A 57,671-nucleotide genomic window follows, 5' to 3' on the forward strand; every position below is an offset into this window, starting at 1 on the left:
AAGCCGCGATGAACCTTAATTTATAGTTACACAGTGACACAAAAATAAATTTGCAAATATTTGTTTCTAAATGATTTTTTGATAAACCATGCAAATAAAACGTTGTCGATTAAGATTGTTTTGTGATGCTATATTTTATTCTGATTTGGAGGGAGGTGTTCGCAATCACCGACATACGCGGATCTTTTCAATATTTTCTGAACCAGATGAAGTGATGCCTGTCGTAAGTAGGGATACAAGCTAGAAGAAGCAACTAGGATGAAGATAATATATGATTATAGAGAGGTACTAGCAAGTGCTTTTTGTGGGTATTAAAAAGCGTACACACTGTTCTACATAGTATGTACGCTTTCTATTCATGAAGGCTTAGCGAATCAATGAACTAATCGCTAGGTATTTATGATTTTTCTCGCTAATTCTTTGTGACACCCTTCATGGCGCTCTCTCTGGGTTTTTCGCGTTACACTAGCCTTCATTTCGACTAGATAGGTGCTTAGCAAAAACTTTGAGGCTATCACCTTCTTCTATACCTGCCGAGTTATTAAATCTCAAGTCATAAGAGCCAGCACGATCAAGATAATACATACTGGTTGAATCAACTGCTGTTGTAAATTGACTACGGGCTTTGAAATGACCATCTTTGTTTGGGTAACCGAAGCTCAATTCACCGATTTCCATAGCGCTTTTACTAGTAGGGTATTTGATCAGAAAAATACCTTCAGCAGGTTCACCGTCTTGCGTAACGGGAATTTCTAAACGACCTTTATCATTGACATTTATTTCTACCAGCTTTTCATCAGTAGACTTCGCTAGGTTTTGGAAAATTTTGTATGCATTTTCAGCATTAAAAGATGATAGAGGTGCTACAGCATAAAGATCTAACTCTTTGGCGACCTCGTCGAACACCCTGTTATGAGAACTATTATACTTGTTAGCGTCAGGAGCTATAATTCCACTATGCGTGCTATAGCCACCAACAGTTTTATGATTTAAAGATCGGCGAGCGTCCTCAAACGCTCTCCTTGCATCACGCTCAGTACCAAATTGGTTATCCGCTAGTATGGTCACTTTCTTAAGTTTTTCATCTGCTTTCTTATGACGAACGTTAAGAATTGCGTGTTCTTCAGCTAATTTATTCATCTCAGAAAATAAAGGTATCAGAGACGCATTGTAGGTATCTAGCTGTTCACTCGTTAGTTTCTGTTCATCACGTGATCTCAGACCATTGCCGTCATTAGCAAATCCGATAGTATAGCAAACCCTGTACTCTGCATTGTATCGATTATGACTGCTGCAATTTTCTGCATTTGTATCTAAATATGCGCTTGAATAAGCCTGAAAATTAGTATTTGAAAGAGGAATTGTAAGTTCATTTTTAATAAAGAACTTACGGGCGACTTCCAAACCTTTTTCACGGTAAGCTACTAGCTCATTACTTTTTGCTTTTACCTGCTTTCCTAAATTATCGTACTCTTTCTTACTTTCGCTAAGATAAGCGTTGCGCTCAGCCAGATTTTTTTCACTCGCATCAATTTTTGCAAAATACTCAGGATATTTATGGCGGTATGCTTTCTCCACATTGCCGTCCGAGTATTTGCCTGCGTAATGCTTGTAGATTTTTTCAGCTTGCTCTTCTGCAAGATCCAAATCAGTATCAAACTTAACTTTAAGCTCATCTGATACTGGAAGTAGAGTTAATTTTTCCCTTATTACTTTCAACTCTTCTAGCTTATAGTCTGAAGCCTCACCATGAAGCCTCTGCATCGTACCCTCTAAGTCAGCAGCAAGACCAATTGCTTTAAATTGCTTTTCGATTTCTGGAGAGTAAAGAGTTCCAGCCGTATCGGCTAGGTGATATACCTTTACCTGTGAGAAGTCGACATCTTTTTGGGGTTGTGATAGCTGTACATTGTAGTCATCGCCACAACCATACATAGCAATAGAACCTAGTGCTAAGAAGATCACCTTTTTCATTTATTTCCCTTTGAATATATGTAACGAACACCTAATGACTTGATATTACTAATTAAGATGCCGAAAACGCTGAAGTTCGTGAATATTAAATTAGGTTTATATTGCGGTTCAATTCGAATGATGTAACAGATTATTTCAAAAGAATAAATTGGCTTGAGGTAGCTAAACTAACAAAATTGAAAACACGGCGCGAGTTCAACTCACAAGCAGAGCTGAACTGACATCCTTATTTAAGAAAATAAGCTTCCTTCTTGATACTGGCTTCATATGGTACTAAGATGAGGTACTAAAGGGTTATTCTCAAAATTCACAAACACCCTAACCTATTGAAGTCACTGTTTTTTTAAGGCAGTTGAAGGCGACTCCCGCCAGCTCCACCAAACGTTTGGAAACAGCGTTATTTCAATGGGTTAACGCCTTTTGGGAATGCGCTGTTTTTGTATTAGTGCCTCACAAAAATGCCACAGGTTATTTTAACTAATAGTCTTCATCCACTCCTTCGCTACATCAATTTGCTCTAACAATGGTTGCATCAACCAATCAATACTCGAAAAATAAGTAGTTCGAACAAGACCTGATTGAAAAAGTGCGGTAATAACTAGTATCACCGTAAGTCTCCTCATCCAAACAGCATTACTCTCAGCTCTGTCTTCTCGTGCTTTTTCTTCCTTTAGATGCTCTAACGTTACTAGTAACTTGCCTTTAGCAATAAAATTAAAGCTATCTTTAGCCCTCAACTCCCCAGACTCTACAAGCGATTCAAGTATACGTTGGATTCTATCGACCCTGACCTTACGCTTACTGTTAAAGATAGACATGTATCCGTACAACTCATCACTAACTGCTCGAGCTGATAGTTCTTTATGTGGGTTGTCTTCTGTCATTCTATCAAGCGTTTCAAGTACCTTGATTCTATTCGGTCTTTTCAGCGGTTTCTTACTATGGAAAAACTTAGGGACACGGTACTTAGCTAGTGCATAGAATGATGCTAACTTGTAATACCTAGTACATTCATACCATAAGAACTCTCGCTTCGTGTAATAAGTATGGTCAACCAAACCATGGTAATGCTTAATCTCAAACACAAGAGAACTCAGTTCATCCAGACTAAACTCAACTGGTACGTTGTACTCTTGGTCTTCCTCACTCCACGCTAATACATGTAAGGAATTATCATCAACACTATCCCCAATGTAATTAACTTCCCCTTGCTTTATACGAACAGAGTAACAGTCTACCTCTGCTCCCTCACTGCCGCTTCTCGGTACTAGCCTAAGTTTTGGTACTTCAAGCACGCTCTTGAGCTTTGTGATAAACAACTTGTCCAGCATTGAACTATCCCTAGTCTTTGATACTCAAGGCATTATACCATCATTGCCCATCAAGTAATCTATACAGCGTAGCCCTACCTATCCCTAATTCTTTAGCTGCCTGAGCTTTAGGTACACCGTTATCCAATAGCTTCTGCACATCCTCTTTCGTCACCTGTGCTTTCGGTCTACCTATGTGTTTACCAGCTGCCTTCGCTACTGCTATCCCCTCAGCCTGACGCTCTTTAATCAATTCCCTTTCCATCTGTGCCACTGCTGCCAGTATCCCTAGTACACCTTTCTGCGCTGCACTCATTACACCATCGAATCTCATTCCTTCCTTGTGGAACTGTACCGATACACCTTTCTGGTTCATCTGCTCCACCAGCCCTACAGCATCACCTGCACCGCTACGACAGATACGGTCTAGGCTGTGAACATGCAGCACATCACCATCCCTGACATAATCCAAGCACGCCTGTAGCTGTGGTCTGTCTACTGTCTTAGCTGATACCTTTTCCTCGAACACCTTATCCAGTTTCACATCTGCTAACTGTCTGCTGGTGGACTGCTCTGCTGTACTAACTCGAATGTAACCTACGTTCGCCATGCTTACTCCTAGTGTCTCAAAACCTCTTAATACTTACAGGATTACATGTATCAAAACTCTAAGTCAATGCTTTTGAGACAACCTTAGATACAGTCTCATAAGGTATAGTTTTTTATATATCCAGAGTCGCTCTATGAAACTTACCGCACTGCTTAAAAAGCACCTGAGCTAGGACTTTTTACCTCTAAATAAAACCAGGCAATAACAAGTTAAAAATAAAAACCATCATGCCACGCAAAAACAAGAACATAACACCACCAAACAAGCCAAAAACCAACTTAAAATTGACATTATATGCTTAATTAGTGATATTTTATGCCAATCTTAATTATAGCTAAAAACTGACAATGAGCACGACAACCACAACATCGGATACCATCCAAAATAAGACATGGAAAATGCCAGATACTCTGGTGCTAATTTTCTTTATCGCGTTGCTTGCGACTGCAATGACATATGTCATACCTGCAGGCATGTTTGAAACACAAGACATCAGCTATGTTTCTGATGGTGCAGAGAAAACTCGTACCGTTCTAGATCCAGCTTCATTTGCCTATCACACCGACCCCCAAGGCAACCCGATTTACAATACTGTCGGACTATTCGCCAGCGGTGGTGATATCGGCTTAATGAACTTCGTATTTGAAGGTTTAGTGTCTGGATCTAAGTGGGGTTCAGCAATCGGCGTTATCATGTTTATGCTTGTGATTGGCGGTGCTTTCGGCATTGTGATGCGCACAGGTACTATTGATAACGGTATCTTGCGTCTCATAGACAAAACCAAGGGCAGTCAATCTCTTTTCATTCCAGTATTATTTGCACTGTTCTCGCTCGGTGGGGCTGTATTTGGTATGGGTGAAGAAGCCGTCGCCTTTGCCATTATTATCGTGCCGCTAATGGTACGTATTGGCTATGATGGTATTACTACGGTAATGGTGACGTACGTAGCGACTCAGATTGGTTTTGCTGCTTCTTGGATGAACCCATTTTCTGTTGCTGTTGCCCAAGGCATTGCTGGTGTACCTGTCTTATCTGGGGCATCGGTGCGTATCGCTCTATGGGTTTTCTTCACCGCGCTCGGCATCGCTTTTACGATGTGGTATGCGAATTCGGTAAAGAAAGACCCTTCGAAATCTTACAGTAAAGCTGGTGATGTTTACTTCAAGAAGCAACAAGGAGACTTGACTCAATCACGTTGGAATATCGGCGATACGTTGGTGATTCTCACCGTGATAGCGAGCATGACCTGGGTTATTTGGGGTGTAGTGGTTCACGCATGGTACATTCCTGAAATTGCCTCTCAGTTTTTCACTATGGGATTTGTTGCTGGCTTAATCGGTGTTATTTTCCGATTAAATGATATGACCATCAACGACATGGCCGATTCATTTAAGGAAGGCGCAAGTGTGATGCTAGCGCCCGCTATTCTTGTGGGTAGTGCTAAAGGTATCTTGCTGATTTTAGGCGGCGGCAGCGATGCAACCGAGCCAAGCGTACTGAATTCAATCTTAAGCAGTGCGGGCGGTGTGATTAGTGCATTGCCAGAAGCGATGGCTGCTTGGCTGATGTTCGCCTTCCAAGCTATTTTCAACTTCTTTGTAACGTCAGGATCAGGGCAGGCAGCTCTAACGATGCCATTAATGGCGCCACTCGCCGATTTAGCAGGTGTGACTCGTCAAGTCGCGGTTTTAGCATTCCAGCTAGGTGATGGCTTTACCAATATCATCGTCCCAACATCAGCTTCTTTGATGGCAACACTAGGTGTATGCCGCATTGACTGGGGTGATTGGGCAAAATTCTGCTGGCGCTTTATCGTGCTGCTATTCTGCTTGTCGAGCGTTATTATTGTTGCGGCTCACCTGCTGGGTTTTGCATAACAGCGTCTTTCAATATTTACGTGTATCTCAATGGGCAGTTTACTGCCCATTTTTAATCACAGCTTTCAATAACAATCATCCAACACAGACTCAGAATAGATTGTGAACCAGAGACAAAGGAAACTAGTGTGAGAATAACTACTTATACCAATGATGTTCTAAATGGACACCCTGTAATATCTCAACTCAATGTTGATGACTTACCGATGGGATGCCATCGTTTCTGGTTTGAGGCACAAACTAACGGTGTTGGTCAAAATCATCATTTACCTGTGGTCGTCTATCGCGGTGAGCAAAGTCAAAATGCTCGCAAAATAATGGTAACGGCAGGCGTTCATGGTGATGAATTAAATGGGGTTATTACCGCACAGAAGGTCATTCAAAAGCTCGTAAACGAGGAGATACACGGCACAGTCATCATTATTCCGATGATTAATGTGTCAGGTATGTTGATGCACAGCCGAGATTTTATTTCATCGGATCCGGATGCATCCCCAGCAAACCTTAACCGTATATTCCCTGGAAACCCGAACGGTGATGCCTCACAACGTTTTACACATTCAATTTGGCAGAACCTACTCAGCCATAATGCGGATCTTGCTATCGATCTGCATACCCAAACTCGCGGAGCAGAGTATCCTTTGTATGTCTTTGCCGATTATCGAATCCCCGCAGCAATCAAAATGGCTCGATTGATCAATCCTGACTGTATTTTTGATGATCCAGGTGATGATGGCGTTTTAGAAACGCAGCTCAATAAAAGTGGTACGCCCGCTATCACCGTCGAGGTTGGTTCTGGAAAGGTTTTACAACCCGACCTCATTGAGCGTTCAGTGAATGGCGTGATGAATATCCTGCACTCGGAAAATATCATCTCTACAAAGATAGATCAGCCTCACTATGCCTGCTTTGAAGGCAAAGAAACGGTGACCATTAGAGCCAATGTCGGTGGTTTCGCTCTCCCTCAAGTTAAGGTCAGTGAATCAGTACAATCAAAACAATTGATTTCAATTCAATATGATAGTTTTGGTTCTGAGAAACAACGTTATTACGCCCCTGCTGATGGCTATGTACTCAGTGTCAATCAAGATCCGATGCGTGAACCGGGCGCTTTGTTAGTCAGACTATTGAAGTAACACGTCACTTCATCAAATGGCTCTTTACTGATGGCATTTGAGTCGTTAACCCATATTGTGAAAAGGGGATAACTCGGCAGAGCTATCCCCTTATTATTACTTATAAATATTAATCACTTACTGTGATCGGTATGACTATGATTAGTATTACTGCTGAGAAAGCCCAGTACCACTGCGCCAACCATGACTGCACAAACAATGGCAAATAGACGTGTCATTTGTGCCGAGAGGGACGCAGATCCTGGGTGGCTGATGATCTGATAAGCCAAGGTCGTAAAATTAGTAAACAAGAGCTGATAAATCGTCAGATTCGCCTGCCGCCTGATAGCAAAACACGCAAGTTGCAAACCACACACCAAACTCACGCCATAAATAACCAAGATTGGAGCGCCTGACACCATCATGATCATCACAGGTAACGTAAACAGAATGCCAACGCCAGTGGTGACAAGCTTGTTTCGGCTGAATGTACGGTGGTCGTGATTCGATGGGCTTTTCAACATACTGCCAAGCGTAATCGCAATCAACATCGTTTGTGACACCGAATTTCCTACCAAAATCGCCAGCACAACCACAACCGCGGTCGCTTTAAATGCAACCATGATATAGTCACCAGTAGTGGACGCATCGGAAACGGCCGCAGTCGGAAGGACATTCACTTCATCCCCCGGGAACAACCAGAACCCCAAGTAAGTGACGATCAAAGCTATCACCAGCTTTTCAAAGAACAATAGGGGCAATCCCGCCATTGGGAGATGCATCTGCTTGTTGACCACCACCATCACGATGACCACGATAATGGTCAGTGTCGCGATGATATCTTTTGTATTCTGATGGCTACGCTGATAACTCCAGAACAGCAATAGCCAGCAATAGAGGACAAAACCGGTTGGCGAGTCGACCAATACACTACCAAAAAACACCACACCAAAGCTGATTAAGATTAATGCAACAATCACCTTTAATATTAAATTAATCGGTGGTTTGGATGGCATCAATGTCATGAACATCACAACAAATATGGGCGACAAAACAGCGAGCATCTGCCCACTTTGTTGATGGTAGAACAATAGCGAAAGCGGCAGTAACACCAATCGAATAATGGAGTTAGCTGAGCTATGAAACATAAGTCCACACGCTTAGAATTCTCATCCAAAGCTGAGCAAGCCACTCACCTGGGGTACTTTGCTCTGTCATGACAGCCACTGTGGCTTGTGAACCAAAACGAATGTTGCTTGGAACCTCACCATGATCAAACACAATATTGACTGGGTAGCGCTGCGCGGCAATAGAATTGGTGTCTGAATTTAAAAAGCCAGTCTCTTGGTCAGTGCTATTGCTGCCACCCGTTCCCCAACCAATGCTATCAACCGTGCCGTATAGCACTCGCCCCGGTAACGCATCCAATACGATCTCAACTCTTTGCCCGACTTGTATATGCTCTAGCGAGTTTTCTCTGTATAACGCAGATATCCACACCTCTCGCGGATCAACAAAGGTCAAAACAGGTGAGCCTGCGGTTGCTCGCTGGCCTACCGTCAGTTGTAGGTTACTCACCACGCCATGAGAAGGAGCCATCACTTGGGTTTTCTGTAAGTTGAGCTGAGCCTGCTCAAGGGCTGCAATCGCCGCCAACACTTGTGGATTATCACTCCCTTCTGGCCCTAACGCTTGTTTTGCCTGAACCAAAGAGGCTTCTGCGGCTTTCAATGACGCTTCAGCACGATCACGATTCTCTATGGCGTTGTCTAATTCAGAGCGGCTAACCAGCCCTTTACTGGCGAGTTCACTCACTCGACTCGCTTGCTCTCGAGAATTATCCCGAGCCGCAACCGCCTCGGTCACTTTCGCTTGTGCAACGTTAACCGCCGCTGTGCTTGCGCCAATATTTTGGCCTACTTGAGCAAGATTCGCTTCAGCGGAACGCAAACTGATCTGATAGTTTCGAGCATCAATTTCAAACAACACTTGGTTCGTTTCAACGACCTGATTATTTTCAGTTTGCACAGACGTGATATTGCCAGAAACTTCAGGAGCAATACGCACAATATAAGAGTGAACACGGGCGATCCCCGTCATTGGTGTGACGCGGTCGGCCCACAAACTGTAAAGCCACACTACTAAAATAACCGAAATAATAATTAAACTAAGCTTACGCGAAGATTTTTCTGCTTTTGACATGCTCTCTCTCTCGATCCGACAGCACGATTTACTCGCCTGCCGAATACGATGTTTTAAAAATTAAAGTGAATTCCACTTCATTGTAGTCTAGTCGATCTGTCTCTTGAGTAAAAACAAACGATTACTTGAAATATTGTCACGGCAACAATCATCAATTAACAATCAACAAAAAGCCACACATCCCATTAATGAAATGTGTGGCTGTTTAGATCTGTTCTGCTACGAACTTAGATAAGTTTAGGGGTTACTCCATATCACCTAACAAGTAATCTTCATCGCTGCTCACTACTGCGCCGTGCTTCAAGAAGTTCTTACCTAGGATCATGCTGTATTCGAAGCGAGAACGGTCTTGAAGGTTTACCCTCACCTCTTTCTCTAGGTCTCCGAGCTTAACCTTCATTTCTACCACAGGGCGAATGTTCACCTTCTCGCCTTTCTTGGCTTTGATACGCATTACATCAATCACTGGCTTGGTGAAATCTTGCTTATCGCCTTGGTTGTTTTGATAGGTAAAGCTCACCATGTCTTGGCCATCTTTCTTAAATCGTTTGATGTTGACTGCGTTCATTGAACTCACATCCGCACCAGTGTCGAGCTTGGCCGGGAACTTCATGCCGTTCACTTCAACGACTTCGATGTGCCCAACTTTAAACAGTGGTTCGGCTTTCAGAAGGTAATCAGAACGCGTATTAACGTAAACGCCCTCTTTTGCCATCTTCTTACCTAAAATAAAGTACGCTTCTTTCTCATTTGTATTGAGCACATCGATGGCAAACTCTTGCGTGCGCACTTTTCCAGACACCGCAAACTCACCACTTACAACCGGACGAGTATCATCCCCGACTTTAAGCTTCTTAATAATTGGCTTGGTCACCTTCTGCTTCTCACCATTTACATCCGTAAGATAAAATTCAACGGAAGCATCTTTGCCTTTACCTGTCATTTCAAAACTGTCGACCTTCAGCAAAGGCGTATTGACAGTGAAAGAAGCCACAGCCTTAAGCGGGAAGTCATCTAGGGTGATATCCTCTTCCGGCGAGATAATCATAGGCTCACCAGACTCAGCCACATCACTAAAGCTCTCTGAACCTTCTGATAAAATATTCTCAGCACTGGTGTCAATCATGAAGAGTTCGCTGGCGGTGTTGGTTCCAAATCTCAACTGCGATTCACTACTCGAGCGCTCACGTAGGTACACCAGAACGTCTTTAGTTGTGTTTTCATCGAGTTGAACAGGTACATAAACTAAAGGTCTCTTCTTACCGCTCACGCTTAACATACGAACCAACGGCAATGTCATCTCTTTTTGCTTACCGTCGTTGTCGAACATATCAAACGTCACTTCTTTGTTCTTTTTGTCTATGTCGATGTCTTTTGCATGCAAAATGCTGTAGCGATTCTTTAAAGAGAAGGTCGCATTCATCGCCATTCCCGAGATAGAAACCACCTCTTTACGGCCAACCACTGTTGCATTCTCTTGCTCTTGCAAGTAGTCATAACCTGCAAACACCAATGCGTTATCTGCAAGGAAGGTTTTGCCGATCAATACTGGCGCAGAGAAATGACTTCTGTCGGTCAGGTTAACGTCTGTTTTTAGCTCTTGGTCTGCAATGGTGAGCGACATTTTTACGGTAGGGCGAAGCAAAGGCGTGCTGCTGGTGCGGCTGCGTATCATGCTGACACGCTCTAAAGGCGCTTCGATTAATACCATGTCTCCCGTCCGCGGGTTTTGAACCTTAAAAGACACCACAGCCTCATATTTCGCAAAGGTACTGCCATCCCAATCATCGTAATCAACATCGGAATTGTTCAACAGGTCTTCGGTTAACGCCGCCATCAACTCTTGGTCTTTGAGATTTTGGTAATCGGGATTAGAGCTCTTCACATGAATGTCTTCAGCATGCATAGAAGTGGTTTCCGCACCGGTATCAATTTTACCAATGAAAGGAACGTCTTTTAGCCCTTGAACGCTAGATAGGTACACGTTCTCAGTGCGACCTAATACCGACTTACCATCGAGTTCGTAAGTGGGTTCTTGAGTGGTAGGTGAAGTGTCAGTAGCCAAAGTGTATTGTGAAAAAAGTAGAGTGCTTAAAAGAGTTAGAGCCAAAGGTATCTTTTTCATTAGTTGGTCCGTTGTGATCAGTTCACTAATAATACTGGCGTTTGCGCGAAGAGTTCCCCCACCAGCAATGGTTCTCACATAACGTTAACGCTATGAGTTTTTAAATGACAAACCGATGACTTTGCGCTGCATTCGCTTATCGATTATTGACTAATGGATACCCAATAACCTTTTCAATGCTCGGTGTTCTATTGAAGAAATGAATACAAAAAAGGCCAACGACGAGCGCTGACCTTAGCTATTCAAAACACACCTGAAGCGAGTTTAACTTGCTAAAACACAAACGGTTCTAGATAAACATAGCACTAAAAAGTCCCGACTGTTTTCTTTGCACAGATAGCTCGAGCTTTTTCTGCGTCCTCACCTTTATTTTTGAGATAGCACTGTCGATAAGATTTGACGTAGCGCTCAAATAACACCTCGGCTTCAGGTTGTGGTTTAGAGAGCAGTTGGTTAACGAACTTTCTTGATCCAACCTCAAAATGCTGAGTATCGATTGGGCTATTCCAATCCCCTCCCCAGATCATAAATCCGTGATGGGCAAACAGCTCCACCACATCTTCAGCCATGCCGCGGCGTTCTATTTCATCTCGAGCACGAAAACGAGTACGGTTCACATAACGAGTCGCAGATTGTGAAGGCTTTACCGTGATTCTTCCGTTGCTATCAAACTCTAAGAAAGGGTTTTGAACTGGGTTGATGTCGATTGCCACACCATAGGCATGTTTCGACCAACCTCCTCCGCCTGTAATAGGACGAGCGTTAAAGGCGCTGCTGTTGTTCGCATCCATTGAGGCGCTATCATCACCTCTGAATTCACGCATTAGGCGAGCGGAATGAAGAGGAAAATTGCGCTGTTTGAGCTCTGAAAAGATTTGTTCAACAGCAGGCGCAATAACATCAAGCACGATCATATTGCCCTGTTGCGTTTCCCCTTTGAAACTAATGAAATCGAAGTCCACTTTGGATAGTCGCTCACAACCAACGGGCGCACCACTACTCAAGACATTGTTCTTTTTCATCATGTCGCATTGCCATTGAGATATAGGAGCGACTTGGGCATAACTCACTGCACTGAGCACAGTGGCCAGACAGCCGACAATAAAACGTTTCATATCAAAAACTCAAAATAGTAAGAGTGAAAAGTAGCAGAAGTTGGAAAATAGCATATTAAGCCAAGTTGAGCGCACGCTTTGTTAGCGTGTTTTGTTCCAGTAAACAATCTCTCTAACTCGTCCGTTCTGATCCTTGTCAGCTTCTCCACCAACATCAGAAAGTTCAGGTAAGGTCGATAATTGCGGAGCGTAATAGGCAACTAACATAAGTACGAACGCATCGTAAATATCGTCTATCGCGGCGTCTTTACGTTTGGTATTTGAAATGGCCAACGACAAGCGGTCACACCATTGAGGGGATAGCTGCTGAATAATAGAAAGCCGTTCCTCTTTGCCTTCTTGCGTTCGTTTTGAAAACGTCAGCGGTTCGTCTTTCAATGCTGCAAACACCACTTCAGGATGTGATTCCCTGATAGAAAGATTGGGGTGAGTTTCAATGAGCTCATCAAGCTCGCGAATCTTGGGCACAATTCCCCAAGTCTGTTTAGAAAACTTCTTATCAAGCTGCTCCACATTGGCACTGCACGCCGCAATGTAATCGGTTTGGTAAACCGCCTCACGACACGGAACCGGAAACACCGAAGAACCACGTTTGCTGGTTAGAAAACGCCTTGCTGCTTTGTCACACAAGCGATCTGGAGTTTGTGCATCACTAAAACCAATAGGCATATCGATAAGCGCCGTTGAACCGATAAGATCACTCGCTAGCTCATCGAGGGTGTTTACCACTTTAAACGCAGGTATCTCATTGTCAGAGACAATCCAAGCGATCCAACCCGACTTGCAGCCATCAATTCCGATGTATTTCATTATGTTCTCAAATTGCAAACTTACACTAGCTTGTACTGTCGCTAACTATCGACTTTGAATCAACTTAACTCCGGTATATATGCCAACAATGATACTTAACACAGAAAAAACACCCGCCAGAGAAAGTACAGGCATCGCCACTAACAGTTGAGTATCGTTCCCTCCACCAGCCATCACAGCGCCAAGCCCCATAAGCACACCAGCAACCAAATGTTTACCCAATCGACGTATAGGGCTTAACCTCAGTGAAAACGACCCAGTAAATAACGCGGCGCTAACCATTCCAACTAACAGAGAGATCATCAAGATAAAACGCTCACTACTTGGCCAATCTTCGGTTTTACCGTGCCAAAGAGAAGTCCCTATAGATTTCAGCAACCCACTTGGCGTCCAGTGTGGTTCATAAAGGAATACAAAACCCGCCGTTAAGCCAATACCCAGCATCGAAAACCACAGCTTACGATTAACCGAGTTCATAAAGTAACAGCTCACTACAATTGTGAGCGAGATACTTCCAAGGAATACGTATCTGGAAAAATCGGACAGTACCAACCTAGAACCTTTCAACTCCGAAGGTAAAACTGGAGCAAACACCAGCCATGCAACAAACCACCCTAATATCGTCGCCAACATAACCACTTCGCCGCGAGCTAATCTACTCACTGTAGACACCCCACAGCCGCTATTGATTGCCGCGCCAATACCAAATAGAAAGCCACCAAGCAGTGAGAACAAACTCGGCCAAAAAGCCGTAGACAGCTGGCGCCCCTCAATCACTGAGCCCAATCCCATGGAGACCCAAGCTAGCGATCCACTAAACACAATCGCAACGATGAACATTGGTGATCCTTTTATCGCCTCTTTTACTCCTCTCACCATACAAAGGCCTGTGGTTTGGGCTAGATATCCCAATAAGAAAATGCAGAGCAAAGCGAGAATAAACAACATACATAGCCTCCAGATTGCATTGATTTTACTGCTGTCGTTCGTTAAATATAGTAGCAACCTAGAACCCTAAGGACAGAATATGCACCACAAGCTTATTGATTGGCATAAGTCTAGACATCCTAATTACTTAGGAGACAACAAGGTTAATAAACTTTCTGCCACTGAGCTTCAGTGTTTAACGGTTCAAATTTTACAGCCTATCGAACGCTCACTGGGAGAAGTAACGGTGACCTATGGTTATACAAGCCATCCTCTTTTGAGGTGGGTATTGAAAAATAGCCCTGGAGATATGGCGCCAGATATTGACCAACATGCCTCTATGGAACTCAACTCCCGGGATAGCCGTATCTGTAAGCGAAATGGGGCTGCGTGTGATATTTATGTTGAAGGGTATGAGCAACGTATGGATGAGGTCGCTCGATTTATCTGTACACATTTAGAATTCGACCGCCTCTATTTTTATGGCAAAGATAAACCGCTGCATATTAGCGTTGGGACAGATAATTCAAAATATGCCCTTATCCGACAACGCCGAAGTGATGGGCTTCGCGTAAACACAAAAAGTGCAAAAGGCAGCGCCACACAGGCATTGTTTGATGATTTATAATCTTCAAAAACACCTAAGGAATAGGAATGAACGAAGAGCTATTTGCTGAACTTACCTCTCAAATAAAAGTTGGAAAACAACTTCCCGATGCCATTTATCTTCATAAAGACGCATTCAGCGCATTGCCTAAAGTATTAACACAGTTCATTCCTGCCGTAGCAAAAGCCGTTAACTTAGATGAAGAAGACTGGAACCTCGTTAAGCTGTTTAAAAAAGAGTTCCGTTTATCTCTTCTTCATTACCCTGATTTTTATACTGATTCCTATCCCGCATTAGAACAAAGCCTCAATGTCGACCTCTCTAAGCTAAGCCACAAAATTACAGGCTATCGCGAATCTGAAAACCCGCCGATCTTACATCGAAAAGAAACCATGGTTTTGCCAACAAGTGAATATTACGAACACTTCGTTTCACTCACACAAGAAGGCGAGAATGCAGGCCTGTACGAAAACAGCCGTTTGATTGGTTTTAAACGTTCTTGGGAAAACCTAATAGCACGCCATGGTTACGAGCTTGTCGATGGTCGATTATTCCGATGCTCCTCTGTGACAACGCAAGAAGAGGCTGGGATTGATAGGCACAGAACGGCCATCGTGCGCCATGAACTCTCTGCACCAATGAAGACTCTCGTTAAACATGGTTACTTAAAAGGCGAGCACTCAATTTTCGATTACGGCTGCGGCCGCGGAGACGATTTAAGAGAGCTCGAAGCACATGGCCTCGACGCTCTGGGTTGGGATCCGAACTTTCAACCCGACAACGACAAATCCAATTCTGATATCGTAAACATAGGGTTTGTTCTTAACGTAATAGAAGATCAAGATGAAAGACTCGATGCCCTACTAGGCGCATGGGAGCTAGCAGATAAATTTCTGGTGGTTTCTGTCATGCTGGCCAACGAAAACTACATTGCTCAGTTCAAACCTTATAAGGATGGGGTCATCACCTCTCGTAACACCTTCCAAAAATACTATGCGCAATCAGAGATCAAAGCGTACATAGAAAGAAGCCTTCAAGAAGACGCCATTACCGTCGCGCCCGGTATTTTTTATATATTCAAAGATAAACTCGAAGAGCAGCAATACCTACAGAGTAAGTACAAACGACACCACAAGTGGCAGCAACTGACCTCACCAGAACCTATCGAAGCCAAAGATAAAGCCAAGCTGCTTATCACTCAGCATCAAGACCTGTTCAACAACTTTTGGAATACCTGCTTAGAGCTAGGCCGTATTCCTGCCAACGACGAATTTGAACACTCCGACAAAATCCGAGAGCTCATCGGCTCACACAAAAAAGTGTTCAACTTGCTGCAAGAAATGTTCGATACCCAAGAGTTTGAGCAAGCGGAAAAGAGTAGAAAAGAAGACTTGTTGCTGTACTTTGCGATGGGACTGTTTGAGAAAAGAAAGCCCTACACGCAGCAGCCAGAGCCACTAAAGCGCGATATAAAAGCGCTATTTGATGACTACAAAACGGCCATTAACCTGTCAGCCGAGTTGCTGTTTGCGATTGCAGACACCGACTTAATCCAGCAGCAGTGCGAGAAAGCACATCACCAGTTACCAGCCAGCCTTCTCAATGAAGGACATTCATTGATTCTACACCGAGACTTTATTGATGATTTGCCATTGCTGTTGCGAGTCTACGTCGGCGCGGGGCTACAAATGTATGGTGAGCTAGATGAAGAGATAGATCTTATCAAAATTCATATCACATCCGGTAAGCTAACCCTGACTGCCTATGATGATTTCGATAAATCGGTTCCCTTCTTAGTAGAACGCATAAAGATAAAGATGGCAGAACAAGACATAGATTTCTTTGACTACGTTAATGAAGAGCGCAGGCCGCCACTGCTGAATAAGCACCTTTACATCCCAACCGAACATGAGAACTACAAGAAACAACAGAGCTTCGACAAGCGATTGGCGAAGCTCATGGAATTTGAATCAAGTGAAGAAACGCAAATGGTGAGAGCAGAGTTTGAAGTGCTTTTAGGTAAACACAACAAAGAAATCAAAGGGTTTACATTGATTTCCTCAACCAAATAGGAAATCAACTATAAATAAGGTCCGCATCAAAGTCATAAATTTCAACTTGTTGCTTTTGAATACCAATACCTTTTTCAATAATTGTTTCTGCTAATTGCTCACCATCAATTAGAACAATAGGAACACAACCAGGCTTGAATGAAACCTCTTGGGCTTCTTTGGTAAAGCTACTCGTCGTTATAAAAATTCCTTGCTCGTACTCACCGGTAATATCACCTCGAAACTGAGAAACATCCGGGCGGCCAACTTTGTTGTTTTCAGCGTATCGCTTACATTGAGCTGCCACTCGCATCTCTGCGATACCGATCTTCAAAGCCCCTTTGACATCTATTCCACCATCCCGACCAACAGAAGTGACATTCATGCTTTTGAAGCCATACCTATTCAAAAACAACTCACTAAACTCTTCAAACTCACTAGGGGACAGAGCTCGTAAGTAAGAAAGGATTTCAGCTTTACACTTCTCTTTTTGTTGCGCTGCCAACTCAAAAATTTGCTCAGAACAATCGTCACTTTGAATTTCTTCGGGAGAAGGTTCTTTAATTTCATAGCCTATTGAAAATTTACGGTACTCTTCCAAAAGTTCATACTTACCATTTGTATGTTTGTAGAAATACCTTTCAGCATTCATTTTTGTGAACGCTTTGTTCTTAGTATGCTTATCCATTGTCACTCGAAGAACTTCAATCGGCTTCTTTGCCCCAAAAACATATAGCTGATTACCAACAATCGTTTCATACACTTCAGACGCTGTTGCTGGCTTTTGAAGAGAGTTTAATGCCGCTATAGCAGCCTCATAAATTTTCATTTAACTCACAGATATTGTTTAATTTTTTCTACTATAGCTTCCAATGGTAACTCTTTTGTTTGATAACACCAAGACATACGGATCGCACTATCAATACGTTCTTCATCTAACCCCATAGCTGTCAAAACATGGCTAGGAGTGTAGCTTGATGAAGTACAAGCCGAGCCATTTGAAACTGCCGCAATACCTTTCAAGGCCACCATAGCAGCTTCAGAGTTCACTTCCGGGATAGAGAAATTAAGTACATGAGGAGCCGTATTTTGCCCATTAACTTTTATTCCAATCTCAGAAAAAGCACTTAAAGCTTTATCTTTCAAAGATTGGCAGTGTTGCGACCACATTTCTGAGTTTTTAAATGCTAAAGAACATGCTTCACCTAAACCAGCAATCAAAGCAACTGGCAATGTACCAGGTCTTAAGCCACGCTCCTGACCACCGCCGTACATCAACGGTTGTAATGGAACCTTTTTAAAGCCTCGGCGCCTAACAATAAGAGCCCCAATACCTTTCGGGCCATACAACTTATGACCACTTACACTCATCATATCAACACGACTATGTTTTAGAGGTTCACTGTACTTCCCAAAACCTTGTGCAGCGTCCACATGGAAATATGCAGTGTGGTTTTCTAAAACTTCACAATACCCAGAAATGTCCTGAATAGAACCTGATTCATTGTTGACATGCATAATGCTCACTAAACAAGTATCATCTCTCAAGGACTCTGCTAATGACTCTTTCGATATCAGTCCAGATTCGTCGCAATCTAAATAGGTAACATCGAACCCTTCTTTTTCAAGAACTTCAAATGGCTCTAAGACCGCCTTGTGCTCAATTTTAGTGGTTATAATGTGTTTTTGGTTTTGGCTAATTGCCCACGACTTCAGACCTAAAATAGCAATGTTATTACTTTCAGTTGCACCACTAGTGAAAATCACCTCATTCTTCCCAGCTCCAACAACATCCGCAACTTGTTGCCTCGCTAGTTCAGTAGCTTGCTTTGCCCTTACACCAAATTCATGAGTTCGACTTCCTGCATTTCCGTACTCCTCAAACATATATTTACTAACAATTTCAGCGACCTCTGGTGCTATTGGAGTTGTTGCGTTGCAGTCTAGATATGTAGTCATTGGAAAGCCTTAACAAATTGGGAGACATTGGAATCTGAGTAGCGTATAGTACACGCCATTGTTCGTACGAACAAATCACACCGTTCGTAAAAACACCAATAAATAGATAATGATATGACTGATGTAATTTCGGGAACTTCATTCCCAGCCATAAAAGGCATACAAGCAGATACTGAATTCTACACGGTGATGTGCCCCCTAAAAAGGCTTAAGCGCATATTTACATTTGATGAAAGTACACTCCCTGTAAATGAGCGTGCTCAAAGGATATTAAACCCGGAACGGATCCCTGAAATAAGCAACTATATCCTTGAGAACCGAGATAGTTATGTATTTTCAGCTTTAACTGCATGCATTGACGGTGAAACAGGCTTTGTTCCAATCGGGCCAGGTAAGCATCAACAGAAAATCGGCACATTAACTATTGATGACGATGCTGAAGTTTACATTACCGACGGTCAGCATCGTAATGCCGCAATTCAAGAAGCTTTGAAGCAAGACCCATCCCTTGGTGAAGAGAACATTTCAGTTGTATTCTTTGTTGGAAAGTCTTTACCTGAAAGACAAAAAATCTTCAAAGATCTGAACTTATATCCCGTAAAAACCGATAGTTCTTTAAGTATTACTTACGATGGAAAACCCGATGCACTTCTATCTAAAAATGTCGTATTCGAAAGCAAAGTACTTTCCAAACTAATACATATGGAAAACAGCAACTTAGGAAAACGCTCTAAGAAGCTGGTAAGCCACAGTGCGCTAAACAAAGCAACGAAAGAACTATTCGATGTAATTAACGAAAGTTCATACGAAAAGCAGGCAACAATTGCTCGCGAGTTTTGGGAACATTTAGTCGATATGATACCGGCTTGGAAACTTGTCTATAAAGAGCAAGTCTCAGGCGGTGAAGTAAGAGAAGAATCCATTCATGCATACTCCGTTACTTTCCAAGCATTAGGCATCGTAGGCAATTGGCTACTAAATCACGATCCTTCATGGAAAAAGACAACCGAATCGCTCAAAGATATTGATTGGTCACGAAGTAATAAAAAAGATTGGGAAGGTCGATGTGTTGTCAATGGTGCAATGAGGAACTCCTCCGTTGCCATGAAGCTGACAGCAAATAGGATCAAGCACTATCTATCTATACCTCTAAGCTCGAAAGAAAAAGCTGAAGAAGACAAATTCAACCAAGCGAAGCGAAACAAGTAAGCCTCCGGGTAAATTAAATTATGACAGTAAATACTCAACAAGCACGTTATTCTGCATTTAACGAGCTTGGGTTCAAAGAAACAATCCAACGCTTAGTTGCCAAAACAAAAGAACTTTACCAAAAGGATGATATTCCTTGGGTTATAGGTTATAGCGGCGGTAAAGATTCAACAGCCATACTTCAAATTGTTTGGAATGCTGTATCCGAACTGAAAGAAGAAGGGAAAGCGACTAAGCCTGTTCACGTCATTAGCACCGACACATTAGTCGAAAATCCAATCGTAGCTCTTTGGGTTGATCGTTCTCTTAAACAAATGCAGAAAGCAGTTGATGAACAAGAACTGCCTATTCATCCTCATCGTCTCACACCAAAAACTGAAGACAGGTTTTGGGTTAACTTAATTGGTAAAGGTTACCCTGCACCACGCTATAAGTTCCGTTGGTGTACAGATCGATTAAAGATCAGCCCTTCAAACACATTCATTCAGGATGTAGTGAAGAAAAACGGTGAAGCGATTTTAGTACTAGGTACTCGTAAACATGAGAGCACTGTTCGCGCTGCGAGTATGGAGAACATAGAAAATCGCTCAGACAATACCCGCAAAGACGATGGATTAAACGTAAATACTCAGCTTGATCGCGTATGGGTATATACACCAGTGGAAGATTGGACAAATGACGATGTTTGGTCTTTTCTAACCCAACAGAAAAACCCTTGGGGTTATAGAAACACTGACCTCTTAGGTATGTACCAAGGTGCTACTGACGGTGGTGAATGTCCTCTTGTCGTTGATAAGTCTACTCCAAGTTGTGGTGACAGCCGTTTTGGTTGTTACGTATGCACTATGGTAGGGGAAGATAAGTCTATGGCAGCAATGATTGCTAATGACGAAGAAAAAGAGTGGATGCTACCACTACTTGCTCTGCGCAATGAAATAGACATCAATGACTCAAATAAAGACGCTAAAGCCAATAAAATCGCGAGAGATAAACACAATCGCGACTTTAGAAGAATGAATGGTAGCCTTACCGTTCATATCAGCATGAAAGAGTTCAGCGAACAAAAAGATCTAGCTGATAGTGAGGATATGTTTGAGTTGTTAGCTCAATATGAAGATAACACCGATTTTAAATACGAAAATTTACCTGCTGATATTGTTCGTGGTCCTTATAAACAGACCTTCAGGGAATCAATGCTTCGTAGAGTTCTGCAAGCTCAGATGGAAGTTAGAGAGTGCGGACCATCTGATGTTAAAAATCTAGAGCTTCTAACACTTGATGATCTAGAAGAGATTCGCCGTATTTGGGTTGATGAAAAAAATGAAGCGGAAGACAACGTCCCTCTAATCTATCAAGAGGTCACAGGAAAGAAATATGACGGTGCGCCTAGAGCTTATAGCCCCGTTGTTAACCACAAGATTCTTGGCCAACTCAAAGAGTTTTGTGCAAAACATGACGACCCTGATGAACTTAAGTACCAACAGCTTAGAACGCTGCTTTCTATTGAAGATAGATATAAGCACCAACTGCGAAGAGCTAAAATTTCAGATGACTTAGAGTCTGCTATCGACAAGGGTGCATTTGAGAGCATCGATCATGCTCGTCGCTTTGCGTTAGACAAAGTGAAAAATGAAGCACTCGTTAAACTGAATCGCCTTCAAACTGTTGGAACTGAACATGAGTTCTTAAAGAATCTAGCTTCAAACCTTCAGATTCTGGATGCAAAGAAAGAGATGAGCAAAGTAAAGAAATACAAAGCTTACTACGCTGAGCTAACCTCAGATAGCCATCAATCTGACGAAGCATTTACGCTAGAAGTGAAACTAGTAAATGGCCTCATCAAACTGTACGAATACTATATTTATCAAATTGATAAGTCTTTTGCTCTACTCGATCGCAAAGCTCAAGAAAACCTCGAAATGAATAACCGTAATAACAAATTATTGTCTGCCGACAACTTGATTGCAACGGGAGACAAACAGTGATTTTTGAACAAGTAAAGCTTAACAACTTTGGTATCTACCAAGGCGAACATACCGTAGATCTTAGTGTCACAGACCATACTAAACCTGTTGTTTTATTTGGAGGGTTAAATGGAGGAGGAAAAACTACGTTTTTAGACTCTCTTCAGTTAGCGCTATACGGAAAAAACGCAAAATGCTCTAATCGCGGCAAATTGTCGTACAGCGACTATCTAAAGCAAGCAGTCAATAGATACAGCGAGGACAAGTCCGCCTCTGTAGCCTTGTCTTTCCGACACACTCAAAGAACCCAGACTAAGCGATACGAAGTCATTCGCTCATGGGAGGCTGCTACTAACAAAGAAATCACGGATAAAGTTCAAGTTCTGGTTAATGGGGAACTTGATAAACTGTTAACAGATAATTGGAACGACTTCGTATCCGAGTTCATTCCTCAAAGCATGTCAGAGCTGTTCTTTTTTGACGGCGAAAAAATTGAAGACTTAGCAGATCCAGTTCGCTCCGCACAACTACTAAAAACAGGTATTGAAGCTCTCCTTGGGTTAGAACTCTTCACTCAGCTATCTAAAGATCTAAATAGCCAAAAGCGTCGCCGCCAAGAACGTAACTTAGATAGTACTGCGAGTAAAAAAGTTGAAGAGCTAAAGCAAAGAAAAGAACTTCTAGATAACAATCTTCTGGGTATCGAAAAGAATATTCAGAACATACTAGACGATGAGAATGTTCTAACAGACCAACTCAAGGACATCGAAATTCAAATGCAAACCTCCGGCGCAAACTTGCTGGACGATGTTAACGATATTCAACTTGACCGAAGAGCAGTTTCATCGCAACTAGAAGCAATTGATCATAACCTTATCAAGCTAGCTGCTGGAGCGATGCCACTAACCATTGCCCAAACCTTGCTACAAGAAACAAAACAGCAAGCTCTATTAGAGGATGAAATTATTGGTTTTGATAATGCACAAAAGCATATCAAAGCAAATAATGACGAACTGCTTAAACGCTTAAAAGCGGCAGCTACAAGCGACGTTACTGAACAAGTAAACCAACTGCTGAGCACAATATGGAAAGAGTCTGAAGATAGCTTAGATCAAGAAAAGTATCTAAACACTAACCCTGTAATATTTGACTTTGCAGAGGCCGCAGTTGAATCAGATAAAACAGAGTGTGAAGAACTAATAAAGCAAAAAAAAGAGCTACAGGAAACACTAGCTCTGCTAGACAAGAAGCTTGATGCTGTTCCAGATTCAGAGTCTGTTAAAGAACAAATTGAAGCAAAAGGCAGAATTGAAGCGTCTATTGCTCACTTGAAAACAACCCTAGATTCTCTCATGGAAGAGATGGCTTTATGCAAAACTCAAATAAATGAGAATGAAGCTCGTCTAGATGCTACTTTGATCCAGCAAAATGCAGAAAACTTTGAGGGCAAACGCAACGAACAAGTCGCCGAACACCTAGTCGAAATGAAAGGCATTGTAGATACATTCAAAGCGCAACTTATTAAAGAAAATATTGCGACATTAGAAAAACGTATAAAAAGTAAGTTTGACTCTCTGGAAAGAAAATCTGAGCTTGTTGCAAAAGTTAAGATTAACCCTGAAACGTTTAACTTAACTCTTTTAGGCTTAGATGGCTTCGCTTTGGATACTAAACGTCTTTCTGCTGGCGAACGACAACTATTGTCTGTAGCTATCCTTTGGGCACTAGCGGAAGCGTCAGGCAAAGAAATTCCAACTATCATCGATACACCTATGGGGCGACTAGATGGTAAACATAGAACAAAGTTAGTTGAGAACTATTTCCCAGAAGCTGCTGGCCAGGTCATTCTTCTATCAACCGACGAAGAGATCGCTGGACAGTACTACAAAAAACTAAAACCTTCAGTAGCTAAGGAATATCACATTAGCTATGAAGAGACAGCTAAAACATCAACTATTACAGAAGGCTACTTTGGAGAGTCAGCATGAGCATTGAAACCGTTCGCTTATCAGAGAAAGCCAAAGGGCAATTAATCACAATAAAAAAATATACTAAGATTGATAACTGGAACGTACTTTGTCGTTGGGCATTAATGCTTTCCTTGAAGGAGGAAAGTATCCCACCACATGAAGATATCGTCACTAATAGTAATGTTGAAATGACATGGAAAGTATTTGGTGGTGAGTTTTCAGATATCTATTTAGCTATGTTGCGTCAGAGAATAAAGACCGACTTGGGGGAAATAGATGAAGATGAGCTTAATTACCACTTTAAGCTTCACCTTCATCGGGGGATTTCCTACATGCTTAGCTCAACAAAAGAAATAGATTCCTTATTAAGCTTATAACCTATTAGTTATCTTTCAATCCCTTTTCTAAATCCTCTTGAGAAAAGGGATACTGTTGAATTTTAACGTCAGAATATAATTTCCTTGCACGTTTGATCTGCTGTTTACTATTAGGAGCTAAGTGAACTAAAAGTAACTCATTTAATAAACTAGTAAAATCTCGACTAGTTTGCATCTTCAGCTTACCATCCGTGATATTACACACACTAGACCACGGCGCATCTCCCAGCTTCCAAGATAATGACTGTAGTTTCGCAAGTGCTTCATTCCAAGAAAGTAGTTCTTGATCGATCAAACTTCTTACAGAAGACGAGACACACCTCTGAATAACACCTTTCAAAAAGGCTTCTTCAACTCCTGGTGAAAGTTTATTTTTTCTTAACCCTCTAAGATCATCGTTCTTTTCAACCTTAGATACCAGGTCACCACAAGATTCGAAGAACTCAGTTACCCTTTTAGAAATAACAACATACGCTTCTTCCAAGTCATCATCGGTCGGTCTTTTAGCTAAAGATATGCCATCTAACGTAGTGTCAAAAGATAGTTCTTTCACAATCTCGTAAAGCTGCTTAATTGACGTAACTGCTTTCTTATCAGTATCTCTAACACTAGTTGCTAGAGATAACTCACCATTTTCACCTTGCTTAGTAAAAACAGAGACTCTCCCTTCTTTGTTAAAAAAGTCATTTTCACTAATCAAGCGTCTGGTTAGTATGGCAAAGCCATCATCTTCATCTAAAGCTAAATTCTCACTTTTTGTTGTACTCTTAGCATTCTTATTTATATTAGTAAATAGACGCCTAGTTTTTTCCTTACCTTCTTCAGTATCGTAATGACTAACTAAGATTACGCTAATTTCCTCCGATCCTAACTCAGGATTTTTCTTTATTGCATCTTTTATAGCTTTTAATCGATGCTGTCCATCCAAAGCAAAATATTGTTGTCCTCCATCAAAGGTTAGAACACCAAAGCTATTATCTAAACCGCGCAGATATTCTTCACTATCTTCCATCCTAACCGGCATATAGTGAGGATCCCCCCCGTAGGCAGCAACTATAAGAGAACCCAAAAAACGGTGCTCTGACCTTAACAGGTAATCTGTTATTTCTTTTGTTCTTTCTGAAATACCTCGTTGAATTAGAGAATTTAGATCATCATTCCCCCCTAATTCATATGCAAAATTAACCTCTTTTGCAACTTGGGCGTACTTCATAACACAAATATAGTATACCCAATCACCAACTTTCGCTTTTAAAGCTGGTATTAGTGTTTTGTTTGACATGTTAATTCCTTATCTAAAATGCTGGTTCAAAAGCAGGAGCCGCTTTAGTAGGCTCAAGCTTTACACGAATAGGTGCTTTAAAAGTCTTATTTCCGGGTGGGTTAAATAGATTAATCAAACGTTTTTCTATATCCAGAATCTGTTCAGAGGTTGCTTCATCCATTGTCACGTACCATAACTCTAACTTCCCTAGGTTAAGGACTTTCTTCAATCGACTAGCACGATCACTAGGCATATTTTCGGTCCAATGCACACTAGGGCAATTATTTATTTCATTCTTATAATCCGAGTTAAATCGCTTAAGAATACTACTATCTCCACTAGCAGCAGAACCTACATATACAACATAACGAAAATCAGCAATATCATTATGGCATTCTATTGTGAACCCAGGGCGCCAAATAAAAAGATATATTCCTTTGCTGTCAGGTAAAGATTTATAAGTTGCAGAAGAGACATTTGATACTCTTTCCCAACCCTCACCACACACATCAATGTCCTCACTAAGAGCCGAAAAGAATTTATCGTCCTGCAAAAACTCCATAGGAAAATAAAGTTCTAATGGACAGCTATCGCTTGTTCTATATCTCGCTAGTGCTTTTTCCATAATCTATAACCGTTTTTTAAGTGATATATCTATCGCATTTATTCTATTTGTTTTTGCACCTTTATAGGTAAACTTACCCTCTAACTCACCTCCGGCAGACACCACATACATGAGCAAAGTTCCAAAACTAGACTTACACTTATTTTGGGGAGACAATGATAGCATTACAACTCCATCCAATATCTGCCCTTGCACTTGGTATCTTCCTTGTGATTCTGATTCAGAACTTTTATAGCTCTGCGAAAACCAACCTTTTAGAACATGCCCATATTGCTTTTCAATGTTAAGAACGTAACTAACCGTTTGTGTTGCATCCTCCATAACTTCTACGGCTACACCTTGTTCTCCTGTCATTTCAACAAGAGTCCACTCCCCCTTTACATCGACGCCTCTATAAATCTGAGTTCGGAGCCAGGGCGTGAAAACCGTCGCCCAAGTTTTAATGGTTAACCAAACTAAGAAGGCAGAAACTATCCCACTTGGAATACCTAATAAGATTGTCTCCCAATAATTCAAAGTCTATCCTTTATGCTATTTAATACTCCGAAAGAGCATATACATTATTATCATTTAACGCTATCAGTATGATTTAAAAGTACTATCCAATTCTCATATATCGCTAAATGCATCCCTAAAACTATTTCAACCTGCACACTATAATCTTGAGATCAAGTTACAAATCAAAAAAACGCCCTGAAAGGGCGTTTAAAATCATAAGGTTACTGCAGAATCTCCCAGAATGCTCTGTCTCTCATAGGAAGTATCTTCTTAGCTCCATCAATATACAGGCTATAGTGCTTCTCCAGCTTGTTGATGGTTTCCATCAACTTCTCTTGCTCAGCTTTCTCATTGACACCAAACATGGCTTTCAGCTCTTGTGGGCGAATCTTCGCAACGCGGTGAATTACCCACGTAAGCACGTAACTTGAGTAATCGTTTTCACCAGTTTGGAAGTGAGTGATGTCTTGTGTAGAAAGAATGACGCCAACACCGTATTCGCGGCCTTCCTTCAAGATCTTACGTAAGCTAGGGAAGTTCTGAGACATGAAGTTATCGGCTTCATCCACCAAGATCATCTTAGTAATTTGACGGAAATCGCCCTGCACCTCAGGCTTACCCTTCTTCTGCATCTGTGAGTAGAAAAGGTCTAACGTAAGTGCGACTACAAGGTTCTGGATCTCTGATGGGTAACCCGCCAGTTCAACCACCGTAATGCCATCAACCAAGTCATATAGGCTCATGCACTTGGTGTTGTCGTCTTCAAAAATCTCTAGCTCATACAAGCTTTCAAGTGCCGCATATAGTGAATCTTCATCTGGCTCTGTTTCAATGAATAAGTCCCACACCTGTGAGATTGTCGGCGCTGCTTTTGACCAAGTACTTGGATCTGCTTTACGAATACCTGCTAACTCATACGCTTCGCCTACTAGCTTACGCAAACGCAGTTGCTGTTTTTGCCCTAGGCCAAACGCTTTACCCATGGTTTCAGAGAAGCCACGTGCGGTGTGCACAGGTAGCATTGGTGTGTCACCAAACAAGCTCAGTGGATTGTACGGCAGTTTATGAAGGTTAAACTTCTTACCCGAAGTCGCTTGTTGGAACTTATCGTCTACATAATCTGATTTGTAGTCGAAAATAAGCATGCCAATTGGCGCACCATTTACGTTGTCTTCTTGGTTGCGGTAAAGCTGAGTGATCACCGACTTGGTAAACTGCGTTTTACCCGTACCCATAGTGCCAATAATACCAGTATTGGTATTCATGAATTTGGCGGTATTGGTTGGCTCCCAGTTCAGTGGTGCTTGTGTTAGCGCATTGTGGCCAAATAGCACGTTTAGGTTGCTGTTAGATTCAACCTTCAACAACGGCTCAACGACTGGCGATACTTGCTCTTCAACAACAGGCTGTTCAGGCAGCACTAATTCTGTAGTTTCAACCTCATCAGATACTACAACTGTTGGCTGTGATTCAGCTTCAGGGAGTTTTTCTAATCGAGTTTCGCCATTCAGCACATACTCACTTGGCACGTGGCAAAGTTTCACCACATCTAATTCGTTCAACACTTCTTGCAGCGGAGTTTCCACCAGGCCAGGAAGTAGCCCCATAGGTAGGTCGACTTTTAACACCCCTTCCATCATTTGGTAGTCAGGTTGTAAACAGCCAGCCCCTTCAAGGTGGCTAACCACAAAGCCTTCTGGGTAATCTGCAATTTGACCAAGTGAGTAGTCACCTCTTAGCCACTCTTCTTTGTTTGCCAGCAAAGTGTCGAAGTAATCATCAGCAAATACTTTGTATAAGCGATACTTATCAACTTGCATCAAAACTTGGCGCATGAACAAACCACGGTATAACTTGCTCGCTAAGTCTTTGTTGCCAAGTAAGTCTTGGCTTAAGTAACGCAATAGCTCTTTTGATTGTTTAACGGCTTTGTTGTAATTCGGCACCGAACCCGTTTTCACTTCGACAGGTAGCAGGTACATGTCTTGGTCTTTGAAACCAACCAGCAACACATCGTCAGAAATTTCGCCTTTCTTGTAACCTTGAACATTACGAGAGAATTCACTGTCAGACATCTTCAGGCCAATGTTGCCCGATACGCGAATCATCTCGGCAACGGACAGAGGCACCCATGTAATGTCTGAATCATGCACTAGGCTAGTCACAAACTTGTAGGCACCAATCACGCCTTTGCGCTCTTTATTGATGGTTGGCGCGCAAGTCATCATTTTCAACAGCCAATCACCGTTGAACGCGTTGAACTCATTGATTTGGCCACCATCACCTTGCTTGATGACTTTCTCAAACAAACCGCGCTGTGCAGTAACAGTGATTGCATCGTAGCTAGAAGAGCTGGTGTACTGATCTGAATAGTGAATCAATACTACATCTTCATTGCTGTGGAAGAAGTCCAACGTCACTTTCGGATCAATGATAGTCGTCCAGATAGAACTCTCGTACGAACGCTCCAGTAAGCCTTTAAAGTCCTCACTGACTGCTAAGGCAACTGCATTTGCACCGTGATATTGAGTGTTCGGTTTGAGTGCTGGCTTCAATAGAGCACCAACATACTTCGCCATCATTAAGTGTGGGTAGTCTTGGTAATCCGTTCCTTTCAAGCCAAAACCCGTAAAGTACGAGCCAGATTTACTTTCAGAAGCATCACCCGTTAGTAGGCCGTCACAAGCTATGCCTGATGCCATATCTTCAATCGCAATGTCTGAACAATCGACCTTGTCGTTATTACGGAAAAAGGAAAGATGCGCATAAGACTGGCCATCTTTTTCGGCTTGGGCATTAGTGAACTTGCTGTAAGTTAGGCGCGTGCGAAGAATGTCGATAATAGTATCGGCAACTTCACGAACTTTACCCTTGTTCAGCTCTAACCACTCTTTCAATTCATCGTAATTGGCTGTTTCTGCGAATCGGTCAAACGCATTAAACGCTAACTTGTCGTCATACAGATTAATATGAATCGACGCAGCCTGATCTTGGTTACTGCGGACATAATCCACCAGCCCCATAAATAACTCTTCAGCGCTGTCTTGGTTCACCGCATTAACGATAATGCTCTTCTCGGAGCCTGTGAACAATTGGCTGAATGCCGTTTGGAACTCGTCGATTTTCTCTTTTACTAACTTGCGAACGAACGTAAGAGAGCTTTTCTCTTGTGGCACACTCTTGATCCAGAACGCATTCTCTTTCACCTGTTGGTTATAAGAAAACTCATGTTTTGGGTGGTAAACATATGGCAGTAAACCTTTTGGCGACAAGCGTTCAAAAGTGACATCAGGAAGCTGAGCAAAGCTCTTATCATCACGAATCGCACCTCTTAGATTGAGGTAATAAGCCAAAATCAGCGGGTGGAAAGGTGAGTAGTACTCTTCATCTTCAGATTGTACCAAACCGATTTTCAGCGCTGATTTTTGCTCTTTGGTCAGCATGCTACCCGTTGGGATCGCTTCAAAATACGCTAAGCAAGCATCAACTGTATTTTGGACAAGTGTTGTAAACTCATCGCCCCAAGATGCTAATGAAGGCGTACTGCGGCGTTGTTCTAGGTAATCAAAAAGCTCAACGTAAGAAGAGTGAATAGCCTCATCAATCGCTTGCAGGTCATCGAGCTTAATCGCACCCGAATCAGCAATAGAAACAACTTTTTGGTTGATGAATTCTTCTTCCCAACGAAGCAGCTTTAAACGAACACCTGGTACAACGAACTCACTATTATCGATACCCACTTTGCCTTTTTGAGAATAAAATTCGCCGTTATATTCATCTTTGAAAAGCTTGTGATAACGACCTCTATTAATCAATAAAGGTAAGCTCAATGAATCGGTGGCTACTGCACCTTCCACATTAAACTTAAGCTGGTTATCGCCAGATTTTACTGCAAAATCTATTTCGTCAGCTTCATTAGCTAAGGCTTCAAAATCCACTACGGCGTAATCTGCTGCATCAACAACCTGCTTAGCATCAAGCAGTGAACATGCGCTGCCTTCATTAGCTCTAATTTGCAGTTTGTTCTCTTCCATGTTCAAGGTTAAGCGCTGCTTCGCTGGTGCAGGCTCTACCAAGAAGATGTTTTTGAATGGCTCAATATAGAACTCGCCTTTACGAACCACTAAACAACGGAAGTTATAAACCTCAGATTTGTTCTCACGCTTTAGAGCTAAGTTAAAAAACAGTGGCTCATGCTTATACGTACCTTTCAAGCTAGCTCGTGTCGTTTTAAAACTGTTACGTGTTTCAATTACTTCTTCGTTATTAAGCGCTTTAGCTGGCTGAATTTTGAATTGGCTTTTATCAAGATTGCTCGCACCTTGGAAGAGAAGCTTCAGTTCAAACTCATTTACATCTTCATCTAACTCGATGATTAAGTGGCGGTCACGCATGCCCGCTTTGGTTTCTGCACGGTTACGTGCAGTGATTGCCATGCCATCGCTAGCTTGCTCCTCTTCAAGAACAAGTTGCTGCTGAGCATTGCGCTTTTTCTCTTGTAGGAATGCTTCGAGCTCAACGTCTTTCCATGCATCTGTTTCTGAGAAGTTCTCTTTAATAAATTTCTCGCCGAATGATTTCAAGCGGTCTTGAAGCTGACCACCAAAGTGCTCAACTTCAAAAGATAGCTCTTCATAAAGCGCACGGTTGTCTTCTAGGCGTTTTTTAATTTGCTTAGGATTGCCGCTCATTTCAGCTACAAGCGGATCTTCAAACATGCCCAACTCATTGAAGCGTAAGTCTCCGTCTTCAACGGCTTTGTATAGAGACTCGAAGCCAAACATGGTTGCGCCATCTTCTAAAATGGCATCGAATTGATCATCAAGCAGACAGTTCGACACATCGCGCCCTTTGTCTTGCTGATCGATTAACCCTTTCATTGCCGCTTTGATCTTTGATGCGCTCCAAACCTGTCCCACTTGAGCCAGGTCTTCTGCAGAGTTGATCAAGGTATCAAGCAAGCTGTTATGGATCACAACTAGAGCGCAACCTTTTAAGTAGCCAGATTGGCTCGCCACTTCGTCACGTAAATGAGAGATGTAGTTTTCAGTGAAACCTTCGAACTCTGCTGGGTTTTCGCTATGAATCACAGGTACGATTTTGCAGCCTGACAGTTCAATGAATGGCAACCTGATATCGTTAGTCGCATCAATGCTGTTTTCAGAATGAGCCGTCATCGCTTGATACAAGCGCATACTATTTTCATTGTCTGGCGACTTAAATTGATAACGGAAACCTGCCTTGATGTGTGTTTCAGCATCCGCTAAAAACTGCTCTACTAGAAAGGTCTCAAATTGTTTTACGGACATAAACTGCGTCTCCACTATCACTCATGCGCTCTACGTTACCAATGCGCTCATAGAATTTAATTAGTTCTTGTTCTGTTTGTTTATCAACGAAAATGCCACGTTGCTCAAAGGCTGTGATCAGTTCGTGGAAACGGAGTTTGTCCTTTTCTCCAACAACAAGGTTGGTCAATAAGATGATGTAGTCTTGGTTGAGTACGAGTACTCGACCGCTGCGGCCTCGACTTTGAATAAAGTGAGACGCTAAGTACTTCTCGACTTCTGACACATACTTCTTGTTGATATTGAAACGTTCGCCGACGCTAAACTGTGCGGATGCGAGCTTCATTATGTTACCGAGCCAGTCGAGCGCCAGTTCTGATTCATCTAAAGCCGTGTCTAGATTACGCTGTGACTTAAACGCTCTGGCAAAGTTTTCTAGTTGTTCTTTTAAATGAGTCGACTTCGACTCTTGAATGCCCTTCGATATTTCCCACAGGGGTACTTTTATCGCGTTCTTATCTCCAACACCCGGCTGAAGTAGCTCAAGCATCGTCAGCATAGGGAATAGTCGAGTGGCAGACTCATTAAACAGCTTATAGCCATGATTCTTAATATGAGTACGCTCATTACTGGCACGCTCATGATCCATAATGAAATAGAGAGGCTTAGCCACTGGCTCTTGACCACTACGCCAATCTGTTAGCGCTAAACTCAACTGTGCAGTGTATGCGAAACCATAAAAAGACAGGAACGACTCTATTTCACTAAGCAGATACTTAGGGCGACTTGCCAAGAATTTCAGGTCGTCACGGAATGCTTTCGAAAGATAAGGTAGATACGGTTTCTCGCTCGCTTGCAATGACGAGTCAGACTTCATTTTTCCACGAAGCGTAGAAAGCATTTCACGTTCAATAAAGTTTAATTTGGCATCAAACTCTTCTACACGCATGTTCTGAAGTAAATTGGTGTACATAGAAGCAACACGTGAATCACCTGCTGCAAATTCACCTTTTTGAGCACGGAACAGAAGGAGTTCAGGGCTCACAGTAAAGATGTCTTTGTTTTCAAAATACATCTCTTTTAGCACTTGCCAAAACTCTTCTTCACCAAGCTTTTCTTCAAACGCACTTTGGCAATCGGCCACAAACTGTTCGTAGCTATAACCTTCTACTTTTTTACGCAGAAGCCCACGCAAAACTAAACCGATGACCGCATCAAAATCAAAGTCATTACCCTTGGTTCGAATAGGTAAATAGCTGCTTAGGCTGTTTTTATTCGGCACGCCTTCCGCAGTTTGTGGCAACGATTGATTAAATGGTTGGGTGTAATTATCCATTGTCATTTTATAAGCCACTCACTTCGAAATATTCATCATCTTCATTCACGATCTTGTAGCGTTTGTCGTTTTTCAGAATAAACAGAGTATTCTTTTCGTTCGCTACCGTGATGATCTGCTCTATTACTTCATCCAACAAAAGCACCGCATTTTTGTCATGCTTATTCGGTCGGTACCCTTGGTTGATTTTTTCCAACAAATCCAACAAGTTAATACTTATCGGCATTGGCAGAAGTGAATGGTCATCAACTCGAATATGAGCGTTAAATGAGCCTATCTTGCCCACCGCTTGTGTTTTAATCGATGAAAAATCAGGTTTCACTTCAAGTTCAGCTGCTGTTTTGAAGCCATTGTATTCAGAGACAAAGAATTGGTCTTTATCGAGTGATGGCGAATTGCGGTTACAATAGCGATGTACAGCTGCAATGAGAGTGTCTTTATAAAACTTATTCAGTTCTTTTTTCTGCTTTCCAGAAAACTCGCTATGAAGTAGCCAGATGTTTGCGTATTGCTCAACCAAAGAGTTATCAAAGTCTGCTTTCAGCTCATTGATATAACTATTCGCAAATTGCTCTTCGTCTTTCAACAGATAAACCATGCGCAAGTATGAAGCAGCAGTGAGCACATCAAATACACCGAGCGCTTTCACTTGATCTTTAAGTTGTGCGAAACCTTTATCTTCGATCCCTAAACCAAACTGAAGAACGAACTCATCCACTTTGCGAGTGTGAATATTGCTTGGGTCAAAGCTTTGAATATGTTCAAGTAACTCGTTATCAGAGCCTGAATACAAATTATCAAACAAGTATCCATCGCTCGCTAAGATTTGGTACACAAAGTCCAGTAACGCTCGAGCCGTTAAGAACTGGTCTTTGATTAAACGAGCCTTTAGCAACAAAGAAATAATATTCTTTTGTACAGATTCTAACCCTAACAACGCATAGTTTGCCGTGAGTTTACTGTGGCCTAACTTTTGTACTTCGCTGTCATACAGGGCGTAAAACGGGTTGTCCAACGTTGGTTCCGTTAAGCGTGCGAGAAACTTAGCAGCAAAGTCGGATGTGCTAACTTCGTGGCCAAGCGTAAATTTCGGGTACTGCTCGAAATCTAAGAAAATGTGGTTCGCTGGAATATCGTCCGTTTTGTTTTCCAAGAACGCTTTTATCGAAGCTTTAATATCGTCGTGTTGTTCAGCACCTTCCTCAGCATAGTTGCCTAACATTCCGATATTAATGCCAACAACAAGTGGCTTATCATTTCCTTTGAACTGTGAGAATCGCTCATCCAACGCATTGATTGCCGTCTGATTTGGGTTAAAGCTGTGTGTCGCATCCAGATGGAATTCATGTGTCGCTTTATGCTTCTGGCTATACTGAGTCAGAATCTCAGATTTACCATCACCACTACTGCCACACAAAAATATGATGTCACTTTTCTTAGAGGACAGCAGAGACTTTTTAAAGTCCACTTCGATATCTGTAGTGATGTACACATGGCTTTTATAATCAGCCAGAAGATCTTGATTTTGCTCTCTTTCTGTACTTACCGCGTAGGGCGATGATTTAGAAAGTATGCTGAGGGCTTTTTCTAAGTTCAAAGGAATCTCTTCAAAATTTGATTAAACGGACTTTTTTTGTGGAGATAAATAGTATCAAACACGGAAAAGTAACGGTACTTGTAACCATAAAAAAATGGAATGAGTGGATGAGTTAACATCACCATATGCAAATTGTTTATCTTACTCGCTTTACAAACAAATATTGTGTTTAGTATTAGAAAAGTATGATTTAGCTTACATTGCGTTACGTAACACTCCGCAATTTTAACCGTTGAGTGTGTACTATACCCATGTAAAAAATGTACGTATATTCTGTACACATCAACATGTATCATTTTCAGGCATTAGATAATTGTTATGACAATAAAGTGGGATCAGTTACTGCGCTTCAAATTAATCGAAGTTGTTGCATTGTGGGAGGGTCGCGTTACGACTAATCACCTATGTAACTCTTTCAACATTAAGCGACAGCAAGCCTCTAGAGACATCAAAGCTTATCAAGAGCACTTTTCTACTTCACCACTTGTTCATGATCGTAGTATTAAAGGCTACCGACTTACTGATCATTTTGCGCCAAAGTTTACAAAAGGCACTCCTAACGAGTATTTGTCGCTACTGCACAAATACAACAGTGACCATGTAGACGGCTTTAATTTAAAAGATCTGGGTTTCGCAGACTCTATTGTCCTTTCAGTCCCAGACAGGCAGATAGCCCCTATAATCGTTCGTAGACTTCTTCAAGCAGCACGAGAAAGACGCAGAGTTGATATAGAGTATGTATCAATGGATAACCCTGAAGGGCGAGGCAGAAATATTGTTCCGCACACTATCGTATTTGATGGATTTCGCTGGCACGTGAGAGCATATTGCGAAGAAAGAAAGATGTTCTTAGACTTTGTATTGAGCCGATTTAGAGGTGAGCCTGAGCTGCTCAACCAATCGGAGATTAACATCGAAGACGATGAAGATTGGGCAACAGAAGAAATAATCGAAATCATCCCAAATCCACATCTTTCACCCGCACAACAGCAAATAGTGAAAGTCGACTACGGGATGCATGATGCGCCATTTACAATTGACTGTCGACGAGCATTGATTAAGTATTTGCTCAAACGTTTGGATGTCTGCGTAGATACTAAGAAGCTCTCTTCAGCTCCAAAAAAGTACCAATTAACCCTAGCGAATCCAAAGAATATAAAACGCTGGTTGCTATAGTGGTATAGCAAGACATTCCCCATAGGTAAATACTCACTACCTTTATCTCGATAACTCAGAAATGGTTCAAAATTGACAGTTAACACATACTCGCACATAGATACCCCATTCAATCTGCGCCACACCTGTTGGTTTTGTGGTGAGCCTTCCAGTAACCTTGTTGAATTTCCTAAGACAGCGCAGGCAGTTGCCAAGATTGGCCATTCACCGATAGCACTGCCGGCTTGTAATGAGTGTGCGAGAATTAACTATTCAAAGAATCTGACCTCAATTTGGTCTGTGCGCGATCAGATAAAACACACTCTGATAGACAAGTACGCTAAGCACCTTGGCATCGGTGAGAACTGGACGGAGCAAGAGCTTATTGATTCTGATTTCTCGGGTTCGACGCTCGGTGGGTTTGGGCGCAGCGCTTGGAAGATGTATCAAATCGCCAAGCAACGCGTCGATTATAAAGGCTGGCCTTTGTCGGTTGATGACATCCCACTTGAGGTATACGACGAAACCAGTGGCTTTGAGTTTGACGGTACTCGTTATGCCTCAATCAATTCATGTATCGACTATTTCACCAAGGCAGCAGGCGTAGACAAAGAGCTGTTGTCGCAGCTTGTCGACATCGTTTCATCAGAAAGGTTTAGCTACGCACTGCGAATCACCAAGCTGAACAAGAATGTCTCTAATACCAAGCGCTCGGAGATCGTCGAAGAGGTACTACAACAAGAGTCTGAACAAGAAGAGATACTGCTTGAGCAAGCTAATTCAATGTTTAACCCAAACGTCGAAGAGGTGAATATTTCAGGCTCAATAGCGCCTGTATTTGCCATTCAGTGGGCGCTGGCTAACAAGGTTAAAGATTTAGCCCACCTTTGTGCTCTCGAAGATGAGTATTTTGACTATTTCGAGCACCTCGGCGGCCCTGCAGCTTTCATGTCCTATAACGGCCTACAACTCTATTTAGAGTCGCGTCAAGATCCTGAATGGGTAGAAGAGTTGGATCCAAATAAACAGTATTGGTGAACATGGCTCGCTACTGGTGAACACGTGTAAGCTCGATAATCGTGTCAAACACCCATTGTTAGTCCTTGTTTTATATAAAGATCTAAAAACAGAACCCTATAACAGTTAATTGTTGCAATTCGGTTAAATAGAGTGAAAACTTCAAGCATCTAAAACTATTTAATCACTGCCATCTGCGGTGAGTAAGGAGTGAATTGTGCTTGCTGTTCTTCGTATTATTTTGGCTACGGTGTTTATTATTTTCACCACTCTATGTGCTTTTGTTTACTGCTTGTTTAGCCCCAAGAACCCCAAGCATGTGTACGTTTTCTGTCGTTGGTTCAACCAACTCCAAAAGATCATCGGTGTAAAACTGGTGCAACGCGGCCTAGACAATGCCCCGACACCAGAAAACAGCGTCTACATCTCTAACCACCAAAGCATATTGGATTTTGTGACCGATCCAGGAATGCTAAGACCACGCACTGTTTCATTGGGCAAACGCGATTTGTTGTACGTGCCTTTCTTTGGCCTGCTGTATTGGATCACCGGTAACATCATGATTAACCGCGAAGACAAATCCAAAGCACGCGATACCATCAAGCAAGTGGCGGAAGCGATTCATCAGAGAGATCTGTCTGTTTGGGTTTACCCGGAAGGAACCCGTAGTAAAGGGCGTGGACTACTGCCATTCAAAACAGGCGCTTTCCGAATGGCAATTGAAGCTGGTGTGCCTATCACCCCGATGTGTACTAGCACCACGCACAATAAGATCGACTTTAATCGTGCCAATAATGGCATTGTGATCACCGAGATGTTGGAACCTATCGATGTGACTGGCTACAAGATCAGCGACGCTAGAGAACTGGCCAATCGCTGTCACGCACTCATGGCAGAGAAAATAGCAGAGCTTGATGCCGAAGTGGCTCGTTTAGAGGCGCAGCAAAAAACAGAGTTGGATTCAGATCGTTCTTCTACGAACTAACTCGCAACGAAAGCACTGAGTCATCGCTCAGTTACTTAAAAAGACACTCAACGATCGCAACTCTCATTGTTCTTGTTTTACTTGCTGGCGCTTATCCGCAAAATAAAAACAGGCGTTAACGGCTTTATAGAGCAATGGGAGCAAACGATGGAAGTGATTCACCATGGTGGCAAACATACTGTCACAGGATCTTGTCACGAGCTAAGAGATTCAGGCCAAGCGGTGCTCATCGATTGTGGCCTTTTTCAAGGTTTAGATCTTCAAGGTAAAAAGCTTCAAGGTGCGGACACTCGCCCTCTTGATATTGAATTTGAAACATCCCACCTCAACGCTCTGCTGCTGACCCATACTCACATTGATCATATTGGCCGATTACCTTGGTTACTCGCCAGTGGGTTTAACCAACCGATTTATTGCACGCAAGCCACCGCTGAGCTTGCCCCTTTAATGATTGAGGATGGCTTAAAGCTGCAAGGACTCAGCAATAAACAGTCGAAGCTGATACTCAAAAAGATTCATTCGCTAATTGCTCCCAAGCCTTACGGGGAATGGTTTCCAATCACGTCTAAACAGCAAAACAACGGAAAGGATCATCATAGGCCAAATACTCTACATGCTCGCTTTCAACCTGCGGGGCACATCTTAGGTTCTGCCTATATCGAGATTAAATTACCCAACCAAGAGGTGGTAGTCTTCTCTGGCGATTTAGGCCCAAGTAACACACCACTACTGCCCGATCCTAAGCCACCACGACAAGCCGACTATCTGTTTATCGAATCCACTTATGGCACCAGTACTCATGATGATATCGCTACGCGAGCTGAGCGCCTCAAAGCAATAATTGATCGTTCACTGCTCGACGGTGGCGTTATTCTAATTCCGGCCTTCAGTATCGGCAGAACTCAGGAACTGCTGTTTGATATCGAGCACCTGATCTTTGAGCATCAACTCAGTAGCGATATTCCTATTATTCTCGATTCTCCGATGGCTCAAAAAGTGACGCGTTCATACCGACGTTTTAAAGAGTTGTGGGGACAAGAAGCAAAGCAGCGTCTTGAACTGAAACGCCACCCACTCGCTTTTGAACAATGCATTACTGTTGATGGGCATAGAATGCACAAGAAAATCGTCAATCGCCTCAAGTCGACAGGTGAACCCGCGATTGTGGTCGCAGCTTCTGGAATGTGTCAGGGCGGCAGGATAATGAACTACTTATCAGCCTTGCTTCCCGATAAACGAACCGATGTGATTTTAGCTGGCTATCAAGCGCACGGGACGCTCGGACGAGAGCTGCAACAAGGCGAAATGCAGGTTTTTATTGATAACAAAGACGTTGAGGTTAACGCTCAAATTCATGGCATGTCTGGCTATTCTGCCCATGCTGATAAAGGGGACCTCTACCAATTTATAGAAGGCATCGCGACGCCACCGAAAGAGGTGCATTTGATTCATGGCGAGCCAAATACTCAGTCTGAATTCGCTAAAGAATTACAGGCGCGAGGGTTCGTGGTTGTTTGAAACAGGCATCAAATTAACAACTTTTACTAGGTAGATATTAAAGCCTCAATTATCAAACCTTCAAAAGCCATAGTCTCTTAGACCTGCTAGCTCACCCAATGTAGGTGATATATTCCAACCTACTTATCTCACCATCCATATGTCAGCCGTTTATGCTAAGCGGCTTTAACCGCTGTTTTGCGCAATTTCGTTTCTTATGCGCATCTCAAGATCCCCTTTCTGTATTAATCACTATTTATTCACTTTGCAAAACACCAGAAAAACACAACCAGTTGCATAGGTAATTAAATAGAACGATTATCAAATTAGCACTAAGCGTTAACAAATACCCCCTGTAACATGCTTTATGTCACAGTAATCCTAATAGGCAGTTAAATAATTTAACACTCGGGTTACAAGTGAAGTATTGTGTTGTTCGAAAAACAATCATAAGCAAAACTAACAGGGAAAATACTCATGCAGTCATTCGTTGATTTTTTGAATGGAATAATCTGGAGTCCAGTACTTATCTACCTATGTTTAGGTGCAGGTTTGTTCTACTCCATCATGACTCGATTTGTTCAAATCCGTCACTTCTTTGAAATGTGGCGCTTGCTACTATCGGGTAAAAGCTCATCAAAAGGCATCTCGTCTTTCCAAGCTCTAGCCGTTTCGCTATCTGGCCGTGTCGGTACAGGTAACATTGCTGGTGTTGCTGCCGCTATCGGTTTCGGTGGCCCAGGTGCAGTATTCTGGATGTGGGTTGTAGCCTTCTTTGGCGCCGCGACTGCTTATGCAGAATCTACGCTAGCGCAAATCTACAAAGAAGAAGACGAAGGCCAGTTCCGTGGTGGTCCGGCTTACTACATTGAAAAAGCAATGGGTCAGAAGTGGTACGCATGGATCTTCGCTATCGCGACTATTTTTGCATGTGGTATTTTGCTTCCAGGTGTTCAGTCAAACAGTATTGGTAATGCTGTAGAAGCTGCATTTGGATCAGGTGATATGATTGAAACAGCTGTCGGTACATTCAGTTTCGCTAAAATTTTCACCGGTACTGTTGTTGCTATCATCCTTGCTTTCATCATCTTTGGTGGTGTTAAACGTATTGCGAACTTCACACAAATCGTTGTTCCATTCATGGCACTGGCTTACATCATCATCGCGTTCGTTATCATTCTGCTAAACATCGGCCAAGTGCCAACGGTTTTCGCAATGATCATTGGCGATGCATTCACACCTATGGCAGGCTTCGGTGCTGCAATTGGTTGGGGTGTTAAGCGTGGTGTTTACTCAAACGAAGCGGGTCAAGGTACAGGTCCTCACGCGGCTGCGGCTGCAAGTGTTGATCACCCAGCTCAGCAAGGTTTAGTACAAGCATTCTCTATCTACATCGATACTCTTCTAGTATGTTCTGCTACAGCGTTCATGATCATCATCACTGGTGCTTACAACGTTCACGGCGGCGCTGAGGGTGTGTTCCTTGTTCAGAACCTAGCAGCAAACATCGGTGCGAATGGTCCTGTATTTACACAGCTTGCTATTGAAAGTGCACTACCAGGCATTGGTAAGCCATTCATCGCATTTGCTCTGTTCTTCTTCGCATTTACAACGATTCTTGCTTACTACTACATCGCAGAAACGAATATTGCTTACCTACGTCGTACCATCAAGATCCCTGGCATGATGTTCGTACTTAAGCTTGTTCTTATCACTGCCGTTTTCTATGGCACAGTTAAAACAGCGAACCTTGCATGGGCAATGGGTGATGTTGGTGTTGGCTTGATGGCATGGTTAAACATCGTTGGTATTCTGATCATCTTCTTCATGTCTAAGCCTGCGCTTAAAGCTCTAGCTGACTACGAAGAACAGCAGAAACAAGGCGTAACTGAGTACACATTCAACCCTGTAAAACTAGGCATTAAAGGTGCAACTTACTGGGAAGAGAAGTACAAGCGTAAAACAGGCAAGTCTCCAGAAGCAGAAGCTGCAGACACTAAACCTGTAGAGCAGCCTTCAGCTTAAGCTTTCCTTAGCAAATAGATCGCTTTAACAAATAGTGCTATTAATAACGCATAAAAAAGGGGTTAGCTATTTCGGCTAACCCCTTTTGTTTTATTCATAACCAATAAATGGCTTATAACAAACTAACTGTTCCCGAGTTAGAGTATTAAGCAGCGATTTCTTGTGTTGCCATTTGAGGGGCTTTCTTCTCACCGATAGGCAGTACTGTGCGGCCGTATTCGTTGTTGATTACTTGTGCCATTGCAAAGTAGATAGCTGAAGCGCCACAGAAGATACCTTCAAAACCAGCGATAGTGCCGATTAGTTCGCTGCCAGTGAAATCACGAGCTGCAAGTAGGAAGAACAAGATAGTTAGTGAACCGAATACTACTTGCTTCGCCACTGGGTAGCATAGAGAGCCAATGAACATGAAGCCTGTGAAGATGCCCCATAGTAGTAGGTACCAACCCATGAATGCTGCAGGGCTTGCAGGTAGACCCATGTAAGGCATCACGATTAAACCAACCAAAGACAACCAGAATAGGCCGTAAGAAGTAAACGCAGTTGTACCGAACGTGTCACCACGTTTGAAACACATTGTGCCCACGATAACTTGGCTCAAACCACCGTAAAAAATACCCATAGCAAGAATCATTGAATCGATTGGAAAGAAACCTGCGTTGTGGATATTAAGAAGAATAGTGGTCATACCGAAACCCATTAAGCCTAGTGGCGCTGGGTTAGCTAGTTTGGTCGACATTGCGAATTTACCTTATTAAAGTGGTTGATTAAAAAAAAACAATAAAAGTTGTCAGAAAATTTTAATCTATAAACCGTACAACTAGGTAATCCAGTTATCGAAAACTAAGATTGTGTAAATGATCTTATGGAAAATTAGTTTCATAACAACGCTAATTAATTCATAGAACCTATAAATGAACAAATTCCCTGTCGCGCTATGAAAAAGATGCGAGTAACGAGATGCGAGATACGAAAAGAGTCTTTAGATTCGAGTAAGCGGGATAAGAGGAGCAGGTCTCGATTGAAGCGTCATTCCAGAATCGAGGGACGAGATATCTGGAATCTCCTCTTCGATATAAGCACGTTTGGCGCACTAAAGAGATTCCCTATCACGTTCGTTCCTCACTGTAGGGAATGACGGAAGTTTGCTTAGATGCGAGTAAGTGAAATGAAGAACAAGAGAGCGAGCTTTTCGTTACTCGTTTACTCGCATCCCGTATCTACTCACTCACCTGTTATCTTAAATTATGCTTGTTGAGCTTTAGACTCAGACACTTGAGATTGAACGTCTGAAGAAGCGTTTTTACTCGCATCGCGCTTGGCTAACAACGTCACGACAATCAACTGAGCAACAAGAGCGCCTAACACAACCAATGCACTTCCCGTAAAGCCTGCGACTACAAAACTAATCAGAGCAATAGAGCCGTTCATCAATGCGTAAGGAAGCTGCGTCTTAAAGTGTTCAAACTGATCACACCCTGCCCCGGTTGAAGAAAGAATCGTGGTTTCAGAAATCGGTGAGCAATGGTCACCAAACAAGCCACCAGACAACACAGCGCCAATTGCGACGAGAAGCGGAGCATCTATCGCAATCGCGGTTGGAATAACCAATGGCATCATTATCGCGAAGGTTCCCCACGACGATCCCGTTGCGAATGAAATGATAGCCGATAATAAAAACGCGACCGCAGGTACTAACCAATATGGAAAGCCGCTCTGTGCTTGCTCAGCAATATAAGCCGCTGCACCCAACTCTTTACCAACGGTGCTTAATGCCCAAGCCAGTACCAAGATGATCGCGACTGGCATCATGTTTCCCATACCTTTTAAGTACACAGAAACACCATCTGAAAGCTTTCTTACACCGTAGTAAGCCATTAGCGAGATTAAGGTAATCGCCGCAAAGAAGTAAGCCGATGATAAAGCAGCTCTGAACGATGAACCTGCGACCTTTTGGAATGGGAAACCTTGTGGTACCAGCATGGCACACAACACCACCAGCATCACTAACAATGGTGCCCAGACAAAAGATGCCTTTGCATTTTTATGCGAGAACGGATTTAGTGATTCGTTATTCACGCCAGAGTTAATTCCCGCCTGGCAATCACGCTCAGCTTTTGCCATTGGCCCAAAATCTAAACCTTTAACGGACACGAGCGGAACGATGAAAATCGCGAGGAATGCGTAGAACTGAAAAGGAATCGCACCGATGAACGCATCCCAATCAGACATATTGACATTCAACGCCGTAAACTCTTTTTGAATCAGGCTCATGATATACACGCCCCACCCGATAAAAGGGATAAGGATCGCGACGGGTGATGATGTAGAGTCGATGATGAATGCCAACTTCTGTCTAGAAAGTTTCAGTTTATCGAAAAGAGGGCGAAAGACAGGACCAACAATCAACGGAGTACCTAAGTCAGAGAAAAATATCACGATTCCTCCAAACCACGCAGACAATTGAGCTTGGCACTTGTTGCTTACCCACTGAGTCACACGCTTAGCAAACGCAACACCACCACCCGACTTTTCCATCAAAGCGACAAAACCACCGATGAACACCAACAGCATGATCACGCCAGCGTTGTAGCTATCTGTAAGCTGAGGGACTAGGTAACCTTTAACCATGGTACCAAACGTATCAAGCGGGTTAAGTTCGCTAAACATGCCAGTCAGCATCGCAACACCACTCAGCACGCCAGCAAAAAGGCCAATCACCACATTCCTTGTCGCCAACGACAACACCAAAGTAATCACAATGGGGATGAGTGACGTGATATCTGTCTGTTCCATAGGTACACCTTAACCCTAAAACAAAAAAGAATAAATATAATTTAAATTTGAATATAAATTCACACTCATCGTTTGTACAGAACTTTATCCTCTAACTGGATAATTAGTCTTTAAATGCGCTTCAACATAGCCAAATAGACCAATAGCCCTCCTTAGATAGCCAAGTTCGAAACGAAAAAAAGCCGAAAGTAGACACTTTCGGCTTTTGATTATTTATATCATTATGATCGTACTACTGAACTCGTCGGTTAGACCGCTTTTCAGTATTCAGACGATCAATTACAACTAATTTCATCCCAGAACCAATTCGATTGAACTGGGCTTTCCCATACGCCCGGGCCGTTTTTAGCCACGAAGCACTTGCCGTTATGCGTCACTTTATCGCCATTACTCACTTGGCTAACACCGGCTTGCCACGTAATAAATTCAGATGGATCGACAACCACTGGCGGTTCTGTCACAGGTGGTTCAACGGGTGCAGGGTCTACTGGTTCTGGATCGACAGGGGCAGGATCAACAGGCGTTGGATCTGTCACAACTGGTGGTGTTGGCTCGCCCGCTACTAGTTTCCAAGGGCCACCATTGGCAGGGTCATCCCCTTGTGTCCACCATTTCGCTTCATAGGTTGCGCCGTTATGCGTCACTTGGTCACCCGCGTTGTAAACCTTGGTCGCACTCCAACCATTACCACCCGGATCAGTACCAGGATCTACCGGATCCAGCTTATCGACAACTTTCACTTCAGGCCAACTCGCATGAGAACCATAGAAGTTGGTCACACACTTCTCGTAATCACCAGCCACCAGTGCGGAATAAGCCGTTTGGAAACCAACAAGCTCACACTCAAACGAGTAACCTTCTGGGCGGTCTGCGTAGTATTTCCAGTTACCATCCCAGTTGGTGTACAACACATCCGTTGCTCCGTTGAGGTTTAAGCTTCCGTAAGGCGTTTGCTGCCAACAAGTATTGGCTTCATCCGCTTCTACCGGAATTTCATAGTGCGCTGCTAACCCTTCCCAATAACGAATACGGTTAACGGGTTGGCCTTTGTCTTTGTTCTGCTCGCCACATTCAATACCACCATTGATCACGTTGATTGTGGTACCAAAGCCATAACCAATACCCGCATCCAATTCGCGTTGAGATGGCGTCCAAGTGCGGTCGATGACATGCAGCATAGCTGGTTTAGGTGCTTGAGGGGTAAGGAAAAACCAAATAGCAGAAGCTAAGTTCAACCAAGAGTCCGCCACTAAGCCCGGATTGTTGAGAAGCACCGTCGCGTCACCATCAAACATCACTTCAGAGAACGCGCCATAATTAAAATGGTAAGAAAGCTGTTTAGCACCACGTCCGAAGTAGCCCTGTCCCGCAGCACATGGCCAACGGGCATTCTGCCAATCGTTCTGACCACAACCGGTGGTGTAACCTTCTTGGCCTTCAGACCAACCCATTTCGCGAACATGCACCAGCGCTTGCTGCCACTCTTCTAGAGCTAATGGATTATCAGAGGTGTTGTCTATCGCGATATGCCCACCCGTCTCTTGTGAAAAGTGAGCAAAGGCCGTGATGATGGATTTTTTACAGATAGCATCAGAATCACGGCCATCGGTGTACTCTCCACAGAAGGCTGGGAATTTGCCAATTGCACGTAAGAAGCGAGTGTAGGTGTATTCTGGCGCTGCCATCTGAGTGAGGAAGTTCCATTCCGATTGAGGGAACACGCGCTCTACACGCTTTACGTTTTCAGGGTTGGAGGGGGAACCGGGTTCAATCGCTTCAACGATTGTATTCGGGCGAGTTTGAAGGGCCTGTGACCAGATCGCATACATAGGATCGGATGTTTTCGCTTGTTCAGCAGCTTGTAGAGCCGACTTTTCAACAAGGTAACCATTCGGATTTTGCGGATCAGGTTGAATGTTCAAAGACGCATGACTTTGCGCTGCTAAAGTGCAGCCCAGTACTGTCGCCAAATATTTGATTTTTAACATGATGGATTCTCTTATCTGTCCTTAATAAGTCCATCAAAGAGTATGCTTCACATGTGGAATGGCCTAGCTGTAGCTGTGTGAATTTATAAAAAGTGTGAGTGATCTTTTTGATACATGGCTCAGCACAACAAAGCGTCTCATGGTTTCTTGAGCTGATATCTAGTTTCCAACTCATTTGGTTTCTAGTTATTGTTCATTTGATTTCGAGGTATTGCTCATAAGCCTTTAATGTAATGAATCAATATAATCAATCGAAAAGAAAAAAGCCCCGAACTGAGTTCGAGGCTTAAGATCTTAATCAAAGCTGGTTAAATCTCTAAGAGATTATTCCCACTCGATAGTTGCTGGTGGCTTACCAGAAATATCGTAAACAACACGTGAAATGCCGTTAACTTCGTTGATAATACGGTTAGAAACCTTACCTAGGAAGTCGTATGGTAGGTGTGCCCAGTGAGCAGTCATGAAGTCGATAGTTTCTACGGCACGTAGAGATACAACCCAATCGTACTTACGGCCATCGCCCATTACGCCAACTGAACGTACTGGTAGGAATACCGTGAATGCTTGAGATACTTTGTGGTAAAGGTCAGCAGCGTGAAGCTCTTCAATGAAGATCGCATCTGCGCGACGCAGTAGATCACAGTACTCTTTCTTCACTTCGCCAAGTACACGAACACCTAGACCTGGACCCGGGAATGGGTGGCGGTAAAGCATGTTGTATGGAAGACCAAGCTCTAGACCGATCTTACGTACTTCATCTTTAAACAGCTCACGTAGAGGCTCAACAAGGCCCATTTCCATATCATCAGGAAGACCACCAACGTTGTGGTGAGATTTGATTACGTGTGCTTTACCTGTCTTAGATGCAGCAGACTCGATTACGTCTGGGTAGATAGTACCCTGAGCAAGCCATTTAGCATTCTTCAGTTTCTTAGACTCTTCATCGAAGATATCTACGAATACGTGACCAATGATCTTACGCTTAGCTTCTGGTTCAGCTTCGCCTTCAAGAGCATCAAGGAAACGTTGCTCAGCATCTACTTTGATGATGTTTAGGCCAAACTTGTTGCCGAACATCTCCATAACCTGCTCACCTTCGTTTAAACGAAGAAGGCCGTTATCAACAAATACACATGTTAGTTTGTCGCCGATAGCTCGGTGAGCAAGCATCGCAACTACAGATGAATCAACACCACCAGAAAGACCAAGGATAACTTCGTCGTCACCTACTTGTTCTTTAATACGTGCAACTGCATCTTCAATGATTGAAGCTGAAGTCCACAGACCTTCACAACCACATACGTTAAGAACGAAGTTCTCAAGCATTTTCAGGCCGTTTTTAGTGTGTGTTACTTCTGGGTGGAATTGAACACCGAAGTACTTCTTCTCTTCGTTTGCCATTGCAGCGTATGGGCAAGTGTCTGTTTCAGCGATCTTTGTGAAATCAGCTGGAATCTCAACTACTTTGTCGCCGTGGCTCATCCAAACATCTTGAGTAGACTCAAGGTCTGCGAAAAGTGCAGATTCACCAGTTACTTGTACAGCAGCGTAGCCGAACTCGCGTTCAGTAGACGTTGCTACTTTACCGCCAAGTTGCTCAGCCATAGTTTGCATGCCGTAGCAGATACCGAATACAGGAACACCTGAATCAAATACGTACTGAGGTGCACGTGGAGAGTTCTCTTCCGTTACACTTTCAGGGCCACCAGATAGGATGATACCGTCTGGATTGAATTCACGAATATCCGCTTCTTCTACGTCCCAGCTCCAAAGTTCACAGTAAACACCGATCTCACGAATACGACGAGCTACTAGCTGTGTGTATTGAGAACCGAAGTCCAGAATTAGAATACGTTGGTCATGAATATTTTTAGTCATTGTAAGCAGTCTTATTGGCTATGTGATAAAACGGAGGCGAGTTTACTCACCTCTGATTAACTCTTCAAGAAATAAAGCAAACGTTTTCGTTAGATATCTTTAACCACGTGTTTTGAGAAAATCGGACTTTTAACAAAACAGGCGGTAGATATAATACCAATCACAGTAAGTAAGTGTTCAGGAATAGCGTAGGAAAAAAGCCTGAGAACGAGGCAGGATTTTCTGATAAGTAGTTATTCTACAATCAAAAATTCTAACGAAGTTATCGAGGTTTTTAACAAGCTAGGATGACCAGTTATTTACTACGATTGGTATATTAATGTGCCGACTAAATCAGCACATTATTCAAACGTTTGGACGTATTATTAACCTAAACGGTAGTTAGGTGCTTCTTTCGTGATTTGAACATCGTGTACGTGAGATTCTTTCATGCCCGCACCAGAGATACGAACAAACTCAGCTTTAGTACGCATGTCTTCAACAGTTGCAGAACCCGTTAGGCCCATGCTTGAGCGTAGACCGCCCATCTGTTGGTGAACGATCTCTTTTAGACGACCTTTGTATGCGATACGACCTTCAATACCTTCTGGAACAAGCTTGTCTGCAGCGTTGTCAGATTGGAAGTAACGGTCAGAAGAGCCTTGAGACATAGCGCCAAGAGAACCCATACCACGGTAAGACTTGTAAGAACGACCGTTGTAAAGGATAACTTCACCCGGTGCTTCTTCAGTACCAGCGAACATTGAACCAACCATCACACAAGATGCGCCAGCAACGATAGCTTTACAGATATCGCCAGAGAAGCGGATACCGCCATCTGCGATTACTGGAATACCGTATTCGTTTGCAACTTCCGCTGCGTCTGCGATTGCTGTTACTTGAGGAACACCAACACCAGTAACGATACGAGTCGTACAGATTGAACCTGGGCCGATACCAACTTTAACTGCACTAACACCCGCTTCGATAAGAGCACGTGCGCCAGCACCAGTTGCTACGTTACCACCGATGATTTGTAGATCAGGGTATGCAGCGCGAGTTTCGCGGATACGGTTAAGTACGCCTTCAGAGTGACCGTGTGAAGAGTCGATAAGTAGAACGTCTACGCCAGCTTCAACTAGAGCAGCAACACGCTCTTCGTTACCAGCACCAGCACCAACAGCTGCACCTACACGTAGGCTGCCGCGCTCATCTTTACATGCGTTTGGTTTACGTTCTGCTTTGTGGAAATCTTTTGCAGTGATCATTCCAGTCAGTTGGAAGTCATCATTTACAACAAGAACTTTTTCAACACGCGCTTCGTGCATTTTCTCTTGAACTTCTTCACGAGTTGCACCTTCTTTAACAGAAGCAAGGCGAGCTTTAGGCGTCATTACTACATCAACTTTCTTAGAAAGGTCAGTAACAAAGCGAACGTCACGGCCAGTAATGATACCAACCAATTCGTTTGTTTCAGTAACAACAGGGAAACCGGCGAAGCCGTGTTTTTGAGTAAGGGCTACAACATCAGCGATTGTCGCGTCAGGGCTTACAGTTACTGGGTGAGAAACCACACCAGCTTCGTAAATTTTAACCTGGCGAACCATTTCAGCTTGCTGCTCGATTGACATATTCTTATGAATAAAGCCAATACCACCTTCTTGCGCAAGGGCAATTGCTAGGCGTGCTTCCGTAACAGTATCCATCGATGCAGAGATCATTGGGATGTTTAAAGAAATGTTTTTCGTTAACTGAGTGCGAAGATCAGCTGTGTTCGGAAGAACGGTTGAGTGTGCTGGGACGAGTAAAACGTCATCAAAAGTTAAAGCTTCTTTTGCGATTCGTAGCATTTGCAATATCTCACAACAAAGGTGTTAAAAGGAGTAAACCCAACTTTATCGTTTCGCATAATAAAGTGATTTGGATTTGATATTGCAGACGGATTATACGCACGGCGAAATCGCTTGGCTACACATTTTTGTATTTTTAATTTGCATTTACCCCCTTGCTATGTATTATATTGCCGCTATCTTCCATACTCACGCCCTGTGAGATTCCAAGAAAGACCTTCCTTCAAGGAAAGATAGTGCTTCTATGACTAATCCAAACATCTTTACTGTTTCTCGCCTCAACTCAGAGGTTCGTCTCCTATTAGAAAACGAAATGGGAATAGTCTGGCTCGTTGGTGAAATCTCAAACTTCTCTGCACCTGTCTCTGGTCACTGGTACCTCACGCTAAAAGACTCTCGCGCTCAAGTTAAATGCGCCATGTTTCGTGGCAATAACCGCCGTGTGACCTTTAAGCCTCAGAACGGCAATCAAGTTTTAGTCAAAGCTCGCCTATCTCTTTACGAGCCACGCGGTGACTACCAACTGATCATCGAAAGCATGCAGCCAGAGGGTGACGGTAAACTTCAGCAAGAATTTGAAAAGCTGAAGATGAACCTTGCCGCAGAAGGACTGTTTGCTCAATCAAGTAAGCAAGCTCTTCCTGAACACCCAAAACGTGTTGGCGTTATCACATCTAAAACCGGTGCAGCGCTGTTTGATATTCTTGATGTACTAAAAAGGCGCGATCCTTCGCTACCGGTTGTGGTTTACCCGACCATGGTTCAAGGCGAAGAGGCGGCGATTCAGATTGCCCAAGCGATTGGACGCGCTAACGAACGCAATGAATGTGATGTGTTAATCGTCGGCCGTGGTGGCGGCTCACTGGAAGACCTATGGTGCTTCAATAACGAGATCGTAGCTCGCACAATCGCAGCAAGCCAAATCCCGATTATCAGCGCCGTTGGCCACGAAGTGGATGTCACTATCGCTGATTTCGTTGCCGATATGCGTGCCCCAACGCCATCAGCTGCCGCAGAATTGGTTAGCCGTGATAACAGTCATAAAGAACAAGCTTTCGCGTCTAAACGTGCTCGCTTAGTCAGTGCGATTCGTCATGTGTTAATCAAACAGGCGCAATCAACTCAAACGTTGAAATACCGCTTAGAGAAGCAACACCCTAGCTACCAACTTCAAAAGCAGAGTCAGCAGCTTGATGACCTAGATATGCGTTTGCGTCGTGGTATGACTCAATACCTAAAACAGCATGCACAGCGTGTTGAACGTAAACAGCACCAGCTTCAATTGAACTCGCCAGTGAAACGCCTTGGCGAACAGAAACTGCATCTGCAACGTTCAGAGCAAAAGCTATTGGATGCAATGGACAAGACATTACTAACCACTCGCCACCAGCTCGCTATGGCTGCAGAGAAGTTAGAGACCGTTAGTCCACTGGCAACCCTAAAGCGTGGCTACAGCATTACTCATTCAGAATCGAGCAAGACGGTATCATCGATTAACGATGTCGAAGTCGGTGAAGTGATCACCACTCAAGTTGAAGACGGTGTGATTGAGTCGCAAGTGACCACAAGAGTGACTAAGAGCGAGCTTTAAGTTCGACCTAACGTTTCAAACCAGAAAGCCCTATCGATAATCGACAGGGCTTTTTAGTATCTAACGCTTTCAAAAAACTAACCTATTCCAACCCTACTCAGTAGTAGAAGGCTCCTTCATGGTTAGCATCCCTTCAGTCACAATAAAGTTGATGATGAAGTCTAGCCCTTGGCTCTCTTTGAGGTTGGTGAACACGTATGGCTTGGTTGGACGCATGCGTTGTGTGTCTTGCTCCATCACCTCAAGTGACGCACCCACATATGGTGCTAAATCGATCTTATTGATAACCAGCAGATCAGAACGCGTAATACCCGGTCCGCCTTTACGTGGGATCTTCTCCCCTTCCGCTACATCAATCACGTAGATGGTAAGATCGGCTAATTCAGGGCTGAACGTCGCACTCAAGTTATCACCGCCACTTTCGACGAATACCACATCGAGGTTCTTATGCAGCTTGGCAAGCTCTTCTACCGCAGCTAAGTTCATCGACGCATCTTCACGGATCGCCGTGTGCGGACAGCCACCCGTTTCAACACCAATAATACGATCTGGTTCTAGAGCCTCTGCTCGCGTAAGTATCTTGGCATCTTCTTGAGTGTAGATGTCGTTGGTTACCACTGCGATATTGAGCTTGTCGCGAATCGCTTTACAAAGCACTTCTAATAGCGCTGTTTTACCAGACCCTACCGGGCCGCCAATACCAATTCGAAGTGGTTGCTTATAACTTTCCATTGTCTACTTCCTTATATTCTTTTTGCTACATCGTTCGCGCTAACCGCTACGAACGAAATAGTCGTGTGTATTGTGTTTCGTGCAATGAACTCGCTAATGCCATCGAAGGCGAAAAGCTGCCTATCATCCAATCTTCTATCGTGCGGGCCTTTTCGATCACCTCAGGAAAGGTGTTGGTGATATTAATCAATGCCAACTGACCATCGGTTTGACCTAAAGGCACTAACTTGACCCCTGCGGTAACGATGTTTTCAAGCCAACTCCATAAATAACCCTGCTTGAGGCTCTCTAAATCAATACCCCAATGCTGAGCCGCCATACACATGCCCAACAATTGGTTTGGATGACTATCAACAGAATCCACCAGCGAAATATCGATATCCAAGCGCTTCAACAAGGTGTTCAATGCATGCCCACGCTGCTTTTCTTCCGCTCGCAATTCACTGGTTTCACGGCTTGAGTATAAGTAGTTACACCAATGCTCAATCTCATCGATTTCACCCTTTTCTAGCGCGTGATAAAGACGCTCTAAGATAGGTAATTCCAAAGTTGCGACACTGGAACTGACGATGGTATTAAGCCACTGTTCCATGCTGTTGCGATCGGTCACCCACCCCGCTTCAACCGCTAACTCTAAGCCTTGCGAATAAGTGAACCCACCAATCGGCAACGATGGACTGATCAATTGAAACAGACGATAGACGGCTACATTTTCTGTTGTGGTCATAATCGTGCCCTCAGTCTTCCAGAATCAAATAAGTTCGAGAGCCTACGCGCCTAACAGCAATAGTGCGCTTGCTGAAGCCACGCCGACTGACAACCATTTAGAGTAAACCGCGCGACCAACAAAAGTACCGATAACCATCAGAGCCAAAGCACTGATACTCATGCCTGTTGCGAACTGAGTCAGGTTGCTCGCGGCTTCAACGCCGTGTGCGTAACCATGGAAAAACAACATAGCAATCGAAGCAACTAATACGCTGTTTACACGCTTGGTTGATGGTGAGAATACATGCCATAAACATAAGCTGACGACAAACAGAGAAGCGATAATGGCAGGCTCAACAATCACAGAGAAACCTAGGGCTTGGCCTGCGATAAGCCCTACCACTAAAGACACCAATCCACCGCCAATCAGAGCTGCTTTTGTCTTGGTGGAAAATGACAGTGCGCCAATTAATAAACCGAAAGCGATCAGCATGATCAGATGATCCATGCCAGTCACAGGGTGAGTTAAGCCAGACATAAACGAGTGAGACTCATGAACTGAATGCGCCCCATGTCCTGGGTGAGCGAAAGCCATCGTTGATGTTGTTAGAGAAGCTATTGTGAAAGTGCATAAGCCTGCAGCTGTTTTAAAGTTCATCGCGAGTTCCTTGCTTTATACCAATCGTAGTAAATAATTGCTCACCCTAGCTTGCTAAAATGCTCGATAACTGCGTTATAATTTTTGATTGTAGAATAACTACTTATCGAAAAATTATGCCTTGTTCTCAAGCCTTTTTTCTGCGCTATTGTTGATCACTTACTTACTGTGATTGGTATTATTGTTATTAATATCGTTGTTATATAAATCGTTTAGTGAGTCATCAATGACTCGATTAATGATGGTGATGATGTCCACCAGAGCGACCGCCATAAGCACCGCCTTCTGGTTCAAACGGTTGTTTCTCAGTGGTCACTTTCGCGCCTAAGCCTTCAACCATTTCATCTAAAACATGGTCGTGTTGATAACGAACCCAACCCGCTTCCACTTGCAGCGGAACATGACGGTTACCAAGGTGATACGCCACTCGCGTTAACAGGAGCAAGTCTTCACAGTAAACAGTCGAAACGGTTTCTGGTGCCGCTTTCACTTCTACGACTAAACCGCATTTACTTGAGAGTTGTTCGCCACCACGCAAGATATGACCTCGTGGTAGAAACAGTCCGGCATTGCGCCCGTCATCGAGCATCACCTTAAGACGGCTCTTAATGCGGCTATCGATCGGCAGGCTTAAGTAGCCGTCCGGTGCATTTTGTATTTGAGTATTCAGTTGAGTCAGTTCAATCATGCTATTACCTCAATCTCCTTGTGAGATTTATAACGTTTAAATTAGGAGCCTTCAGCCTAAAAGCCCTTAGCTAAGAGCTAGAACAAGAGCCTTCAGCTCAGCGCTAAAATAAAAGCCTTCAGCCGAGCTCTTAAAATAGAAAATACCGTTGTGCCATTGGTAGTTCTTCAGCAGGCTCACAAGTTAGCAATTCACCATCGGCGCGTACTTGATACGTCTGAGAGTCGACCTCAATTTTTGGCATCCAATCGTTGAGCTTCATGTCGGCTTTGCTGATATTTCGGCAGTTGCTCACAACACCAATCAAGCTCTGCAAACCCAATTGCTTATCAATGTTCTGCGCCTTGGCTTCCTTAGAAACAAACAACATTGATGTGTTTTGACATGCCTTGCCGTAGCTACCAAACATTGAACGGTAATGGACTGGCTGAGGTGTTGGGATTGAAGCATTTGGGTCACCCATCGGCGCCATGGCGATCATGCCGCCTTTCAAAATCACACTAGGTTTCACACCAAAGAAAGCGGGCTTCCACAACACTAAGTCTGCTAATTTCCCTGCTTCGATAGAACCGATTTCATGAGACATACCATGAGTGATCGCTGGGTTGATGGTGTACTTAGCGACATAGCGTCTTAATCGGAAGTTATCGCTGTAGTCTGAATCTTCTTTTAGGCTGCCGCGCTGAACTTTCATCTTGTGCGCAGTTTGCCAAGTTCGACTGATCACCTCGCCTACACGTCCCATTGCTTGTGAGTCCGAAGCGATCATCGAAAAGGCACCTAAGTCATGAAGAATGTCTTCTGCGGCAATGGTTTCACGGCGGATACGTGACTCTGCGAACGCGACATCTTCAGCAATCGATGGTGACAAGTGATGACAGACCATCAACATGTCTAAGTGCTCATCGACGGTATTGATGGTGTAAGGGCGTGTTGGATTGGTTGAGGAAGGCAAAACATTCGGCTCACCTGCAGCACGAATAATATCGGGAGCATGACCACCGCCCGCACCTTCGGTGTGATAGGTATGAATCACGCGGTCGCCGATTGCGCCAAGTGTCGATTCAACAAAACCAGATTCATTCAGAGTGTCGGTATGAATCGCAACTTGTACGTCCATCTCGTCAGCCACACTCAAACAGGTATCGATTGAAGCGGGAGTGGTTCCCCAGTCTTCGTGTAACTTCAAACCCACCGCGCCTGCCGCTACTTGCTCACGTAGTGCTTCTGGCTGACTGGCATTGCCTTTGCCTAACAAACCAAAGTTCATCGGGAATTGATCGAGTGACTCTAGCATGCGGTGCATGTTCCAAGGCCCCGGTGTGCATGTGGTCGCGTTAGTACCTGTGTTTGGTCCAGTGCCACCGCCGATCATGGTTGTCACACCTGACGCCAGTGCTTCTTCAATCTGTTGTGGGCAAATAAAATGAATGTGTGAATCAATACCACCAGCAGTCAAGATTGAACCTTCGCCTGCTAAAATTTCCGTGCCCGGGCCAATCACAATATCAACGCCCGGTTGAACATCTGGGTTGCCCGCTTTGCCCAATGCCTGAACTCGACCATCTTTGACTGCGACATCGGCTTTTACGATGCCCCAGTAATCCAACACAATCGCGTTAGTGATCACCAAATCTGGAGTTTCGGCACTTGGACGTTGGCTTTGCCCTTGTCCATCACGGATAACTTTGCCGCCGCCGAATTTCACTTCGTCGCCGTATACGGTGTAATCTTTTTCAACTTCTAGCCATAAATAAGTGTCAGCAAGACGCACTCGGTCACCGACTGTTGGCCCAAACATTTCGGCATAAGCCTGTTTGGATATCGTCGCCATGTTCAATCCTTTGTTATTTTCATTATTCCGTGGGAGCGCTTAGAGCTTGCCCATCACCTTTCCTTGGAAGCCATAGATCTCTAACTTACCGGCGTAACGCACTAACTCGACGCTCCGCGACTGACCCGGCTCAAAGCGGGTTGCGGTGCCCGCAGGAATATTGAGTCGAAAACCTTTAGTGGCTTCTCGGTCAAAGATCAGCGAAGGGTTTGCTTCATAGAAGTGGTAATGAGAGCCAATTTGAACAGGACGATCGCCAATGTTTTGTACCTTAACGGACGTTGTGTCTCGGCCTTCATTGAGAGTGATGTCACCCGGTGCGGTTTCTACTTTTCCGGGAACGAATCCTGAGTATTGTTTTGTGGAACCAGCCATATTACTTCTCCCTACACGATAGGTTCATGAACGGTCACCAGCTTGGTGCCATCAGGAAAAGTGGCTTCGACTTGTACATCAGGGATCATGGAAGGGATCCCCTCCATAACGTCATCGACAGTAAGAAGTGTGCGTCCAAAATCCATTAATTCTGAAACGGTTTTACCCTCGCGGGCACCTTCGAGAATGGCACTGCTGATCAGTGCGATAGATTCTGGGTAGTTGAGCTTTAAGCCTTTTTGCTTGCGCTGCTGTGCCAGCATTCCTGCGCAGAAGATAAGTAGCTTATCTTTTTCTCTTGGTGTTAATTCCATTTAGCCGCCCGCTGTTAGTGTTGTTTTCTTATTGCTCAAAAACGCATGAGCAGTAAGTGGGATTCAATCACAGCAAGCTTGAAAAAATGTACCTAGGGTCGGAAGTCACCCTAGGTACAAAAAGGGCTAATCGCTAAGTCGCCCAAATCCTTGGTAAATCAGGAGTCGTACCACATAAATGAGAGCGAGTTGCTTGCCAAATCTGACCAAAGGCTTGGAGGATATCTTCACTCCAATTACCCAAGGCTCGCACCACAATCAATCCTTCTATCTGAGTAGCACCCAATATTAATGTGGGCTCACTCGACGTTTTTGATGTAACTGATTGCTGTGAAGCTTGCTGTGTAATAGATATGAGCAAGCTCTGTACCAACTCTAGATCTTGCTTCTCATTTGAGGTGATATAAAAGGTTCCCATCATTGAATAATCAAGTAACCCCATATTTATCATTAACTTATCGCCACCATGAAAATTAAAGCCTTCAGTCAGAAGCCTTTGATTATCAAGATAGATTTCTGTTTTCCCAACGAGATGACCATGCTCGAATCCCTCATTCTGTGCAGGGCGTCCAAAACAGTGCATCTCCCAACCCCAAAACTGTGCACCCTTTTCTAGGCGAATTTCAGTATCTAAACGAACGTGTGCATTCGGGAAAAAGATGTTCTCTTGCGGCATCCATTCCAAGCGTGCATCTTTCTTCACTCGTAGGGTCTGCTTCTGCTTGGCGTACTTGTTGTTTGAGCGATAAAACTTGGTCGCACCGGGTGTGGTAATCAACGCGTGAGCACCG

General features: G+C 43.4%; 44 protein-coding genes (1 of these 44 running past the window's edge). 14 read left to right on the top strand and 30 right to left on the bottom strand.

Going from position 1 to position 57,671, the window contains the following annotated elements:
- Positions 1 to 465: 465 nt before the first annotated feature.
- From AB4493_RS07775 to AB4493_RS07785, 3 genes are all read right to left on the bottom strand, one after another.
- A complete protein-coding gene (locus AB4493_RS07775) occupies positions 466 to 1,974 on the bottom strand; it encodes a hypothetical protein (protein ID WP_372154772.1) in 1,509 nt (502 codons plus the stop codon).
- Positions 1,975 to 2,447: 473 nt separating this feature from the next.
- A complete protein-coding gene (locus AB4493_RS07780; RefSeq protein ID WP_017059746.1) occupies positions 2,448 to 3,305 on the bottom strand; it encodes a hypothetical protein in 858 nt (285 codons plus the stop codon).
- Between the two features lie 40 nt (positions 3,306 to 3,345).
- Positions 3,346 to 3,894, bottom strand: coding sequence for a recombinase family protein (locus tag AB4493_RS07785; RefSeq protein WP_372154775.1), 549 nt, complete (start codon positions 3,892 to 3,894; stop codon positions 3,346 to 3,348).
- Between the two features lie 398 nt (positions 3,895 to 4,292).
- Here AB4493_RS07785 and yfcC point away from each other — a divergent pair, with 398 nt between their 5' ends.
- A complete protein-coding gene (gene yfcC / locus AB4493_RS07790) occupies positions 4,293 to 5,771 on the top strand; it encodes a putative basic amino acid antiporter YfcC (protein ID WP_017071864.1) in 1,479 nt (492 codons plus the stop codon).
- Between the two features lie 128 nt (positions 5,772 to 5,899).
- Positions 5,900 to 6,907, top strand: a complete 1,008-nt coding sequence (locus AB4493_RS07795; protein ID WP_372154777.1) for a succinylglutamate desuccinylase/aspartoacylase family protein — start codon at positions 5,900 to 5,902, stop codon at positions 6,905 to 6,907.
- A 113-nt stretch (positions 6,908 to 7,020) separates the two neighbouring features.
- On the opposite strand, the gene AB4493_RS07800 is transcribed toward AB4493_RS07795, so the two are convergent.
- The 6 genes from AB4493_RS07800 to AB4493_RS07825 form a co-directional block, all read right to left on the bottom strand.
- Positions 7,021 to 8,034, bottom strand: a complete 1,014-nt coding sequence (locus AB4493_RS07800) for a multidrug DMT transporter permease (RefSeq protein ID WP_372154779.1) — start codon at positions 8,032 to 8,034, stop codon at positions 7,021 to 7,023.
- On the bottom strand, positions 8,024 to 9,088 hold the full coding sequence (locus tag AB4493_RS07805) for an HlyD family secretion protein (RefSeq protein WP_017059741.1): 1,065 nt from the start codon (positions 9,086 to 9,088) through the stop codon (positions 8,024 to 8,026). Before AB4493_RS07805 ends, AB4493_RS07800 begins: the two co-directional genes overlap by 11 nt.
- A 244-nt stretch (positions 9,089 to 9,332) precedes the next feature.
- On the bottom strand, positions 9,333 to 11,213 hold the full coding sequence (locus AB4493_RS07810) for an ATP-dependent zinc protease (protein ID WP_372154781.1): 1,881 nt from the start codon (positions 11,211 to 11,213) through the stop codon (positions 9,333 to 9,335).
- Between the two features lie 305 nt (positions 11,214 to 11,518).
- Positions 11,519 to 12,328 (bottom strand): M15 family metallopeptidase, encoded by an 810-nt coding sequence (locus tag AB4493_RS07815; protein WP_029235636.1) that lies wholly within the window; start codon positions 12,326 to 12,328, stop codon positions 11,519 to 11,521.
- An 81-nt stretch (positions 12,329 to 12,409) separates the two neighbouring features.
- Positions 12,410 to 13,138 (bottom strand): DUF429 domain-containing protein, encoded by a 729-nt coding sequence (locus tag AB4493_RS07820; protein WP_017062812.1) that lies wholly within the window; start codon positions 13,136 to 13,138, stop codon positions 12,410 to 12,412.
- A gap of 45 nt (positions 13,139 to 13,183) precedes the next feature.
- Complete coding sequence (locus tag AB4493_RS07825) at positions 13,184 to 13,978, bottom strand: YeeE/YedE thiosulfate transporter family protein (RefSeq protein WP_017065618.1); 795 nt, start codon at positions 13,976 to 13,978, stop codon at positions 13,184 to 13,186.
- A gap of 187 nt (positions 13,979 to 14,165) precedes the next feature.
- Here AB4493_RS07825 and AB4493_RS07830 point away from each other — a divergent pair, with 187 nt between their 5' ends.
- Entirely contained in the window at positions 14,166 to 14,693 is a 528-nt protein-coding gene (locus AB4493_RS07830; RefSeq protein WP_372154783.1) for a hypothetical protein, read from the top strand.
- Positions 14,694 to 14,719: 26 nt separating this feature from the next.
- Positions 14,720 to 16,744: a DNA phosphorothioation-associated putative methyltransferase gene (locus tag AB4493_RS07835; protein ID WP_372154785.1), complete on the top strand. Its 2,025-nt coding sequence runs from the start codon at positions 14,720 to 14,722 to the stop codon at positions 16,742 to 16,744.
- Between the two features lie 4 nt (positions 16,745 to 16,748).
- Here AB4493_RS07835 and AB4493_RS07840 read toward each other — a convergent pair whose 3' ends face one another.
- Positions 16,749 to 17,552, bottom strand: a complete 804-nt coding sequence (locus AB4493_RS07840; protein WP_372154786.1) for a restriction endonuclease — start codon at positions 17,550 to 17,552, stop codon at positions 16,749 to 16,751.
- A 5-nt stretch (positions 17,553 to 17,557) separates the two neighbouring features.
- Positions 17,558 to 18,682, bottom strand: coding sequence for a cysteine desulfurase DndA (dndA, locus tag AB4493_RS07845; protein WP_372154787.1), 1,125 nt, complete (start codon positions 18,680 to 18,682; stop codon positions 17,558 to 17,560).
- 114 nt (positions 18,683 to 18,796) lie between these two features.
- On the opposite strand from dndA, the gene dndB reads away from it, so the two are divergent.
- The 4 genes from dndB to dndE are packed head-to-tail and all read left to right on the top strand — an operon-like array spanning position 18,797 to position 24,202.
- Positions 18,797 to 19,891 (top strand): DNA sulfur modification protein DndB, encoded by a 1,095-nt coding sequence (dndB, locus tag AB4493_RS07850; protein WP_372154788.1) that lies wholly within the window; start codon positions 18,797 to 18,799, stop codon positions 19,889 to 19,891.
- 20 nt (positions 19,892 to 19,911) lie between these two features.
- Positions 19,912 to 21,876, top strand: a complete 1,965-nt coding sequence (gene dndC / locus AB4493_RS07855) for a DNA phosphorothioation system sulfurtransferase DndC (RefSeq protein ID WP_372154790.1) — start codon at positions 19,912 to 19,914, stop codon at positions 21,874 to 21,876.
- Positions 21,873 to 23,843 (top strand): DNA sulfur modification protein DndD, encoded by a 1,971-nt coding sequence (gene dndD / locus AB4493_RS07860; RefSeq protein WP_372154791.1) that lies wholly within the window; start codon positions 21,873 to 21,875, stop codon positions 23,841 to 23,843. The genes dndC and dndD overlap by 4 nt, the downstream gene beginning before the upstream one ends.
- The gene (dndE, locus tag AB4493_RS07865; RefSeq protein WP_372154792.1) at positions 23,840 to 24,202 is read left to right on the top strand and encodes a DNA sulfur modification protein DndE; all 363 of its coding nucleotides are present in this window, start codon (positions 23,840 to 23,842) and stop codon (positions 24,200 to 24,202) included. Before dndD ends, dndE begins: the two co-directional genes overlap by 4 nt.
- A 4-nt stretch (positions 24,203 to 24,206) precedes the next feature.
- Here the strand turns inward: dndE and AB4493_RS07870 are convergent, their stop codons facing one another.
- The 6 genes from AB4493_RS07870 to dptF all read right to left on the bottom strand — a co-directional run bounded on the left by AB4493_RS07870 (position 24,207) and on the right by dptF (position 34,810).
- Positions 24,207 to 25,484, bottom strand: a complete 1,278-nt coding sequence (locus AB4493_RS07870) for a DNA sulfur modification protein DndB (RefSeq protein ID WP_372154794.1) — start codon at positions 25,482 to 25,484, stop codon at positions 24,207 to 24,209.
- A 13-nt stretch (positions 25,485 to 25,497) separates the two neighbouring features.
- Positions 25,498 to 26,091 carry a hypothetical protein gene (locus AB4493_RS07875; protein WP_372154795.1) on the bottom strand — a complete coding sequence of 198 codons (594 nt, stop codon included), beginning with the start codon at positions 26,089 to 26,091 and terminating at the stop codon, positions 25,498 to 25,500.
- Between the two features lie 3 nt (positions 26,092 to 26,094).
- Entirely contained in the window at positions 26,095 to 26,607 is a 513-nt protein-coding gene (locus AB4493_RS07880; RefSeq protein WP_372154796.1) for a hypothetical protein, read from the bottom strand.
- A 203-nt stretch (positions 26,608 to 26,810) separates the two neighbouring features.
- Positions 26,811 to 31,898 (bottom strand): DNA phosphorothioation-dependent restriction protein DptH, encoded by a 5,088-nt coding sequence (dptH, locus tag AB4493_RS07885; RefSeq protein WP_372154797.1) that lies wholly within the window; start codon positions 31,896 to 31,898, stop codon positions 26,811 to 26,813.
- Complete coding sequence (gene dptG / locus AB4493_RS07890) at positions 31,879 to 33,219, bottom strand: DNA phosphorothioation-dependent restriction protein DptG (protein ID WP_050712515.1); 1,341 nt, start codon at positions 33,217 to 33,219, stop codon at positions 31,879 to 31,881. Before dptG ends, dptH begins: the two co-directional genes overlap by 20 nt.
- Position 33,220: 1 nt before the next feature.
- On the bottom strand, positions 33,221 to 34,810 hold the full coding sequence (gene dptF / locus AB4493_RS07895; protein WP_372154798.1) for a DNA phosphorothioation-dependent restriction protein DptF: 1,590 nt from the start codon (positions 34,808 to 34,810) through the stop codon (positions 33,221 to 33,223).
- 318 nt (positions 34,811 to 35,128) lie between these two features.
- Here dptF and AB4493_RS07900 point away from each other — a divergent pair, with 318 nt between their 5' ends.
- The 5 genes from AB4493_RS07900 to AB4493_RS07920 all read left to right on the top strand — a co-directional run bounded on the left by AB4493_RS07900 (position 35,129) and on the right by AB4493_RS07920 (position 41,489).
- Positions 35,129 to 35,986, top strand: a complete 858-nt coding sequence (locus AB4493_RS07900; RefSeq protein ID WP_102266013.1) for a YafY family protein — start codon at positions 35,129 to 35,131, stop codon at positions 35,984 to 35,986.
- Positions 35,987 to 36,058: 72 nt separating this feature from the next.
- The gene (locus AB4493_RS07905) at positions 36,059 to 37,003 is read left to right on the top strand and encodes a hypothetical protein (protein ID WP_102428288.1); all 945 of its coding nucleotides are present in this window, start codon (positions 36,059 to 36,061) and stop codon (positions 37,001 to 37,003) included.
- A 196-nt stretch (positions 37,004 to 37,199) separates the two neighbouring features.
- The gene (locus AB4493_RS07910) at positions 37,200 to 37,967 is read left to right on the top strand and encodes a 1-acylglycerol-3-phosphate O-acyltransferase (protein WP_372097112.1); all 768 of its coding nucleotides are present in this window, start codon (positions 37,200 to 37,202) and stop codon (positions 37,965 to 37,967) included.
- Between the two features lie 147 nt (positions 37,968 to 38,114).
- The gene (locus AB4493_RS07915; RefSeq protein ID WP_372154799.1) at positions 38,115 to 39,485 is read left to right on the top strand and encodes an MBL fold metallo-hydrolase; all 1,371 of its coding nucleotides are present in this window, start codon (positions 38,115 to 38,117) and stop codon (positions 39,483 to 39,485) included.
- 456 nt (positions 39,486 to 39,941) lie between these two features.
- Positions 39,942 to 41,489: an alanine/glycine:cation symporter family protein gene (locus tag AB4493_RS07920; RefSeq protein WP_372097116.1), complete on the top strand. Its 1,548-nt coding sequence runs from the start codon at positions 39,942 to 39,944 to the stop codon at positions 41,487 to 41,489.
- Positions 41,490 to 41,634: 145 nt separating this feature from the next.
- On the opposite strand, the gene AB4493_RS07925 is transcribed toward AB4493_RS07920, so the two are convergent.
- The 5 genes from AB4493_RS07925 to guaB all read right to left on the bottom strand — a co-directional run bounded on the left by AB4493_RS07925 (position 41,635) and on the right by guaB (position 49,980).
- Positions 41,635 to 42,228 (bottom strand): acetate uptake transporter, encoded by a 594-nt coding sequence (locus tag AB4493_RS07925; protein ID WP_010440610.1) that lies wholly within the window; start codon positions 42,226 to 42,228, stop codon positions 41,635 to 41,637.
- A 506-nt stretch (positions 42,229 to 42,734) separates the two neighbouring features.
- The gene (locus AB4493_RS07930; protein WP_372055847.1) at positions 42,735 to 44,285 is read right to left on the bottom strand and encodes a Na+/H+ antiporter NhaC family protein; all 1,551 of its coding nucleotides are present in this window, start codon (positions 44,283 to 44,285) and stop codon (positions 42,735 to 42,737) included.
- A gap of 275 nt (positions 44,286 to 44,560) precedes the next feature.
- On the bottom strand, positions 44,561 to 46,273 hold the full coding sequence (locus tag AB4493_RS07935; RefSeq protein WP_372147212.1) for a glycoside hydrolase family 19 protein: 1,713 nt from the start codon (positions 46,271 to 46,273) through the stop codon (positions 44,561 to 44,563).
- Positions 46,274 to 46,597: 324 nt separating this feature from the next.
- A complete protein-coding gene (gene guaA, locus AB4493_RS07940; protein WP_017066418.1) occupies positions 46,598 to 48,151 on the bottom strand; it encodes a glutamine-hydrolyzing GMP synthase in 1,554 nt (517 codons plus the stop codon).
- Positions 48,152 to 48,516: 365 nt separating this feature from the next.
- The gene (gene guaB, locus AB4493_RS07945; protein WP_017062496.1) at positions 48,517 to 49,980 is read right to left on the bottom strand and encodes an IMP dehydrogenase; all 1,464 of its coding nucleotides are present in this window, start codon (positions 49,978 to 49,980) and stop codon (positions 48,517 to 48,519) included.
- A gap of 244 nt (positions 49,981 to 50,224) precedes the next feature.
- On the opposite strand from guaB, the gene xseA reads away from it, so the two are divergent.
- Positions 50,225 to 51,571, top strand: coding sequence for an exodeoxyribonuclease VII large subunit (xseA, locus tag AB4493_RS07950; RefSeq protein WP_065584650.1), 1,347 nt, complete (start codon positions 50,225 to 50,227; stop codon positions 51,569 to 51,571).
- A gap of 93 nt (positions 51,572 to 51,664) precedes the next feature.
- Here the strand turns inward: xseA and ureG are convergent, their stop codons facing one another.
- The 8 genes from ureG to AB4493_RS07990 form a co-directional block, all read right to left on the bottom strand.
- Positions 51,665 to 52,303 carry an urease accessory protein UreG gene (gene ureG, locus AB4493_RS07955; RefSeq protein WP_017062498.1) on the bottom strand — a complete coding sequence of 213 codons (639 nt, stop codon included), beginning with the start codon at positions 52,301 to 52,303 and terminating at the stop codon, positions 51,665 to 51,667.
- 46 nt (positions 52,304 to 52,349) lie between these two features.
- Positions 52,350 to 53,030 (bottom strand): urease accessory protein UreF, encoded by a 681-nt coding sequence (locus AB4493_RS07960; protein WP_065584651.1) that lies wholly within the window; start codon positions 53,028 to 53,030, stop codon positions 52,350 to 52,352.
- 42 nt (positions 53,031 to 53,072) lie between these two features.
- Entirely contained in the window at positions 53,073 to 53,669 is a 597-nt protein-coding gene (locus AB4493_RS07965) for a HupE/UreJ family protein (RefSeq protein ID WP_017079882.1), read from the bottom strand.
- A gap of 235 nt (positions 53,670 to 53,904) precedes the next feature.
- Positions 53,905 to 54,357 carry an urease accessory protein UreE gene (gene ureE, locus AB4493_RS07970; RefSeq protein ID WP_017062501.1) on the bottom strand — a complete coding sequence of 151 codons (453 nt, stop codon included), beginning with the start codon at positions 54,355 to 54,357 and terminating at the stop codon, positions 53,905 to 53,907.
- A gap of 130 nt (positions 54,358 to 54,487) precedes the next feature.
- Positions 54,488 to 56,191: an urease subunit alpha gene (gene ureC / locus AB4493_RS07975; protein WP_372154802.1), complete on the bottom strand. Its 1,704-nt coding sequence runs from the start codon at positions 56,189 to 56,191 to the stop codon at positions 54,488 to 54,490.
- A 39-nt stretch (positions 56,192 to 56,230) separates the two neighbouring features.
- Positions 56,231 to 56,566 carry an urease subunit beta gene (locus tag AB4493_RS07980; protein ID WP_004735120.1) on the bottom strand — a complete coding sequence of 112 codons (336 nt, stop codon included), beginning with the start codon at positions 56,564 to 56,566 and terminating at the stop codon, positions 56,231 to 56,233.
- Between the two features lie 11 nt (positions 56,567 to 56,577).
- Positions 56,578 to 56,880, bottom strand: coding sequence for an urease subunit gamma (gene ureA, locus AB4493_RS07985; RefSeq protein WP_004735119.1), 303 nt, complete (start codon positions 56,878 to 56,880; stop codon positions 56,578 to 56,580).
- A gap of 133 nt (positions 56,881 to 57,013) precedes the next feature.
- On the bottom strand, positions 57,014 to 57,671 hold the 3' portion of the coding sequence (locus AB4493_RS07990; protein WP_017062504.1) for an urease accessory protein UreD. The gene runs 290 nt beyond the window's last position; 658 of the gene's 948 nt are visible here — the last part of the coding sequence; its start codon lies off the right edge, out of view; the stop codon is at positions 57,014 to 57,016.

It is taken from the genome of Vibrio sp. 10N.222.55.A1 (assembly GCF_041473835.1).
In the GTDB taxonomy this organism is placed as follows: Bacteria; Pseudomonadota; Gammaproteobacteria; order Enterobacterales; family Vibrionaceae; genus Vibrio; species Vibrio crassostreae_C.

What these genes read in the sequence shown, in the direction of transcription:
- AB4493_RS07775 (WP_372154772.1), bottom strand. Translation starts at nt 1,974, where the DNA reads ATGAAAAAGGTGATCTTCTTAGCACTAGGTTCTATTGCTATGTATGGT.
- AB4493_RS07780 (WP_017059746.1), bottom strand. Translation starts at nt 3,305, where the DNA reads ATGCTGGACAAGTTGTTTATCACAAAGCTCAAGAGCGTGCTTGAAGTA.
- AB4493_RS07785 (WP_372154775.1), bottom strand. Translation starts at nt 3,894, where the DNA reads ATGGCGAACGTAGGTTACATTCGAGTTAGTACAGCAGAGCAGTCCACC.
- yfcC (WP_017071864.1), top strand. Translation starts at nt 4,293, where the DNA reads ATGCCAGATACTCTGGTGCTAATTTTCTTTATCGCGTTGCTTGCGACT.
- AB4493_RS07800 (WP_372154779.1), bottom strand. Translation starts at nt 8,034, where the DNA reads ATGTTTCATAGCTCAGCTAACTCCATTATTCGATTGGTGTTACTGCCG.
- AB4493_RS07805 (WP_017059741.1), bottom strand. Translation starts at nt 9,088, where the DNA reads ATGTCAAAAGCAGAAAAATCTTCGCGTAAGCTTAGTTTAATTATTATT.
- AB4493_RS07810 (WP_372154781.1), bottom strand. Translation starts at nt 11,213, where the DNA reads ATGAAAAAGATACCTTTGGCTCTAACTCTTTTAAGCACTCTACTTTTT.
- AB4493_RS07815 (WP_029235636.1), bottom strand. Translation starts at nt 12,328, where the DNA reads ATGAAACGTTTTATTGTCGGCTGTCTGGCCACTGTGCTCAGTGCAGTG.
- AB4493_RS07820 (WP_017062812.1), bottom strand. Translation starts at nt 13,138, where the DNA reads ATGAAATACATCGGAATTGATGGCTGCAAGTCGGGTTGGATCGCTTGG.
- AB4493_RS07825 (WP_017065618.1), bottom strand. Translation starts at nt 13,978, where the DNA reads ATGTTCATCGTTGCGATTGTGTTTAGTGGATCGCTAGCTTGGGTCTCC.
- AB4493_RS07830 (WP_372154783.1), top strand. Translation starts at nt 14,166, where the DNA reads ATGCACCACAAGCTTATTGATTGGCATAAGTCTAGACATCCTAATTAC.
- AB4493_RS07835 (WP_372154785.1), top strand. Translation starts at nt 14,720, where the DNA reads ATGAACGAAGAGCTATTTGCTGAACTTACCTCTCAAATAAAAGTTGGA.
- AB4493_RS07840 (WP_372154786.1), bottom strand. Translation starts at nt 17,552, where the DNA reads ATGAAAATTTATGAGGCTGCTATAGCGGCATTAAACTCTCTTCAAAAG.
- dndA (WP_372154787.1), bottom strand. Translation starts at nt 18,682, where the DNA reads ATGACTACATATCTAGACTGCAACGCAACAACTCCAATAGCACCAGAG.
- dndB (WP_372154788.1), top strand. Translation starts at nt 18,797, where the DNA reads ATGACTGATGTAATTTCGGGAACTTCATTCCCAGCCATAAAAGGCATA.
- dndC (WP_372154790.1), top strand. Translation starts at nt 19,912, where the DNA reads ATGACAGTAAATACTCAACAAGCACGTTATTCTGCATTTAACGAGCTT.
- dndE (WP_372154792.1), top strand. Translation starts at nt 23,840, where the DNA reads ATGAGCATTGAAACCGTTCGCTTATCAGAGAAAGCCAAAGGGCAATTA.
- AB4493_RS07870 (WP_372154794.1), bottom strand. Translation starts at nt 25,484, where the DNA reads ATGTCAAACAAAACACTAATACCAGCTTTAAAAGCGAAAGTTGGTGAT.
- AB4493_RS07875 (WP_372154795.1), bottom strand. Translation starts at nt 26,091, where the DNA reads ATGGAAAAAGCACTAGCGAGATATAGAACAAGCGATAGCTGTCCATTA.
- dptH (WP_372154797.1), bottom strand. Translation starts at nt 31,898, where the DNA reads ATGTCCGTAAAACAATTTGAGACCTTTCTAGTAGAGCAGTTTTTAGCG.
- dptG (WP_050712515.1), bottom strand. Translation starts at nt 33,219, where the DNA reads ATGACAATGGATAATTACACCCAACCATTTAATCAATCGTTGCCACAA.
- AB4493_RS07900 (WP_102266013.1), top strand. Translation starts at nt 35,129, where the DNA reads ATGACAATAAAGTGGGATCAGTTACTGCGCTTCAAATTAATCGAAGTT.
- AB4493_RS07915 (WP_372154799.1), top strand. Translation starts at nt 38,115, where the DNA reads ATGGAAGTGATTCACCATGGTGGCAAACATACTGTCACAGGATCTTGT.
- AB4493_RS07920 (WP_372097116.1), top strand. Translation starts at nt 39,942, where the DNA reads ATGCAGTCATTCGTTGATTTTTTGAATGGAATAATCTGGAGTCCAGTA.
- AB4493_RS07925 (WP_010440610.1), bottom strand. Translation starts at nt 42,228, where the DNA reads ATGTCGACCAAACTAGCTAACCCAGCGCCACTAGGCTTAATGGGTTTC.
- AB4493_RS07930 (WP_372055847.1), bottom strand. Translation starts at nt 44,285, where the DNA reads ATGGAACAGACAGATATCACGTCACTCATCCCCATTGTGATTACTTTG.
- AB4493_RS07935 (WP_372147212.1), bottom strand. Translation starts at nt 46,273, where the DNA reads ATGTTAAAAATCAAATATTTGGCGACAGTACTGGGCTGCACTTTAGCA.
- guaA (WP_017066418.1), bottom strand. Translation starts at nt 48,151, where the DNA reads ATGACTAAAAATATTCATGACCAACGTATTCTAATTCTGGACTTCGGT.
- guaB (WP_017062496.1), bottom strand. Translation starts at nt 49,980, where the DNA reads ATGCTACGAATCGCAAAAGAAGCTTTAACTTTTGATGACGTTTTACTC.
- xseA (WP_065584650.1), top strand. Translation starts at nt 50,225, where the DNA reads ATGACTAATCCAAACATCTTTACTGTTTCTCGCCTCAACTCAGAGGTT.
- ureG (WP_017062498.1), bottom strand. Translation starts at nt 52,303, where the DNA reads ATGGAAAGTTATAAGCAACCACTTCGAATTGGTATTGGCGGCCCGGTA.
- AB4493_RS07960 (WP_065584651.1), bottom strand. Translation starts at nt 53,030, where the DNA reads ATGACCACAACAGAAAATGTAGCCGTCTATCGTCTGTTTCAATTGATC.
- AB4493_RS07965 (WP_017079882.1), bottom strand. Translation starts at nt 53,669, where the DNA reads ATGAACTTTAAAACAGCTGCAGGCTTATGCACTTTCACAATAGCTTCT.
- ureE (WP_017062501.1), bottom strand. Translation starts at nt 54,357, where the DNA reads ATGATTGAACTGACTCAACTGAATACTCAAATACAAAATGCACCGGAC.
- ureC (WP_372154802.1), bottom strand. Translation starts at nt 56,191, where the DNA reads ATGGCGACGATATCCAAACAGGCTTATGCCGAAATGTTTGGGCCAACA.
- AB4493_RS07980 (WP_004735120.1), bottom strand. Translation starts at nt 56,566, where the DNA reads ATGGCTGGTTCCACAAAACAATACTCAGGATTCGTTCCCGGAAAAGTA.
- ureA (WP_004735119.1), bottom strand. Translation starts at nt 56,880, where the DNA reads ATGGAATTAACACCAAGAGAAAAAGATAAGCTACTTATCTTCTGCGCA.